General features: G+C 30.5%; 40 protein-coding genes, 1 tRNA gene and 3 riboswitches (1 of these 44 running past the window's edge). Of the genes, 8 read left to right on the top strand and 33 right to left on the bottom strand.

Annotation, left to right across the window (positions count from 1 at the left end; all coding sequences use genetic code 11):
• The 18 genes from asrB to B2P65_RS05770 form a co-directional block, all read right to left on the bottom strand.
• Positions 1-393 carry the 5' end (the start) of an anaerobic sulfite reductase subunit AsrB gene (asrB, locus tag B2P65_RS05685; protein ID WP_346879758.1) on the bottom strand. Its footprint begins 402 nt before the window's first position, so only the first 393 of its 795 coding nucleotides appear in the window; its start codon is at positions 391-393; its stop codon lies beyond the left edge, outside the window.
• The gene (asrA, locus tag B2P65_RS05690; protein ID WP_346879759.1) at positions 394-1,401 is read right to left on the bottom strand and encodes an anaerobic sulfite reductase subunit AsrA; all 1,008 of its coding nucleotides are present in this window, start codon (positions 1,399-1,401) and stop codon (positions 394-396) included. It lies immediately after the preceding gene.
• A gap of 9 nt (positions 1,402-1,410) precedes the next feature.
• Positions 1,411-2,184 (bottom strand): formate/nitrite transporter family protein, encoded by a 774-nt coding sequence (locus B2P65_RS05695; protein ID WP_346878054.1) that lies wholly within the window; start codon positions 2,182-2,184, stop codon positions 1,411-1,413.
• Positions 2,185-2,257: 73 nt separating this feature from the next.
• Positions 2,258-2,950 (bottom strand): Crp/Fnr family transcriptional regulator, encoded by a 693-nt coding sequence (locus B2P65_RS05700; protein WP_346878053.1) that lies wholly within the window; start codon positions 2,948-2,950, stop codon positions 2,258-2,260.
• A gap of 440 nt (positions 2,951-3,390) precedes the next feature.
• Positions 3,391-4,098: a CbiQ family ECF transporter T component gene (locus B2P65_RS05705; protein WP_346878052.1), complete on the bottom strand. Its 708-nt coding sequence runs from the start codon at positions 4,096-4,098 to the stop codon at positions 3,391-3,393.
• Entirely contained in the window at positions 4,092-4,403 is a 312-nt protein-coding gene (locus B2P65_RS05710) for an energy-coupling factor ABC transporter substrate-binding protein (RefSeq protein ID WP_051823852.1), read from the bottom strand. The genes B2P65_RS05705 and B2P65_RS05710 overlap by 7 nt, the downstream gene beginning before the upstream one ends.
• A gap of 1 nt (position 4,404) precedes the next feature.
• The gene (locus B2P65_RS05715) at positions 4,405-5,145 is read right to left on the bottom strand and encodes an energy-coupling factor ABC transporter permease (RefSeq protein ID WP_346879760.1); all 741 of its coding nucleotides are present in this window, start codon (positions 5,143-5,145) and stop codon (positions 4,405-4,407) included.
• A 235-nt stretch (positions 5,146-5,380) separates the two neighbouring features.
• The gene (locus B2P65_RS05720; protein ID WP_346879761.1) at positions 5,381-6,154 is read right to left on the bottom strand and encodes a cobalt-precorrin-6A reductase; all 774 of its coding nucleotides are present in this window, start codon (positions 6,152-6,154) and stop codon (positions 5,381-5,383) included.
• A 21-nt stretch (positions 6,155-6,175) separates the two neighbouring features.
• Positions 6,176-6,901: a precorrin-3B C(17)-methyltransferase gene (gene cobJ, locus B2P65_RS05725; protein WP_035129681.1), complete on the bottom strand. Its 726-nt coding sequence runs from the start codon at positions 6,899-6,901 to the stop codon at positions 6,176-6,178.
• Positions 6,902-6,917: 16 nt separating this feature from the next.
• Positions 6,918-7,913 (bottom strand): cobalt-precorrin 5A hydrolase, encoded by a 996-nt coding sequence (gene cbiG / locus B2P65_RS05730; RefSeq protein WP_346847036.1) that lies wholly within the window; start codon positions 7,911-7,913, stop codon positions 6,918-6,920.
• Between the two features lie 36 nt (positions 7,914-7,949).
• Complete coding sequence (gene cobM / locus B2P65_RS05735; RefSeq protein ID WP_346847035.1) at positions 7,950-8,702, bottom strand: precorrin-4 C(11)-methyltransferase; 753 nt, start codon at positions 8,700-8,702, stop codon at positions 7,950-7,952.
• Between the two features lie 11 nt (positions 8,703-8,713).
• Positions 8,714-9,379: a cobalt-factor II C(20)-methyltransferase gene (locus B2P65_RS05740; protein ID WP_346847034.1), complete on the bottom strand. Its 666-nt coding sequence runs from the start codon at positions 9,377-9,379 to the stop codon at positions 8,714-8,716.
• Between the two features lie 104 nt (positions 9,380-9,483).
• Positions 9,484-10,047: a precorrin-6Y C5,15-methyltransferase (decarboxylating) subunit CbiT gene (cbiT, locus tag B2P65_RS05745; protein WP_346847033.1), complete on the bottom strand. Its 564-nt coding sequence runs from the start codon at positions 10,045-10,047 to the stop codon at positions 9,484-9,486.
• A complete protein-coding gene (gene cbiE / locus B2P65_RS05750; protein WP_346847032.1) occupies positions 10,048-10,653 on the bottom strand; it encodes a precorrin-6y C5,15-methyltransferase (decarboxylating) subunit CbiE in 606 nt (201 codons plus the stop codon).
• A gap of 10 nt (positions 10,654-10,663) precedes the next feature.
• Entirely contained in the window at positions 10,664-11,743 is a 1,080-nt protein-coding gene (gene cbiD, locus B2P65_RS05755; protein WP_346847031.1) for a cobalt-precorrin-5B (C(1))-methyltransferase CbiD, read from the bottom strand.
• A 16-nt stretch (positions 11,744-11,759) separates the two neighbouring features.
• Positions 11,760-12,386 carry a precorrin-8X methylmutase gene (locus B2P65_RS05760; RefSeq protein WP_035129691.1) on the bottom strand — a complete coding sequence of 209 codons (627 nt, stop codon included), beginning with the start codon at positions 12,384-12,386 and terminating at the stop codon, positions 11,760-11,762.
• A 58-nt stretch (positions 12,387-12,444) separates the two neighbouring features.
• Positions 12,445-13,761 (bottom strand): cobyrinate a,c-diamide synthase, encoded by a 1,317-nt coding sequence (locus B2P65_RS05765; protein ID WP_346847030.1) that lies wholly within the window; start codon positions 13,759-13,761, stop codon positions 12,445-12,447.
• An 11-nt stretch (positions 13,762-13,772) separates the two neighbouring features.
• Positions 13,773-14,603, bottom strand: coding sequence for a sirohydrochlorin cobaltochelatase (locus tag B2P65_RS05770; RefSeq protein WP_346879762.1), 831 nt, complete (start codon positions 14,601-14,603; stop codon positions 13,773-13,775).
• Positions 14,604-14,747: 144 nt separating this feature from the next.
• Positions 14,748-14,928: riboswitch (cobalamin riboswitch) on the bottom strand.
• Between the two features lie 204 nt (positions 14,929-15,132).
• On the opposite strand from B2P65_RS05770, the gene B2P65_RS05775 reads away from it, so the two are divergent.
• Together B2P65_RS05775 and B2P65_RS05780 are read left to right on the top strand one after the other, a co-directional pair.
• Positions 15,133-15,399, top strand: a complete 267-nt coding sequence (locus B2P65_RS05775; protein WP_346847028.1) for a GIY-YIG nuclease family protein — start codon at positions 15,133-15,135, stop codon at positions 15,397-15,399.
• On the top strand, positions 15,396-16,031 hold the full coding sequence (locus B2P65_RS05780; RefSeq protein WP_346879763.1) for a hypothetical protein: 636 nt from the start codon (positions 15,396-15,398) through the stop codon (positions 16,029-16,031). The genes B2P65_RS05775 and B2P65_RS05780 overlap by 4 nt, the downstream gene beginning before the upstream one ends.
• A 97-nt stretch (positions 16,032-16,128) precedes the next feature.
• On the opposite strand, the gene B2P65_RS05785 is transcribed toward B2P65_RS05780, so the two are convergent.
• The 6 genes from B2P65_RS05785 to B2P65_RS05810 all read right to left on the bottom strand — a co-directional run bounded on the left by B2P65_RS05785 (position 16,129) and on the right by B2P65_RS05810 (position 20,679).
• Positions 16,129-17,280, bottom strand: coding sequence for an MGDG synthase family glycosyltransferase (locus B2P65_RS05785; protein ID WP_346878049.1), 1,152 nt, complete (start codon positions 17,278-17,280; stop codon positions 16,129-16,131).
• A 221-nt stretch (positions 17,281-17,501) separates the two neighbouring features.
• Positions 17,502-18,032, bottom strand: coding sequence for a hypothetical protein (locus B2P65_RS05790; protein ID WP_035129701.1), 531 nt, complete (start codon positions 18,030-18,032; stop codon positions 17,502-17,504).
• A 55-nt stretch (positions 18,033-18,087) separates the two neighbouring features.
• The gene (locus B2P65_RS05795; RefSeq protein ID WP_346847025.1) at positions 18,088-18,759 is read right to left on the bottom strand and encodes a hydrolase; all 672 of its coding nucleotides are present in this window, start codon (positions 18,757-18,759) and stop codon (positions 18,088-18,090) included.
• 289 nt (positions 18,760-19,048) lie between these two features.
• Positions 19,049-19,124 (bottom strand) — tRNA-Trp (locus tag B2P65_RS05800).
• 83 nt (positions 19,125-19,207) lie between these two features.
• Positions 19,208-19,768 (bottom strand): DUF3867 domain-containing protein, encoded by a 561-nt coding sequence (locus B2P65_RS05805; protein ID WP_346847427.1) that lies wholly within the window; start codon positions 19,766-19,768, stop codon positions 19,208-19,210.
• Positions 19,769-20,058: 290 nt separating this feature from the next.
• A complete protein-coding gene (locus B2P65_RS05810; protein WP_346879764.1) occupies positions 20,059-20,679 on the bottom strand; it encodes a CBS domain-containing protein in 621 nt (206 codons plus the stop codon).
• 270 nt (positions 20,680-20,949) lie between these two features.
• Here B2P65_RS05810 and B2P65_RS05815 point away from each other — a divergent pair, with 270 nt between their 5' ends.
• The 4 genes from B2P65_RS05815 to rimI all read left to right on the top strand — a co-directional run bounded on the left by B2P65_RS05815 (position 20,950) and on the right by rimI (position 23,899).
• Positions 20,950-22,203 carry an HD-GYP domain-containing protein gene (locus B2P65_RS05815; RefSeq protein ID WP_346847024.1) on the top strand — a complete coding sequence of 418 codons (1,254 nt, stop codon included), beginning with the start codon at positions 20,950-20,952 and terminating at the stop codon, positions 22,201-22,203.
• Between the two features lie 94 nt (positions 22,204-22,297).
• The gene (gene tsaE / locus B2P65_RS05820) at positions 22,298-22,756 is read left to right on the top strand and encodes a tRNA (adenosine(37)-N6)-threonylcarbamoyltransferase complex ATPase subunit type 1 TsaE (protein ID WP_346879765.1); all 459 of its coding nucleotides are present in this window, start codon (positions 22,298-22,300) and stop codon (positions 22,754-22,756) included.
• The gene (tsaB, locus tag B2P65_RS05825; protein ID WP_346847022.1) at positions 22,753-23,460 is read left to right on the top strand and encodes a tRNA (adenosine(37)-N6)-threonylcarbamoyltransferase complex dimerization subunit type 1 TsaB; all 708 of its coding nucleotides are present in this window, start codon (positions 22,753-22,755) and stop codon (positions 23,458-23,460) included. Before tsaE ends, tsaB begins: the two co-directional genes overlap by 4 nt.
• A complete protein-coding gene (rimI, locus tag B2P65_RS05830; RefSeq protein WP_346879766.1) occupies positions 23,453-23,899 on the top strand; it encodes a ribosomal protein S18-alanine N-acetyltransferase in 447 nt (148 codons plus the stop codon). Before tsaB ends, rimI begins: the two co-directional genes overlap by 8 nt.
• 136 nt (positions 23,900-24,035) lie before the next feature.
• Here the strand turns inward: rimI and B2P65_RS05835 are convergent, their stop codons facing one another.
• Both B2P65_RS05835 and B2P65_RS05840 read right to left on the bottom strand, forming a co-directional pair.
• Positions 24,036-24,665 (bottom strand): ECF transporter S component, encoded by a 630-nt coding sequence (locus tag B2P65_RS05835; protein WP_035129749.1) that lies wholly within the window; start codon positions 24,663-24,665, stop codon positions 24,036-24,038.
• A 313-nt stretch (positions 24,666-24,978) separates the two neighbouring features.
• A riboswitch (FMN riboswitch) is annotated at positions 24,979-25,092 on the bottom strand.
• A 147-nt stretch (positions 25,093-25,239) separates the two neighbouring features.
• The gene (locus tag B2P65_RS05840; RefSeq protein ID WP_346879767.1) at positions 25,240-27,414 is read right to left on the bottom strand and encodes a Tex family protein; all 2,175 of its coding nucleotides are present in this window, start codon (positions 27,412-27,414) and stop codon (positions 25,240-25,242) included.
• A 124-nt stretch (positions 27,415-27,538) separates the two neighbouring features.
• Here B2P65_RS05840 and B2P65_RS05845 point away from each other — a divergent pair, with 124 nt between their 5' ends.
• Complete coding sequence (locus tag B2P65_RS05845; RefSeq protein WP_346847019.1) at positions 27,539-28,882, top strand: M28 family metallopeptidase; 1,344 nt, start codon at positions 27,539-27,541, stop codon at positions 28,880-28,882.
• A gap of 6 nt (positions 28,883-28,888) precedes the next feature.
• Here B2P65_RS05845 and prfB read toward each other — a convergent pair.
• The 3 genes from prfB to hpf form a co-directional block, all read right to left on the bottom strand.
• A protein-coding gene (gene prfB, locus B2P65_RS05850; RefSeq protein WP_346847018.1) for a peptide chain release factor 2 occupies positions 28,889-29,996 on the bottom strand; the annotation gives its coding sequence in 2 pieces (ribosomal slippage) (positions 28,889-29,917 and positions 29,919-29,996; 1,107 coding nt in all).
• A 2-nt stretch (positions 29,997-29,998) separates the two neighbouring features.
• Positions 29,999-32,500 carry a preprotein translocase subunit SecA gene (gene secA, locus B2P65_RS05855; RefSeq protein WP_346847017.1) on the bottom strand — a complete coding sequence of 834 codons (2,502 nt, stop codon included), beginning with the start codon at positions 32,498-32,500 and terminating at the stop codon, positions 29,999-30,001.
• 253 nt (positions 32,501-32,753) lie between these two features.
• On the bottom strand, positions 32,754-33,284 hold the full coding sequence (gene hpf, locus B2P65_RS05860; protein ID WP_150844074.1) for a ribosome hibernation-promoting factor, HPF/YfiA family: 531 nt from the start codon (positions 33,282-33,284) through the stop codon (positions 32,754-32,756).
• Between the two features lie 544 nt (positions 33,285-33,828).
• Here hpf and B2P65_RS05865 point away from each other — a divergent pair.
• A complete protein-coding gene (locus tag B2P65_RS05865; protein ID WP_346847016.1) occupies positions 33,829-34,410 on the top strand; it encodes a hypothetical protein in 582 nt (193 codons plus the stop codon).
• 451 nt (positions 34,411-34,861) lie between these two features.
• On the opposite strand, the gene B2P65_RS05870 is transcribed toward B2P65_RS05865, so the two are convergent.
• The 4 genes from B2P65_RS05870 to metK form a co-directional block, all read right to left on the bottom strand.
• On the bottom strand, positions 34,862-35,542 hold the full coding sequence (locus B2P65_RS05870; protein WP_346847015.1) for a ComF family protein: 681 nt from the start codon (positions 35,540-35,542) through the stop codon (positions 34,862-34,864).
• A complete protein-coding gene (locus tag B2P65_RS05875; RefSeq protein ID WP_346847014.1) occupies positions 35,515-36,537 on the bottom strand; it encodes a hypothetical protein in 1,023 nt (340 codons plus the stop codon). The genes B2P65_RS05870 and B2P65_RS05875 overlap by 28 nt, the downstream gene beginning before the upstream one ends.
• A 14-nt stretch (positions 36,538-36,551) precedes the next feature.
• Positions 36,552-38,759 carry an ATP-dependent RecD-like DNA helicase gene (locus B2P65_RS05880; protein WP_346877571.1) on the bottom strand — a complete coding sequence of 736 codons (2,208 nt, stop codon included), beginning with the start codon at positions 38,757-38,759 and terminating at the stop codon, positions 36,552-36,554.
• 310 nt (positions 38,760-39,069) lie between these two features.
• Positions 39,070-40,245 carry a methionine adenosyltransferase gene (metK, locus tag B2P65_RS05885; RefSeq protein WP_346847012.1) on the bottom strand — a complete coding sequence of 392 codons (1,176 nt, stop codon included), beginning with the start codon at positions 40,243-40,245 and terminating at the stop codon, positions 39,070-39,072.
• Between the two features lie 97 nt (positions 40,246-40,342).
• Positions 40,343-40,445: riboswitch (SAM riboswitch) on the bottom strand.
• Positions 40,446-40,693: the final 248 nt, after the last annotated feature.

Raw genomic sequence — 40,693 nt, forward strand, 5'->3', positions numbered from 1 at the left:
AGCATCCTGTGGATTATTACCAAAATAGTCCACAATTCCCCTTACTGGAGAAAGTCCTGTACCTCCAGCTACTACTATAGCTTCATGATCTTTATAATTATCTATATCGAAACCATTTCCATAGGGTCCTCTTAAAAATAATTTGTCACCTACATAGTTACTAAATATTTCATCAGTAACCTTTCCTACCTTACGTATTGTTAAATCAACAGTTCCTTCTCCAATACCACTTACTGATATAGGTGCTTCTCCATATTTAGGTATTGATACTTCAAAGAACTGCCCTGGTTTCACATCACCAATATAGCTCATTCTAAAGGTATACTCAATTTCTGTATGCTTTATTACTTCCTTTATTTCTGAAATAAAAGGTATATATTCATTCTTATTCACCTATCTCACCTCATCACATGCTGATTGCAATTTATTAATACAGTTACTAAATGAAATGTATTCCGGGCATATATCATCACATCTACCACAGCCTACACACATATGGTAACCCCATTTTTTCTTGTAATCATATACTTTGTGTAGCACCTTAAAACGCATTCTTTGACCCTTATTTTGTCTAAAACTATGTCCTCCAGCCATATCAGTAAATCCATCCACTTGACAGGAAGACCATACTCTTCTACGCTCTCCTACATTTTTATTATCTTGATAGAAAATATCTTGCATAGTGAAGCAAGTACATGTAGGACAGACAAAATTACAACGACCACAAGCAATGCATCTTTGATTATATTCCTCCCACATGGTAGATTTCATAACATCTAGACTAAGTTCTTCTGGAATGTTAACGGTAACATTGTTTTCAGAAATAAATTTAGGTTCTACCTCTATAGTATCAACCTCTTTTTTCTCTAATAAAATGTCAAAAGTTTCACATTTACTATCAAAGTAAACTTCATGATTTTCTACCCTAATGTATCCATCATAATTATTTGATTTATTAGTTCCCATATCTACACAGAAACAATTTTCAAAGGTTCTTTCACACCCCATCAATATGAATTTTGTATTCTCTCTAAGTCTTTTGTAATAGTAATCTTCAAAGCCATTTCTTAAGTATATATCATCCATTCTTTTTACAGCATGTAAGTCGCAACTTCTTAAAAATACTATTGACCCTTTAGATTTAGGGGCTGCTTCCTTTACTTCATCTTCAGTAAAATAAAGTAGAGTTTTAGATTGTGGTAATAACACTTCCTTAAAGGAAAAATGAGATTTTTCATCAAATACTATATCTTCAACCTTTGATATTTGCCCATATCTAACCCTGTCTGTATCGGAAAAGTTTGCACCACCTTTAATTAATATAGGAGCATATATTATATACTCTGATGAAAGCTCTTTTAAAATTTCATTGAATTTTTCTAAATATAATTTGTAACCCATAATTCACCTCTAATTTACTTTTTTTCTTGATATAATGTAGTATGGAAGAGCTACGAAGAAAATACCTCCAACCATATTACCAAGTGTTACAACTAAAATATTATATATATATCCACCTATGGTGACATAAGCATCAAAAGGTGATAATAAACCTATTGTTAATACTGTCATATTAGCGATACTGTGCTCAAATCCTACTGTAATAAAAATAAATAAGCACCAAAATATCATAATTAATTTTGCTACTTCTTCTTTGCATTTAAATCCACACCAAACTGCTAAACACACTAATATATTGCAAAATACTCCACGGAAAAATAGTGGTATAAGTGGTATTGTCATTTTTATTTCTGATGCCTTTGCAATGTATTCACCGACACTACCTGTAGCTAAACCTGATAATTTAAACATTACTCCTGCTATAATTGAACCTAGTAGATTTCCTAAAAAACATACTACCCATAACTTCATAGTACCTTCCCATGGTACATCCTTATTTAGGGATGCTGATGCTAGTACAAAGTTATTTCCTGTAAATAATTCCCCCCCTGCCATTATAACTAGACTCAATGCTCCACCAAAAGCTAATCCCATAACAATCTTTACAGCACCTGAACCTGCTGATGTCAGTTGACCTCCTATGGTAAAGATAAGAATAGAACCTAATCCTATAAATAATCCCGCCAACATAGAAGAAATAAAATATCCTATAGGGTTTTCATTTAACAATTGCATCTTTGTTTTACCAGCTGCACATACTTTGTTAAAATCTCCACAAACCATAATAAATCCCTTCCCTCTTTTATAATTATAGCTTCATTATAGGCTTATAAAATTTAAAGCACCGTGATAAAAATCACGGTGCTTTAAAATATTCTAAAAGTTTTTCTTTATTTTTTATTATAAATTTTTTATTATTGTATTCAATTAATCCCAATTCATTAAGTTCTTTACATGCCCTTGATATGGTCTCCCTTTGTGCTCCAAATAAGTCTGCTAGATAGGTTATACTAATCTCCATATCTATTAATATACCATTGTCATCAGCTACCCCATAATCCCTACCTAGTTTCCAAAGCTTTGATGCAACTCTCTTTCCCATATTTAAAACTCCAGTAGTATTTTTAAATTGTCTATACATTCTTCTTACTTTTAAAGATAAAGATGACAGTACCATTTTTGTAAACTCAAAGTCTGATTCCATGACTTGTAAAAGCTCCATAGTGTTACAATACATTATTTGAGAGTCCTCTATGGTTTCACAATTTATAGATGCAGTAGAACTTTGTAATATAACTTCATTTATAAGATCACCTAGCCCCAATATAAATATAACCTTTTTTTGACCCTTTTCATTGAACTTATATAGTGATACTTTTCCCTTTAATACTATGTAGATATTATCTACAATATCCTTATCTCTAAATAGTACCTTCCCCTTTTCATACCTAGTGACTCTAGTAATATTAGATAACTTTCTTAAAGTATTTTCATCTATGTTATTAAAACCTGGGAGCTCTTTCAATTCTTCTAAATTAACATATCTCATTTTCTAAATTACCCCAATCATTTTTTAATTAATTTATTATCCATATCCCACATGTTTTTCAAGATTTATTTATGTAAATGTATTACAAGTCTCCACTTAATTATATATTAACAAATATGTTTACTAAATACATTAACTTTTAATTGAAAATTATTTTCAATTATATTGACATATGTAAAATATTATAGTAATATGAATTTATTGATAATAGTTATCAATTATTATTAAATCCTTAATCTTTTATATTTATCTTATATAGGAAATTTCCTTCTATTTACTTCAGGAGGATTTTCCCTATTTTTTGTCCTTTTAAGTTCTATACTTTAATTTATATTTTTAACAGTCTGTATTATATAGTATATATCTTTAACCATATACACTACAAAATTCTATATTAAATTAAGAGAGTTATCTAAAAAAATAAAAAGTATACCCAGCTTCTAAAACCACTTAGGTATACTCACCAAAATAATAAGAAATGTAATATATCCTACTATTATAGCTACTCTTTTATATGACAAATGGAACTCTTCAAAGCCATAATAAATATTTCCTCTATAGCCTCTACTATTAATTCCATCCTTAATTTCTTTCCAACGTTTTAAAGTATTAATAAAGAGTAAAGCAGCAAGACTTCCTGAATCCTTAACTTTATTCTTAAAACCACCAAAGGCACCTCTACATAACATACTCTTTCGTAATGTTTGAAATTCATCATCTATAAGTATTAAAAATCTCTCCATAGATTTTCCTATATCACAAATATCTCTAAGCCAACTTATCTTAGAGAATATATAAAATACATGATCTGTAGGTGTAGTTAAAGTTAAAAAACTAACGGATATCCCCCCAGACACCGCCTTTAATATAAGTATTAAAGTACTATACCATCCATAATCAAATACAAAGGTTATAGAAGAAACTAAAGCAAATAAAAAAGTTGCCTCTATAAAGTGTTTTACTATATGCATAGGGTTCTTATAAACAATATGAAGTACAAGAAAAAAAATTATATTTATAACCAAAGGATAGCACCTAGTACTAAAACTAAGTGCTATTATTGGTAATATACATAAAATTATTTTCTCTATAGGATGAATATTTGCTAATTTACTTAGCTTTGAATATGAAAGTACTGTCCTTAACATTCTTTCACTTTTCCACCTACATTAGTCTTAGCTCCTTTGTTCTTTGAAGCTCCTTTTTTAACACCAATGTAGTATCCTATGAATCCAGCCCCAATTGCTGCTTGTAAACAGAAAAGGAAGCTTTCAATTTCTCCTGATGGTGGCTCCCACATAGGAGCTGCCCAAGGTTCATAATCTCCATTTAATTCTTGGATTTTAACTTCAATTTCTCCATCGGCACCATTAAATTCACCATTTCTACCTAAGAATAAAGATCCTACCACAATTGCTATACATAATAAAATTAATCCTATATTTTTTTTCATATTATCTTACACCTCCAACTTCTAATAACTCCTCAGAGGCATGTTTTTCTATAAAGTCAAATATCATAACAGTTATTATTCCTTCTACTACAGCAAGTGGAACTTGAGTTATAGCAAATATTGATACAAACTTTATAAATGCCGCTGCAAATCCACCTGTAGTAGCTGGGAATGCAAGTCCAAGTTGAATGGATGTAACTAGGTATGTTGCTAAGTCCCCTAAAGTTGCACCAAGGAATATTGCTAATTTTTTATTTTTATTTTTAAATACCTTATAAATTGCAAAGGCTACTATTGGTCCTGCAATACCCATTGATAAAACGTTAGCTCCTAAAGTTGTTAATCCTCCATGAGCTAAGAAAAGTGCTTGGAATAAAAGAACTACTATAGAAACCACAGACATAGCAAATGGTCCAAATATCATTGCTCCAAGACCTGTACCTGTTGGATGTGATGAACTTCCTGTAACAGACGGTAGTTTCATTGCTGATAATACAAAAGCAAAAGCTCCAATCAATGCTAAAAGCATTTTTAAATCCTTGCTACTCATAGTTTTTTTTCTTATATCTCTAATTCCTAATGCTACAAATGGAATGCATGCTACAAAATAAAACGCACACCAAGCCATTGGTAAAAACCCTTCTGCAATATGCATACCATAAGCTAATTTAGGCACTGTAAAGAATAGTGCTAATGCCCATATAAATACAAATGATTTTTTAGTAATACTTGATTTATTCATAATTTTTCCCCCTTATATTTAGTAAAAATGATTTAATTTAAATATAATACCGCTAGCAATGCTTATATTTAAATTCCTATATACTTAACTGTAGCTAAATAATGTGATTATAAAGAATATACTTAACGTGCACTTTAAATATATTAGTATATAATCTATAACATAACTTTTTGTTTTGTATAATAAAAGTTACTCCCACCGTCACCCGAGTCTTTTATTACACTTTGAAATGTTACTAATAGTTTTCTTGGTTGCTACAGATATAGTGACTTAATTTTTCTTCATCATTAAAGACAATGCCGTAATCCATGGTCTTTCTTTCTACTACAAAAACTTTAATTCCCATGTCTATGGCAGCCTTCATTTTTTCATAAGTTCCACCTTGTGGACCACTATCCTTTGTTATTAAAGCCTTGCCATCATATTCTTTTATAAAGGCTTTATTTAGTTCATAGCCTATAGGTCCTTTTATGAATATCAAATCCTCTACTCTAACACCTAACGCAAATACTTCCTCCATAACTTTTAAAGAAGGTAGAACTCTATGAACTATTCTATTTTCAAGTTTTAAATCTAATATCTTATCTATATTTCTACTTCCTGTAGTATTTAAAATACATCCATCTATATCTTTTAGGGCTTCTCCTAATTCTTCATAGGTCGGCACCTCTATTATCAAATCATTTTTAGGTAACGTATCTAAAGTACTTTGTCTTTCATACCTTACATACTCAATTCCCATATCCTTTGCTATCTTCATAGCTGTTCCACTTATTAGAACTGCATAGGGATGAGATGCATCTACAATTACCCTTACACCACTTTTCATAAATAATGCTTTTAACTCTTCATAAACTAAAGGTTTATCATTTAATATTTTATATTTATAATCCACTAAAAGCTCTCCACCATAGGTTGTAGCTGTGGATACTAAAATGTTATCTGTATATTTATTTAGATGGGAAAGAATTACCTTTCCCTCTGATGTACCTACTATTAAAGCTATCATTGTAATTCTCCCCCTTAATGTCTACTTGTTTTCTAATTTATATCCTCTTGGAGTTATAAATAATCCATCTTTTATATAACTCTTAGTATTTCCTATAATAACCATAGTCATCATATCTACTATAGAATCATCAAAGGTTCCTATAGTGCAAACTGTAGCTTCTTGACCTTCTCTTAATGCATGCTTAACAATAGCAACTGGTGTATCTTCATTTCTATATTCCTTTATTATATCTATAGCTTCTCTTAAGTAATGAGGTCTTCCCTTACTCTTTGGATTATAAAGAGATATTATAAAATCTCCTTCTGCTGCAAGCTTAACTCTCTTCTTTATATCTTCATATGGAGTCATTAAATCACTTAAGCTTATGTTGCAGTTATCATGCATAAGTGGAGCTCCAACTATTGATCCTGCTGAAGATGATGCTGTAACCCCTGGGATTACCTCTACTTCTTCATCCTTTTTCATTTCAAGAATTAACCCAGCCATACCATAGATTCCAGCATCTCCTGTACTTACTACAGCTACCGTTCCTTCACTAGTTAATCTTAAAGCTTCCTGGCATCTTGCCTCTTCACCCATCATTCCTGTAGAATAAACTTTCTTACCATCTAAAAGTGGCTTTATCATTTCTATATACTTTGTGTATCCTACTACTATATCACTTTCTTCTATAGCCTTTACAGCTTTAATTGTCATGTAATCAAGTCCTCCTGGACCGATTCCTACTACATATAATTTTCCCATTATTTTTCCTCCATTATCAGTAGACTAACTTTCCAATACAAAGGGTTATACCTTCAAAACTAATTTTATCTGTAAGTAACTCTCCCCCTGCTAATTCAACACAAGGCTCACATACCGCTCTCACACCTATAGATTTCTTAACAAAATCACTACCATTATATTTATGTTCTATGCTTTCTATTTCTTTTAAAGAATGAATCTCCATGTGACAGTTTAAAAATTCACTTAAAGCAATTAATGCTCCTTCATTCTTTTTAACTTCCACTGTAGAAATAGTTTTTATGGCTCTTAAATCTATATTATATTTCTTTAAAGTATCCACAACAAAGTTTTTAACTTTGTCCTTATCCACATCTTTTCTACATCCCATACCTAATATGATGTTTCGCCTTATGAGCTTAAGGTGAATCAAGCCTTCAACAGGTGGCAAGTTATCCACATCTATTTTATTAGATACTGTAACCATACCCTTAATATCTCCTTCAGGAATTACATATCCCTTTGGCATTTTTATTTGGCCTTCATCATCTAAAAAACCAACCTTAGCTTTATCAACTAATTTGGCAGCTATATCTTTAGCTATTTTCATATCATCTATAATCAGGTTATTATTCTTAGCAATCATATCTGGAGCATCTATTCCCATGGTATCTGTGGCTGTAGTTATAACTGGTGTAGCCTTAAGAATTTCTGACACTTTTAAAGCAAGTTCATTAGCTCCTCCAAGATGTCCTCCTGCAAGACTTATGGCGAATCTACTTTCACAGTCTACTACTACCACTGCCGGGTCCTTATCCTTTCCCTTTAGAAAAGGTGCTATTCCTCTTACTGCAATGCCTGTAGATGAGATAAAAATTATTCCATCTACAGTATTCATAAGCTCTTCACATACAGATTTTAGTTTGAAGTTTTTGTTATTATAACTAGAGTAAAGCTTAAGCTCTAAAGTTTCACTTAGTTTTTTTGCAATATTATCTCCTTGTCTTGTTACAGACACCGCTGCTAACTTCATAACTCTCCTACTTTCTAGAATTGTACATTCTAAGAATTATTTTTGTCCTTCTCTAAACATATGAGTAAAGGATTTATCATATAGAAGACTCTTATCATAATCGCAATTTATAAAGTCCCCTACTAATATTTGAGCACATTTAGTGATTCCTGCTTCTTTAACCTTTTCTGCTATATCATCTAAAGTTCCAATTATAGCTCTTTCATCTTCCCAAGTAGCTCTTTCAACTACAGCTATATTAACATTCCTTCCATAACCTTTTCTTAGCTTTGCAACTACCTTATCTATCATGCTAATAGAAAGGAATATAGCCATAGATGCACCAATTGATGCAAGTTTTTCTAAGCTTTCAGTTTCTGGTACTGGAGTTCTTCCCTCAACTCTAGTTAATATTACAGTTTGAGTTACTGATGGAAGTGTAAATTCCTTTTTTATTACAGATGCTGCTGCTGTAAATGAACTAACTCCTGGAATTACCTTGTACTGAATATTTAATTTATCAAGTTCATCCATTTGTTCTTTGATAGCTCCATAGATAGCTGGATCACCTGTATGAAGTCTTACTACCATTTTGTTTTCTTTTTCAGCCCTATTCATAACTTCTATAACTTGTTCTAAAGTCATAGATGCTGAATTATGTATTTCACATCCAGCCTTACAATAATTCATATGCTCCTTGCTTACAAGAGAGCCTGCATATATAACTACATCTGCTTTTGTCAGTGTATCTCTTCCCTTTACTGTGATTAACTCTGCATCTCCTGGACCTGCTCCTATAAAATAAACCATTCTTCTTCCTCCTAATCTCTATTTGCTATTATAAGTGACATGTATTCTTTATTATCTAAAATATCTTCTCTCTTATGTAAAATCTCTTGCCCTTCTCTTCCAGCTTTTTTTATATATACATAGTTAAAGCCTTTTTCATCAAGAACGTCTAATACTTCTTCTTCTCTTTTATAGACCTTCATTATAACTACATACTTTTCATCCTTTATATCCGAAACTCTGCTAGCTGGGGTAATAAGTAATGGTTCATCACCTATAACTAATGGTTTTTGCGCAAGACTAGCACTAGCACAGAAGGAAGTTATCCCTGGAATTGTTTCAACTTCAAAGCCATGCTCTTCTATATACTTTAGTAAATATATATATGTACTATAAACAAAAGGATCTCCTAAAGTTAAGAAGGCTACATTCTTTCCTTCCTTAAGCTTCTCTTCTATAGCTTTAAAGGCTTCATAGATTTTTTCTTCTTGGTCTTCTCCACCCATTGGAAATTGCTTTATCATAATTTCTTTATCCTCTGATATAAAGTCCTCTGCAATGCCTAAAGCTATACTTTTCCCACCTTTCATAGCACTTGGTGAAACAATTACTTCACACATTTCTATAGTTTTAACCGCCTTTAAGGTTAATAGCTCTTTATCTCCTGGTCCTACTCCAACTCCATATAACTTTGCCATCTATTTCACTCCTCTATTTCTACTATAAAACAATATTTTCAATTCTTAACTATTTTCTATTGCTGTATTTCCTTGTACTACAAACCTACTACATTACAATATTTCTAATTCTTATAAGCCTCTACAATAAAAATTGGATTATATCCAAATAACATATAACTTTGGCCTCTTGTTTTACTTACGCCAACTTGAGTACAGCTAATTTTCATGTTTAATTCTTTTAAAGTACTCATTGCTTTATATACATTATCAATGGTTATAAAATTTAAAACCATTACTCCATCATCTTCAAGAAGGTTATGGCATTTCTCAATTATTTTTTCAAGATTTCCACCACTACCTCCAATAAAGATACTATTAAACTTTTCCTTAATAGAGTCTAAAGCTTCTAAAGCTTCACCTTCTATAATCTCTAAATTATCACAATTAAACTTATCTTTATTTTTATAGATTACCTCTAAGGCTTCTTCATCTCTCTCTATTGCAACAACACTACCAGAAGTGCAAATCTTACTTCCTTGAATTGATATGGAACCAGTTCCAGCTCCTACATCTAGAAGTTTAGAATTTTCCTCTAAATTAAGTTTTGCTACACTTAGAATTCTAACTTCTTCCTTTGTCATAGGACAGTTTCCTCTTATAAACTCTTCATCTTTTATATATTTCATTTAAACTTCCTCCACTACAAAGACACTTAATGAAGAAAATTCCTTCTCCATTATCTCTTCTGGTGTACCTACTGTTATTTTCTCATCTTCATAGGATAAATTTTCTCCTACCCATATATTACAACTTATATTTTCTATAAACAGTTTATTTGCTAAAACCTTAGGTGAATTTTTACTATCTGTTAAGAATATACACATGCTATTTTCTTTAACAACAGTTAAAAAATCTTCTTCTCTTCCATGGACACTGCCTAAAAATTTTCCATTCCAACTCTTCCCTATCTTGCTCATTAGATATTGAAAAGAGCTAAGTCCTGGTATTATCTCTATAGGCTCCTCTTTTATATTTCTCTTTATATAATCAGTAACTCCATAAAAACATGGGTCTCCCGATGCAATTATAGATATTTTCTTGCTCTTATTATCTTCTACTATCTTCAAAATATCTGATAAAGACTTAACTGCCACTCTTTCAGTATTTATAAAATTTACACTTTCCAAAGCTCTAGAAAATCCTACTAACATATCACTATTTTCTAAAGTTTCAACAGCCTTAGGAAGTATATACTCCTTACTTCCTGGACCAAGTCCTACTACATAAATCATCTTTCCACCTCTATAATGTTGTAGCTAATATCTTAGGATTAGTTGCACCCCAATACATAACTACATCACATTTAAGTTCACCATAGCTATAAAGCTCCATTCTTTTCTTCACTTTATCTACAATAGTTTTATATATCTCACTATATTCACCCTTTAAAGCTTTTATAGCACCCTCTGTAGTCTTTTCATTATATATACTTCTAACTAAGTCATGTGGAGCTCCTGCTAATGCTAATTCTAATGCTATTACTTCTAGTCTTACATCACATACTCTACTGTGAGTGTTAAAGCTACCAGCAGATATCTTACATATCTTACCTATATGACCTATTATAATTATCTCTTTAACTCCACAGCTAACACAACATTCTATAGCAAATCCAACAAAGTTTGATATTATAGCCACTTGATCTATAGAATATCCCATAGATTCTGCAACCTTTTCTCCCATGTTTCCAAAGGCTAATATAAGAACCTTATTTTTTAAAGCCTTTTGAGTTATCTCAATTTTTATTGATTCTTTAATTGATTCTTCAGACATAGGATAAACAATTCCTGTAGTTCCTAATATGGATATTCCTCCTACTATATTAAGTCTAGGATTAAAGGTTTTCTTTGCTACTTCTTCTCCCCTTGGTACAAATATAGTAATAGTAACTCCTTCATCCTCTGGAAGCACACTACTTACCTCTTGCTCTATCATAAGTCTAGGTACTGGATTAATAGCAGCTTCACCCTTTTCAATATAGAGGCCTTCACCATTAACTACTCCTACACCTTTTCCACCTTTTAAAATATATCTTTCTTCACCCTTTTCAGCTCTCGCCCATATAGGTAATCCGTGGGTAGCATCTATGTCATCTCCACCATCTTTTATAATGGAACATTCCACATAGTCATCACCAAAAACAACTTCATCTATTACTAAGTTTAAAATTATTCCCTTTGGTGTATTAATCTCTATCTCTTTAATTTTTTTACCAGTAAAAAGCATGTAAGTAGCTGCCTTAGCAGCAGCTGCTGCACAGGACCCTGTAGTATAACCACATCTTAACTTTTTACCATTACTGTTAACATATAAGTCTAACATTCTAATACCTTCTTTATTATCTCTCTACTAACATATACATAAGAGCATTGACTATAGCTGCTGCTACTGCACTTCCGCCCTTTCTTCCTCTAACTGTCATCATATCTATATCTTTTAATTTTTCTATTTCTTCTTTTGATTCAGCTGCTCCTACGAATCCTATTGGAGCTCCTATAATAAATTTACAATTAGACTTTCCTGATTCAATAAACTCTTTAAGTTTGAATAAAGCCGTTGGAGCATTTCCAAATACAAAGAACTCTACTCCATCTCCTACTGCCTTTTCTACTGCAGCCATAGAACGAGTTATGCCTCTTTCCTTTGCAATCTCTGCAACTTCTGGTTCTGATACATAACATACAACCCTGCAATTTAACTTTTCTAAGGCTCTTTTATTTATTCCTGAAAGTGCCATATTAGTATCTGTATATATAGTTGTTCCCTTTTTTAGAATCTCTAGGGCTGTATCTATAGCATCATCTGTCATATAAACTAAATCCTTATATTCAAAATCTGCTGTAGTATGAATAACTCTCTTAATTATAGAAAGCTCTCTATCATCGAAATTATGAGGTCCCATTTCTTCTCCTATAATTTCAAAACTTCTCTTTTCTATGTCCATTGGTATTTTTATATAATCCATTTCTCCTCCTACTTAAGGAAATAACCTTCCTTAATAAATCTCTATTTTAAAATTACATCTACTTAATTAAGCTATTAAAAAAATCAATATTAGAAAAGAAATGTATATGTCCATAAGCTGCTAAAACATTATTTTTTACATACCCACACTTCCACTTCTTTGTGGTTCCATCGTAGGCTTTCTTTTCTAATTCATATATTTCTTCTTCTTTTAAATCTACCAGTGATTTATGGAATTCATGACAATTAATCATCATATCCTTTGGCACTATAGAATTTTTCTCTGATATCTTTATAGTTGCGTATCCAAAATTATTAAGTTTTCCAGTCATATAAGATGTTCCATTAAAGAAACCTACTGTTTCAACTCCATCTATGCTCTCTGTAAGATACATGAGTCCACCACATTCTGCATAGCATTTTACTCCACTGTTTAAGGCTTTTCTAACACTATTTAACATAGATTTATTAGAAGATAACTCTTCCTTGAATACTTCTGGGTATCCTCCACCTATATATATAAAATCTACATCCTTTGGCACTTCTCTATCTTTTAGGGGGCTAAAATACTGAACTGTTCCAACCTCTTCCAAAAGCTCTATATTCTCTTTATAATAAAAACTAAAGGCTTTATCATAGGCTACTGCAATCTTTATATCTTTGTTTTCAGCGTGGAAATCTTCACTGTTAGTAGATTGAATATCTGAAGCTTTAAATTCTTCTATAAGGCTATCTACATCTACATACTCTTCCATAAGGCTACTGCATAACTCTATCTTCTTTGATAAATCTTCAACCTCGCTACTCTGCACAAGGCCTAAATGCCTACTTTTTAAAGCTAACCTCTCATCCTTAGGTATGTATCCGAAAACTCTAATCCCGCTGCAATTTACTTCAATAGCTTTTTTCAAAAGTTTATAGTAACTTTCACTAATATTATTAAGTATTATCCCTACTATGTTCACATTTTCATAATTTCGAAGTCCTTCTATTTCAGCACATAAAGTTGCTGATTGAGCTTTAGGAGATAATACTAATACCACAGGCAAATCTAAAGTTCTAGATACATGAGCTGTAGAAAAATTAGTATCTATACCTTTTCCATCATAAAGTCCCATAACTCCTTCAATGATTCCTAGATCACCCTGACCTCTTAGATAACTCTCCTTAACCCCTGGTTCTCCCATTAGAAATAAATCTAAGTTTCTTGTAGCTACTCCTGTTATTTCTCTATGAAAGGCTGGATCTATATAGTCAGGTCCAACTTTATATCCTTGAACCTTATATCCTCTATCTATAAGAGTTTTCATAAGTGCTAATGTAACAGTGGTCTTTCCACCGCCACTACTATTTGAAGAAACTATTATACTTTTCATAATTTACTCCTTTATGGTGTTTTCTTCGTATCTCCCAAATGAAGATATTTATTATCTATTACATCTTGTACATGATTCACATATATATGTCTAAACTTCTCAATCTCACCCAAACCATGAAGATATATGTCTACTTTAATTCCAGCTTCTTCTAAAATAGTCTTCCATGAATCTTCTTCATCAGAAGCCATATCATTAGTTGCATGGTCTCCAGCTACTAGCATAAGTGGTGCTAACTTAACGTGATCAATACCTTCTCTTTTAAGAATTTCTACTATCATATCTACGGTAGGATATCCTTCTACTGTTCCAACGTATACATTATTATAATTTAAGTAAGTAAATACGCTTTGAAGTGCTACAAAGGCTGAGTTAGCTGGATGATTACTTCCATGTCCCATAAATACCATGGTCTTATCTTTTGGTATAATTTCTTTTATAGCATCTATAAACACCTCATAATCATTAGGTGTTTCTTCCCCTCCTTGAAAGTGAAGGGCTGGTCTACCTACTTTTATTGATTTAAATTTATTACTCTCTCTAAACTTATCAACTACTAACCTAACATATTGGAACTCTTCACCTGGTATTATATGAAGCGGCTGAACTATAACTTCTTCATAGCCTTCTTTATATAGTTGCTCTAAAGCTTCCTCCGGAGTATGTACAATTATTCCATCTCTATTTTTTATTTTCTTAATTATCATATGGGCTGTAAAAGCTCTCATAACATGATACTCTTTAAATCTTTCTCTTATTTCATCCTCAATTTTTTCTATAGTTAATTTTAATGTATCCTTATAAGTAGTACCAAAACTTACTACTAATATAGCCTTTTTCATTTTAGTTCCTCCAAATTTAATAAATTAGTGCAAAATAAAACCTCTACCCAAAAGGTAGAGGTTAAAATTCAATTTAACTCATAACAGAATTATAATTTGTAATAAATATACAAACTAAACTATTAACTCCCTTCCCTCCGAAGTGTCATATCTATGCTTTAGGCAGGTCTCCTGACTCACGTATCATCCTCCATCTCACCTTCCCAGAAATACACTCCAGTGGTTTTTCTATGAGATTTCGTCTTCGTACACAGTAGCGGGGGCTGTAGTGGACTTTAACCACTTTCCCTATTAAACATAATGTACCTAAAACTATACTTTATTCAATTTAAATCAACATATTATTTACTATTTCTCTTTAATCCAATTTAATTATACCCTATGATTTAATTTAATTCAATATGAATATACTAGTATTTATAAAATAGTATAATATATTCATGCTAAAATAATGATATACTATTTAAATAGTATTATACAACAGTAATAATTATTCTAATTTTTAATATATTTTATATGAGGTAAAGATATGTTTTTTGTTTATATATTAAGATGTAATGACAATACTTTATATACAGGATGGACAACTGATTTAAACAAAAGGCTTAAATGCCATAATAGTGGTAAAGGAGCTAAGTACACCAGATGCAGATTACCTGTAGAAATTGTTCACTATGAAAATTTACCTGACAAATCTTCAGCTTTAAAAAGAGAATGTGAAATAAAAAAACTTTCTAGAGCAGAAAAACTTATTCTTATAGAAAACATCATAAATAGCACGGAGGGAAATCAATGAAAAATACAAAGTCTTCTTTTGCTTTATTTTTCAAATGGATATTTAGATCAATTTTATTAATACTATTTGTTTATTACTCATTTGTAAAAACTGATAATAATTCAAATTACATCAGCAACATTCTATTAATTCTTATCACGTCCTTTATACCAGATATAATTTTATATATATTTAAAGTTAAATTATCTAGTTTATCTGACTTTTTATTGCAGTTTTTTATATTTTTAGCTCTACTCTTAGGTAGGATGTATAATATGTACTCAATACTACCTTGGTGGGATATATTTCTTCATTTTGCTTCAGGGGCTCTTTTAGGGTTTTTATCTTTAATAATTTTAAAACCTCTTATAGGTGAAAATAATATCAAAACCCTTCCACCATTATTCATAGGGATGTATATATTACTCTTTACTGTTTCTGGAGCTGCACTGTGGGAGTTCTGGGAATTTGCAGGAGATCAACTATTGGGGTTTGATTCTCAACTTAATAGTCTTACGGATACTATGACAGATATGATAAGTGGTTCTTTAAGTGGTGTTATATTATCTATAATGGGATTTTTACACATTAAAAATGGTTCATTTAAGTTTTTAGATAAATTTATTAATGCCATTAAAAAATCTCATAAATAAACCTAAAGACTCGTATTATAAAGTCAAATTCTAAATATTCCCATCATAAGATTAAAAGACCAAGGTCTTAAAAACCTTGGTCTTAATTATTTAAGTTTTATGCAATTTCTGAATTACATTCAGCTTCATTTTCTTTCATTAATCTTCTTATAAGTTCTAGTAACTCATTTGTTGAATTTGATTTATCAAAAGTCATACAGTTTTCTTTAATCTCTCTTAATTTGTTTTTGTCCTTAATCAAAGCCTCTATAGCTTCAGTACAATTATCACCTCTGCCTATAGATATGGACATGCCATGATCTAATAGAAACTTTGCATTTGCTTCTTCTTGTCCAGGTATTGCATCAAAGGTAATTAAAGGAAGATTTGCTGCTAATGCTTCTGATACTGTAAGCCCTCCTGGTTTAGTAATTAAGACGTCTGCTAAGTTCATATATCTATGAACTTCATTGGTAAACTTAATAAGCTTTGTCTGTTTTTTACTAAACTTAATCTGTTCCTTAATTTTATTATATAGTCTTTTATTATTACCCGTTAGAATTACAATTTGAAAATCCATAGGAATATTATTTATATTCTTATAGATTTTTTCTATATTATATACTCCGAAGCTTCCAGCCATGACTAACACGGTCATTTTACTTTCGCTTAATCCCAGCTCATCTAACAGTATTTTTTTATCATCTTCATCTTGATGAAAAAAACCATCATATACAGGGATTCCATAAGGATGAACTTTTTCTGGAGGAACTCCTCTATCTATCATACCTTCTACCATGTCTTCACATGCTACACAATATTCATCTACATTAGGTTTTATCCATGTTTTATGTGGCGCATAATCAGTCATTATACATATTGATGGCACCTTTATACTTCTATTTCCCTTTAATATAGAAATCATTTCTGTAGGAAAGGGATGAGTAGTTATGATTACATCTGGAGCAAATCCTTCTATTAAGGGTATTAATTTTTTCGAAAATAAATAAATTAACTTTGTTACTAAACATGTTAAAACCCCAGACTTGTCCGTTAAACTATATATATTTTTATATAAGGAATTTAAATACTTTGCCAGTACTATATATCCCTTAGTTACGATTTTATTTATAAATGGATTAACATACTCTAAGGTATCCACTACTTTTACTTTAGCACCTAACTCATTTTCTAAAATATATGATTCTAAAGCCTTTGATGCTTTTAAATGTCCTCCACCAGTAGATGCAGATAAAATAAGAATATTCATATTTACAATCCTCTCTCTATTTACTTCACATGGTCTTATGTAGTAAATTTAACTATTCTATTTTACCACACCTATTATGCTTTAGTCCAATTAATTAAATCTAACATAATCCATTTAAAATCATAAACATTTCATATACTTTTATTATCAAATACAAATTTGATAATACATTCATGGTAAGACTGTCTTAGAATAAAATATATTCACTATAAATATTTATATTACTTATACTTCTCTATAGATAGTTCTAACACTACAGATAAAATGTTCTTTTCTATTGTATTTAAAACTTCTATCAACGTATCTACACAGGTTTCTACTTTTTCAGAAGTAGTACCGTAGTTTTCTCTATCTTTTAATTCTACTACTATAATTTGTGATAACTTAAGTACATTTTGTGCATATTCATTTATCTTTTTGTCATTAATATAACCATTTACAAATTTATAATTATTTATAATCTCTTCAAATTCTATTATAAATTCGTCTCTATAATAGCTTTCTACGTTTATCCAATTAGGTATTGTGTTATTTTTAATTTTATCTCCAAAGACTTTAATTTTTTTATTTAGTTCAAATAGCTCCTTATAACTTTTTATTTTATCGTTATTAATATCTATAGCACGTTCTTTCTTAGATTTTTTTCTCTCTTCCATAATTAGTTTTCTCATAATTAATAGAGATATACCTCCACCAAATGCTGCAGATATTAATGGAACTATTATTCCTAACATCCAAGTTGCCTTGTCCATAAATAAATCACCTCAAATATAATATTCGTTGCAAATATTACATTTCTGAATGAAATTAGTCTTCATATCTTTTTCTATGTTTAATCATTATTTCATTTAATATATCACTAGTACTTTGTGGTGTATATGTTATAGCATTAGCCCCAGCAATTATAGTTTCACGTATGCTCTCATCTGTAGGACCTCCTGTTGCTATAATAGGTACATCTGGGTACTTACTTCTTATATGTCTAACAATATTCGCAGTTTCTTTAGCTCCTGATACATTAAGTATAGTTGTTCCTGCTGCTATTCTTCCATCTATATCATCTTTTTCTGAAACAACGGTAACTAATATTGGTAAATCTATAGTTTCTCTCATCCCTGCAATAACATCATTGCCTATAGATGAATTAACTACAACCCCCATAGCTCCCTTAAATTCAGCATCCAATGCTAGATTTATTACCCTTTTACCTGTAGTAATAGATCCACCTACCCCACAAAATACTGGGATATCTGATGCTAGTAATAGTGCTTCAGTTATTCTGGGTTGAGGCGTAAATGGATATACTGCAATAACAGCATCTGCATTAGTATTTCTTATAACTGCTACATCAGTTGAAAACACTAAAGATTTAATTCTTTTCCCAAATATAACAATTCCAGTAGCGTCCCTAATAACCTTAGGTAACTCAATCATATGACTTCTTAGTAAACCTTTAAATTCTGGCACACGTTTTTCCATAAAATTTCTCCCTTCACCATATAAAGCTATGTCCTTTCTAAAAACATAGCTTAAATCACGCCTCACATAGATAACTTTAACTTACATATATAAACTTAAAATGTGATTAATAACTTATTTTATTTTCTTAACTTACAGATTATATCACAGGTTTATTACTTCCTCAATAAATTTATTTAATTATTTTTATGGAATTATACGGTACATTTTTACTCTCTTTATCTATGTAAAAATAAGATAAAGAAAACAATAAAAAAACCTAGCGATTACTAAAATCACTAGGTTTCTATGGCAGGGGCACGAGGACTTGAACCCGGAACCAACGGTTTTGGAGACCGCTACTCTACCAATTGAGCTATACCCCTTCGTTACTCGTTTATTATATTATATAATAAACATAAATGCAAGAGGTTTTATATAAATTATTCAACATATTCTTAAGTCAATACTAGTATAAATAAGTGGAAGTATTCTCACATATTGAAATATTTAGCATCTTATTATTCATTACCTTTTTATAGGAACATAAAAATTCATTTAACTCATTATCAGTTAAATCTATTTTCCCAAAACTTTTTAATATAACATTCTCATCTTGAAGCATTATCTCTAAATCATTCTTGTCATTCTTAATGCTATATGAAGTTACACTTTTTACTTTAAGCTTCCCTTTATACTTTTCTTGAAACCCAACCATTTTTCTTGCATCTTCATACTCAATACCTAATCCACTTAGAGGATTTTCTACACCCATAGACTTCATTTGGCTTTCTACATCTTCAGTAGAAATTCCATACCTCTCCATGACCTTATTCTGGATATTCATAAATTTCTCTTGAGATATATTATTTTCCTTCATATACTTAAATATTTCTCTGCTCATTTCCGCCATAGATAGCTTCCCTTGAGCCATTGAATAATACATAGAATATATGTAATCCTCAAATTTGTCTACATCTTTATCTGTAGCCTTATTTTTCAGTTCATTAAAATCTATTACATCACTAATTTTAACCAGCTCCTTGAATACAATATTTCTTCTATCACATTATTTATTTTATCCCATTAATTTGTATTTTAGTATCTTATTATTTATTAAATATAATTTATAATCACTTTTATTCCCCATAATCATAGAATATGGGAAATAAATTTAAGAAATATGTTTGTAAATTAGTATATTATAAAAGTATTCAAATTACTACTGTATTAATTATGTATTTAAAATATATTAATCTTTTCTTAATATATAGTTATGTACTGTTGAGTATGTAGTTCACCTACATACTCAACGATATGCTACTGTATCTTGAATCCAGCTTCTTTCACCTTCTCAAGAATTTCATCCATATTGTCTGTGCTTAATCTTATTACTATCTCTTTAACTTCTGTTATGCTCTTAGGATCAACAACTACAAAGCTTATAATTTGCCCTTTGTTTTCAGTAATTATTTTTGATAGTTTAGATATTTGTCCAGGTATGTCATAAGCAATTACAGATAATCGTTTACCTTTATTTAATCCAAACAATTCTGTAAATTGATGAAAAATACCGTGATGTGTTACTATTCCTTGCATTTCTCCATTTTTATTTATTACTGGTACAAAGGAAACACTTTTAGTTTCTAGGAAATGTGCAGCCTCTTCAATTTCATTAAAAGGAGTTATTGATGGTACATCAGTTCTCATTACATTTTCAACTAGAAAATCTGATAGTAAACACTGTCTCTCTATAGATTTTTCATAGTAGTATGTGTATATTTGCTCTTTTGAAATTACTCCACAGAATTTATCTCCTTCTACTACTGGTATGGATAAAAACTTATTTTCTTCCATTACCTTAAGAGCTTCTCCTATGGTTACCTTTGGTGTTACAGTTATTAACTTTTCTCTAGATAACATCAAATTATTTACAAACATAATTTATCCTCCTCTACTTATTTGTTATTCTATATTATACCTTATTTTAGTATACTATGTTAGTATTTTAATATATTTCATTATTAATATATTAAATATATTTTGATTATTGCATCAATTATTACTATTTTACGTATCCAAAATATAATACGTAAAATATATAGATTTGTTTACTTAAATATAAATTTACTTTTACAATATTTAGTACCATTCCACTGCCAAATATGCTAAAATTTTTATATAGATAAATGGTATGCTTTGGAGGACAAAATGAATATTAGTATAAAGAATATAGTTTCTGCTCTATCATTATCCTTGGATCTTACAGACAATGATTGGGGTAAATTTGAGGATGTTATAAACCCAACACATGCTAAAGATATTTCAAATAAGCAATTTTCTAATCATTCTAGATGCACCTCATATATAGCCTTAGAAATTGCTCAAACTATGAAACTAGATGAAAATTCTTACTACAATTTATATATTGCTTGTATGATTCATGATATTGGAACTCAAAATATATTTGATGAGTCTCACACCTCAAAATGGTATATAAAAAAGCATTGCATTGCTGGCTCTGAAATGATTCAACGTATTCCATCCTTAATACAAGTATATGATATAATACGTTATCATCATGAAAATTATGATGGTAGTGGATGCTTAAAATTAAAAAGTTCACTAATTCCTATAGAAGCTCAAATTCTCAGAATAGCTGATTTAATTGAAATCCAGGTAGATTATTCTAAACCTTACCACATCCAAAAGGATATTCTTATTGATTGGGTAAAACTACACAATGAAACTTTATTTTCACCACAGGTTGTAAAAGCTTTTCTCATGGTAGCTGACAAAGAAGAGTTTTGGTTAAACCTTATAAATTTACCTAATATGAATTTCATACTTGATAATATAATACCGGAGAAAGATATTTTTATCTCTCTATCGGAATTTGAAGCAATTGCTGATGTATTTGCAAGCATTATTGATAATAAGAGTTCTTTTACTGCAGAACATTCTAAAGAAATTGCTACTTTAGCTTATAATGTTTCTAAGCATTTAGGCTACACTGAAGAAAAGTGTCTTAAAATGAAAATTGCAGGATTACTTCACGATATTGGAAAATTAGCTATTCCCATCAGTATATTGGACAAAGATGGTCCTTTAACAGAAGAAGAATATTCTATTATCAAATCTCATACCTACTATACTAAATTAATTCTAGATAAAATAGACCACATATCTGATATTAGTTTATGGGCTTCTAGTCATCATGAAAAATTAAATGGTAAAGGCTATCCACGAAGACTTAAGGCTGAGGACCTTAGTGAAGAATGCCGCATTATTGGAGTATGTGATATATATCAATCTTTAACTGCTGATAGGCCCTATAGAAAAGGTATGTATATGTACGAAGCATTTAATATATTAGATGATATGGTAAATAGGAACTTAATTTGTGGTAATGCAGTAAGACATTTTAAAAATACTTTAGTATCTCGGGTAGAAAAGAAACCTTAATTTAATTATTATACAGTTATTTAATGAAAAGTAATTTTACTATTTGCTTTTCATTTTTTTTCTTTTAGGCTAAAATATTAATGAGGTGAATCATATGGAATTTATAGTTAGTAATGTTGATGAATTAGATTCCCTAGGTATACAGCTAGGAAAAATGTGTAAAGAAAATGATGTTTTATGCCTTATAGGTGATCTTGGTACTGGTAAGACTCATCTTACCAAAGGAATTGCAAAAGGTCTTGGCATAGATGAATGTATAACTAGTCCTACCTTTACAATTGTTAATGAATATGAAGGTAGATTAAAATTGTATCATTTTGATGTGTATAGAGTAAATGATCCCGATGAGATTGCTGCCATCGGCTTTGATGAATATATATTTGGAAATGGAGTTAGCGTCATTGAATGGGCTAACTATATCGAAGATTTAATACCAGAAGAAAGTTTAACTATAAACATAGCTAAACTTCCAGACTTAGGTGAAACCTATAGAAAGATTACTCTTTCCTATACTAATGATAGATATAATTATATAAAGGAGTTGAAGCTATGAAGATTTTATCCTTAGATTCTGCAACTGAATGTGCAACTGTGGCTATTATTGATAGCGATAAGATATTAGGGGAAACTATTATAAATTATAAAAAGCAACACTCTGTAATTATGATGCCTATGATAGATAACCTTTTAAAAAATTGTGGTTTATCCATATCAGATATAGAAGGCTTTGTAGTTTCTAGCGGCCCTGGTTCTTTTACTGGTCTTAGAATCGGTATGTCCACTATAAAAGGTCTTGTGCAAGCAACTAATAAACCCTTTGTGTCTATAAATTCTTTAGATGGACTTGCAAATAATCTCTTTAATATCCAAGGTATTATTTGTCCTATAATTGATGCGTTGAGGGGTAATGTATATACTAATTTCTATAAATTTGAAAATAATAATTTAGTAGTCTTAGGTGAGCCTGAATTATTATCAATGGAAGATGTAATAAATAAATGCTCAGGATTTAATGAGCCTATTACTTTTATAGGTGATGGTACATCAAAATTTAAGGATGCCATATTAACTTCTCTACCTAATGCTTCCATAGCACCTAGTCATATCAATGTGACAAAGGCATCTTCTATAGGCTACTTAGGCTATCTTAGATTAATAAACAATGAAGGTGATAATGTACTTAGTAGTTCACCTGTATATCTTAGACTTTGCCAAGCCGAGCGTGAATATGAAGAAAAGGTAAAAAATCATGACTGATGTAACCGTTGAAAGAATGAGTTCCCTTAATATATTAGGAGTTAAAGAAATTTCAGACCTAAGCTTCTCAAGCCCTTGGTCTCTCCTATCTATGGAAAAAGAACTAATTAATAAAAACGCTGTCTATATAGTTGTAAAGTTAGGTAATAAAGTTGTAGCCTTCGGTGGAATGTGGGTTGTCTTTGATGAAGGTCATATAACCAATATAGCAGTTCATTCCGACTATAGAAGAAATAATTTTGGAGATGTGGTAGTAGAAAACCTCATTACAATTGCTAAGGATATAAATATTGTTTCTATGACTCTAGAGGTTAGAGCCTCTAATATAGCTGCAATAAATCTTTATAAAAAACACCATTTTTCTGTAGAAGGTATAAGGAAAAACTATTATCAACATCCAAAAGAAGATGGATACATTATGTGGAACCACAACATATAGGTGGTATATATTAAAATTTTAAAGACGATAAAAGAATTTTTCTTTTATCGTCTTTTTGTAAATTATCTTTATATATTTTAATTTTAACTTCAACTTATTTTTTAAATTGTTAAAGATATGATTTAGTACATTTTTATTAGGCACCCTTTTTCATAGCTTGTTCAGCTAAAACATTCTCTCTATTTAGTAGTGGTGATATTCTCTTATAAGATACGAAGGTTATAAGAGATACTATGGCCCCTTTTATAATATTAAAAGGAGTTATTCCTAGAACAATTATTCCTGTTAAGCTAGAAATATTAGAGTTTCCTGCTGCTGATGCTCCTATAACATTAGCCATGCCACCCATTATTGTAGCATATAATGGAATTAGTATAAAGTAATTAAATACTGCTCCTACTATAGTCATTATTATAGTTCCTAAAATTAATCCTATAATTGCACTCTTTTTAGTTTTATTTTTATGATAAACATATGATGCTACAAACACAAAAGACCCACCAATTAAAAAGTTAGCAAATTCTCCAACTCCACCGGTGTAAGTGCCATGAAAAACTAGATTTAATATTACTTTTCCACCTTCTATAATTACTCCTGCCACTGGTCCCAATGCAAATCCACCTATAAGTGCTGGTAAATCACTAAGATCAAGTTTTAAAAATGGTGGAAATCCTGGTATTGGAAATTCAAATAACATTAATATAAATGCTATTGCTACTAATAAAGAGATTTTTACTAACCTGTTTACATTTTTAGATGTGTTCATTATTAATACCCCCCTAAGTTTACTGCATACTTCATAGGGTGAATTTATCCGATGACTATCCACTCTAATATTCTCATCTTCTTCGAAGTGGGTATTAAGAGTGTCTACGTCTCTGGATAACGATTCCTAACCTTCAAAGAAGCTAAGAATTCTGTTTATAGTACCCTAATGCCTTCAGATTTGTTATTTCTCTAATGACTGTCTCATTAATACTGTTCATTAGAACTTGATTGTTAAATATAATACTTATAACAAATCTAAAAAAGCCCTGATTAAAAATCAGGGCTAAAACAAGCATCACTAAAATACTATATACCTACTTCTTTCATCCAGACTATACTGTCGGCTTCGGAGTTTCACCGAATCAGCCTTTCGGCTCGCGGGCTTTACCGCCGGTGGGGAATTACGCCCCGCCCTGAAGTGCATTATTAACTTTTATTACACTTTAATCTTACCATTAAAATCATTACACTTCAATATATTTTTTAAAATTCATAGATAAAATAGATATTTTTTTAACGATATTTTTAAACTTATATCTTACTTTTTAAGTGTTATTCCACATAAACAGAGTTTATTTTAACTCTACATCTTTTTTCATTGATAAAGATATCCTATTTCTCTTCTCATCAATATCTATTACTGTAACCTCTACTACATCTCCTAGCTTAACCACATCTAGTGGATGCTTAACAAATCTATCACTTAATTGACTTTTATGAACAAGACCATCTTGGTGTACTCCAATATCTACAAAGGCACCAAAATCCGATACATTTCTAACGGTTCCTAATAATTTCATTCCTTTTTTAAGCTGAGATAATTCCATAACCCCAGTTTTAAATATTGGTTTTGGCATTTCTTCTCTAGGATCTCTTCCTGGTTTTTTAAGTTCTTTTATGATATCTAAAAGAGTTGGTTCTCCTATACCTACTTCTTTAGCTAAATTAAATACTCCTACCTCTTTAACCTTTTCATCTATACCCTCTATATTTTTACTACTTAAATCTTTACCATCATATCCTAGGATAGTCATAAGTTTTTTGCAAGCCTCATAGCTTTCCGGATGGACAGATGTACCGTCTAAAGGTTCCTTGCTACTATCAACTCTCAAGAATCCTGCACATTGCTCATAGGCCTTAGCTCCTAACCTCTTTACCTTTAAAAGCTCTTTTCTTGATTTAAACTTGCCTGTTTCATCCCTATAGGCAACTATATTCTGAGCTATACCAGAATTTATTCCAGAAATATAAGATAAAAGTGCTGGTGTTGCTGTATTTAAATCTACTCCTACATTGTTAACACAATCTTCAACTATATTTTTTAGAGATTCATCTAATCTTTTTACAGTAACATCATGCTGATATTGACCTACTCCTATAGATTTAGGATCTATCTTTACTAACTCAGCAAGAGGATCTTGAAGCCTTCTTCCTATGGATATAGCTCCTCTTACCGTAACATCTAAATTTGGATATTCTTTTGTTGCAAGCTCTGATGCAGAATAAACTGAGGCCCCTGCTTCAGATACTATTACATAATATATATCTTTATCTGTTTCTTTCTTTATCTGTGCTATAACTTCCCCTAATATCTCTTCTGACTCTCTACAGGCAGTACCATTTCCAAGAGAAACTACATCTACATTGTGTTTTATCATCATCTTCTTTAATATTTCTTTAGCCTCTTTAACCTTAGCTTCACTTGCAGCTGTAGCATGAACTGTAACATACTCTAAAAACTTACCTGTATCATCAAGAATTGCTACTTTACATCCAGTTCTAAAACCTGGATCAAAGCCCATTACAGTTTTTCCCTTTATAGGTGGAGACATAAGAAGCGCCTTAAGGTTTTCTTTAAATATTTTTATAGCCCCATCTTCTCCTTTTTCTGTAAGCATATTACGTACTTCTCTTTCAATAGATGGATATATTAATCTCTTTATAGAGTCATCAATACTGGTATTAATACACTCATTGCACTTCATATTATCAGTGACCATAAATTTGCTTATATAGCTTTTTATTTTTTCTACATCACAGGTAATCTTGACTGAAAGAACTTTTTCATTTTCTCCTCTATTTATAGCAAGAATTCTATGAGAAGGTATGAATTTTACCTTTTCACTATACTCATAATACATTTCATATTGAGTTCTCTCTTCACTGCTTCCTTTAGTTTCTATAACTCCATTGTTTACCACATAATCTCTTATCCACTTTCTAAACTTAGCATTATCACTAATCTTTTCACTGATAATATCCATAGCTCCTTGTAATGCTTCATCTATAGAAGTTACGCCTTTATCTTCATCTATAAACTCTGCAGCATACTCCTCAGGAGATTTTCCTCCCCCTCCAGATAAGATATACTCACTTAATGGCACTAATCCCTTCTCTGTAGCTATTATAGCTCTTGTTCTCTTTTTAGGCTTAAATGGTCTATAAATATCTTCTACTTCTGTTAAAGTTTCAGCTTTATCTAAAGAAATTTTAATTTCATCTGTTAGTTTTTCTTGCTCATCAATTAATCTAATAACATCTTCCTTTCTATTTTGAAGATTTCTTAGATATGTAAGTCTTTCTGAAAATTTTCTTAAGATTACATCATCAAGACCACCGGTTTTTTCTTTTCTATATCTGGCTATAAAAGGCACTGTATTACCCTCATCTAATAATTCTATTACATCCTCCACTTGAGACTTGCTCATAGGAAACTCTTTAATTAACTTCTCGTTTATAATTGACATCTTTACTCCTCCTGATTGTTCTAAGCATAGTATTCTTTAATTTTATCACATTATTAGCAAATTTATCATAATCAAAATAACTTTTTCATACATATACTAATATAGTAATGTTTAAGGTGATGCCATGAAAAAATTTATAGTTTCTTCTCTTTTAACCTTTTCCCTAATCCTTTCTTCCATCAGTTATAATAGCCTAATGCTAACTAAAAACTTCGATGCTAAGGAAGTAAAAGAAACTATCCATTATCTATCTTCTGATGAGTTTAAAGGTCGATTAAGTGGAACCTTAGAAAATGCTTTAGTTGGCGCCTATATAAAGGATGAGTTTGAACACATAGGATTAGAACCCCTAAGTAATGGCTATTACCAAAGCTTTCAAGTAAATTACCCTAAGAGTTTGTCAGATGAACCTATGATTGCAGTTATTGATAAAGATAAGAAAATACATAAGATTTTAGAATACGGTGTTAATTACAAAGAAGATTTGCTTAACTTTAGGAATACAGAGATAGAGTTTGATAACTTAGATGTCTCTTCTAGAAACAATGATGCAATAGCAGTTTCTAATGACATGGGAACTGCAATATTTTATACTTCTTCTAATAATACTCTTGGGTTTAGAAGTTCTTTTTACGAAGAGAGTAACAAAGGGCTGTTTATTACAGTGACAAAGGAAACTCTTGCCGAAATAGAAAGTTATTTAAATGAAGGTTTTTCAATCTACACCTATATCCCTTATTCTATAGAAGAAGCAAGTATCAATAATATAGTAGGTGTAATTAAAGGTAAAGATTCATCTCTTCCACCTTTAATCCTAGGTGCCCACTTCGATCATATAGGTACTGATCTAGGTGGAACTGTTTATAATGGAGCTTTGGATAATGCTTCTGGAGTATCATTTCTCTTAGAGCTTGCTAAGTACATTAAAACCTTAGGCATTCCTGATAGAGATATAATCTTTGTTTCCTTTAATGCTGAAGAATTTGGACTTAAAGGCTCTAAAGCCTTTGTAGAAGAATATAGGGACTTAATATCTGGAAGTAGGGTTTATAACTTTGATATGATTGGAAGCTATGACGGTACCCCTCTTTGCATTATGGCTGGTAAAACTAATACGGCTAAAACTCCTATAGTAGAAGAATTAACTAAGGCATTCCAAGATAAAAAAATATATTTTAATTACATCTTTGAGAATTCTAGTGACCATGGTTCCTTTGTAGATGCAGGGATTGAGGCTGTAACCCTTTGTGACTATGATTTATCTAGAATTCATACCCCAAATGATAAAATAGAATATATTAGTGAAGAAGCAATTGATAGATGCTTTAGTGTTATGAAAACTCAAATATTTAAAGATAGTTATTCTAGTAATATATTATATAATCATTTAGAATTAATTCTATTTCTATCCTTAGGTGCTTCTCTAATTCTAAGTGCTATCTATTACAATACAAAAAAGAGTAGTTAATTGAAACTACTCTTTTATTTGTTTTAGATATTCATTTATAAACATATCTATATTTCCATCCATTACTGAACCTACATTAGAAGTTTCAGCTCCAGTTCTATGATCCTTAACTAAATTATAAGGGTGGAATACATAGGATCTTATCTGACTTCCCCATGCATTATCCTTTATTTCCCCTGTTATATCCTCAATTTTATCCTTATGCTCACGAATTTTAATGTCTATAAGCTTAGCTTTCAGCATCTTTAAAGCATACTCCTTATTAGTGTGCTGACTTCTTTCATTTTGACATTGCACTATGATATTAGTAGGTATATGGGTTATTCTTACTGCAGAATCTGTAGTATTTACATGCTGTCCACCTGACCCACTAGATCTATAGGTATCTATTTTTAAATCCTCTGACCTAATTTCTATATCTTGATTTTCAGTAAGCTCTGGTAAAACTTCACATCCAGCAAAGGATGTCTGTCTTTTTCCACTAGAGTTATAGGGTGATATCCTAACCAACCTATGAACACCCTTTTCTGATTTTAAATATCCATAGGCAAAATCTCCAGTAACCTTAATAGTAACTGCTTTAATTCCAGCTTCATCATCTGCCACATAGTTTAAAACTGTAACCTTAAAACTATGGGCCTCGCACCATCTAGTATACATTCTGTATAGCATATTAGTCCAGTCCTGGGCATCGTTACCTCCAGCACCTGTATGAAGCTCCAGTATAGCATTGTTTCTATCATATTCTCCACTTAAAAGAGTTTCTATATTAAGATTTTCTATCTCTTCTCCTATGGACTTTAATTCACTTTTTATATCCTTGTAAGAGGAGGAATCCTCCTCCTCCAAACTCATCTCTATCAAAATTTGAACATCCTCTGTTCTAATATCCAAATTATTAAAATTATCTAACTTATCCTTTATCGATTTAGCATTCTGAGTAATTTCTTGTGCCTTATTTATATCACTCCAAAAATCCACTTCCTGCATTTTAAACTCAAGTTCAGATAATTTCTTTTCTTCTGCTGCTATGTCAAAGAGACACCTTCAATTCTTGTAATTTTCCACTGATGACATTTACTTCATTTAAGCATTCTTCTAATTGTAATATCACTTTTATTCTCCTCTTCCACAACAGTTCTTATATTTATATCCTGATCCACATGGACATGGGTCATTCCTATTTGGTTTAGCTTGTTTTTTTACTGGCTCTTTCTTTAAAGAATTATCCTCATTAGTTGAAGTTATTTCAGCTACTCTTTCTCTTTCTGGAGCCTTCTCAACTTTAACATGGAATAGATACTTAACTGTTTCATGCTTAATATTTTCTATCATTTCCGCAAACATTTCGCTACCTTCCATTTGATATGCTTGAGCTGGATCTTGTTGCTTATATGCTCTAAGTCCTATACCTTGTTTTAAGTGATCCATACTATCAATATGATCCATCCACTTAGAATCAACTATCTTAAGTAGGATAACTCTTTCAATTTCTCTCATTTGCTCTTCGCCAAATTCTACTTCTTTTTCAGCATATAATTCTATTGCTTTATCTAGTAATAATTCTACAATCTCATTATTAGATAACTTAGCAATTTCATCTACTGTAACAGTATCTTTAGGTAGATATATATCTTCCATGTATTTTACTAATTTATTTAATTCATCTTCAAAAGTATCATCTACACCACTAATATGAGTATTAACTGAACTTTCTATAACATCCTGTATCATTGTTTGTATTTGATCTTTTATATTAGCTCCCATAAGAACTTCTTGTCTTTGTTTATAAATAATTTCTCTTTGTTTATTCATTACGTCGTCATATTTAACAACATTCTTTCTAACATCAAAGTTATTTCCTTCAACTTTTCTTTGTGCACTTTCTATAGCACCACTAACCATTTTACTCTCAATGGCATCTTCTTCTTGAAGCCCTAATTTATCAATCATACCTCCAAGTCTCTCAGAACCAAATATTCTCATTAAATCATCTTCAAGACAAATATAGAATCTAGATTCACCTGGGTCACCTTGACGACCAGAACGTCCTCTTAATTGGTTATCTATACGTCTTGATTCATGTCTTTCTGTACCTAATATCTTTAAGCCTCCAAGTTCTACTACTCCTTCTCCAAGCTTAATATCAGTACCTCTACCAGCCATGTTAGTAGCAATAGTTACAGCACCCTTTTGTCCAGCTAATGCTACAATTTCTGCTTCTCTTTCATGGTACTTAGCATTTAATACTTGGTGTGGTATTCCTTTTTTCTTAAGCATAGCAGAAATTACTTCAGACTTATCTATACTTACTGTACCAACTAAAACTGGCTGACCTTTTTTATGAGTTTCAGTTATCTCATCTACTAAACACTTATATTTTCCTTTAATAGTCTTATAAACAACATCTGGATGGTCTACTCTTGCTATCGGCATATGAGTTGGTATTACTATTACATCAAGACCATAAATATCTCTAAATTCAGCTTCTTCAGTCTCAGCAGTACCAGTCATACCTGCAAGCTTAGTATACATTCTAAAGTAGTTTTGGAACGTTATAGTTGCAAGAGTTTTAGACTCTTTTTCAACCTTAACCCCCTCTTTTGCTTCAATAGCTTGATGTAATCCATCACTATATCTTCTACCTTCCATAAGTCTTCCTGTAAAGTCATCAACAATAACTACTTCTCCATCTTTTACTATATAGTCCTTTTCATTCTTCATTATGTGATTTGCCTTTAACGCTTGAACTAAATGGTGTTGAATATCCATATTTTCAGGATCTGCATAATTTTCTAAGTGGAAGTACTTTTCTGCCTTTGCTATACCTTCATCAGTAAGAATAACGGAATTTCTCTTTTCATCTATTAAATAATCTTCTTCTAATAATCCCTTAACGAAGAAGTCTGCAATTCTATAAAAATCAGTAGACTTATCTCCTTGACCTGATATTATAAGTGGAGTTCTAGCCTCATCTATAAGTATTGAGTCAACCTCATCCACAATAACATAGTTTAATTCTCTTTGAACTTTTTCTTCTTTATAAACTACCATGTTATCCCTTAGGTAGTCGAATCCAAATTCATTATTAGTACCATAAGTGATATCACAATTATACATTTGTTGTTTTTCTATCTGAGTTTGACCATGAACTATAACTCCTACTGTAAGACCTAGAAATTCATGAACTCTTCCCATTTCATCTCTATCTCTCTTAGCAAGATAGTCATTAACTGTGATTATGTGCACACCCTTACCAGCTAAGGCATTTAAATAAGATGGTAGAGTGGCAACTAAAGTTTTACCTTCTCCTGTTCTCATCTCTGAAACTCTACCTTGGTGTAAGACAACTCCACCTATAATCTGAACATCATAATGTCTAAGACCAAGAACTCTTTTAGATGCTTCTCTAACTACCGCAAAAGCTTCTGGAAGAATATCATCTAAAGTCTCACCCTTTTTTAATCTACCCTTAAATTCTTCTGTTTTTTGTTTCAATTCTTCATCACTTAATTTTTCTATAATCTCCTCAAGAGAATTAACCTTTTTAACTATTGGCATAATTCTTTTAATTTCTCTTTCACTGTAGGTACCAAATATCTTATTAAATATTTTCATCTAAAATCATCCTCACTCTTTCTATCTAAGGTTTGTTAGCTATAATCATCACATAAATACTAATTAAGATTATATCAGTTATTCTTTCTCACTTCAACTTTATACCTATAATTTTCATCCAAAATAAGTAAATTAAAGCTCTATTTTAACATAGAATTAATAATTTCTGTTACTATAAAAAACTCTATAGCTAATGCCATAGAGTTTTTATTAATATAATAAGTATATTTTTAACTTTTCTTTAAAATTAAATTTAGAAATCTTGTTCAATTAAACCATAATTTCCATCTTTTCTTTTATAAACAACATTTACTTCCTCTGTATCGCCATTCATAAATACGTAGAAATCATGTCCTAAAAGTTCCATTTGTAACACTGCTTCTTCTTGGCTCATAGGTTTTATGGCAAATCTTTTAGTCTTTACTATCCTTGGCTCTTTTTCTTCATCATAGTCAGCATAGCGTTCTATATTATTAAATCTTAAAGAATTGTCATAATTTCTTCTTTCAAGCTTAGTTTTTTGTTTTCTTATTTGACCTTCAAGCTTGTCAATTACAGTATCTATTGCATTATACATATCTCCATTTCTTACTTCTGCTCTTAATAATGCACTGTTAAACGGAATTATTACTTCAATTTTGTGTATATTCTTCTCCACACTTAGTGTAGCTGTAGCATTCTCATTATTTACAAAGAATTTATCCAATTTTGATAACTTCTTTTCTACTGCAGCTCTAAGCCCTTCAGTAACCTCGATATTTCTTCCTATAACTCTAACTTTCATAATTCCAGCTCCCCTCATATTAAAAAGGATTATTGTGGTTCCTTTTAATATTTCTATTTTGTAATTATATTTTAAGCTTTACTATAAATACTTGCAAGAAGACTTTACTTAATATTCTGAAAAGTTTTCTTTCTAGCCTTTTCTAGCTTACTTTTCCTTCACTCTACGACTTATATCGCCTTTACATAGTATATGATTTTTTTCATATTTTATGTTATAATAAAATTACATGTGCTGGATATAACATATCAAATAACTAATTGTTACATAATTTATTAATAACATCTAGAATCACATCTTATAATTAACCATAAATAAATTTTCAATTTTAAATAAATAAAAGGCAGTCTAAAAGATTGCTCATTAGTATCACAAAATATAAAGTAATATTCAAAAATAACTTTTTACCACAAAAACTAGAATTTAATTTCCCGTATTTTATAATGATAATTTTATTCTAACCTTTTCTATTTCTACTTATATACTTAAATGTTTAAAATTATATATTATAATAAAATATTTATTATATGTAATGGAGGCTAATATGAAAAAGATTAATGAAATAATAAAAAATATATCTCTTACTCTTTTGTTTGTTATGCCAATTATAATTATAGTTATAAAAAGTAATGGAATTACACTTATGAATAACTTATATATATATGCATATCTAACAGTCTATATATGTATTGCAACTATATATGTAAAAATAAAAAGAGATAAAAATGTATTAAGATTTACGCTTATACTAGTAACTATTTATTCAATATCTGTTCTTCATAATTATATCGGCACATATGAAATAAATAGATTACAAAATAAGAATACAATAATAGTTAATCGTTTTTATGATAGCTTTCTTAGTGGCGATCCTGATGAAATAAGTTCTAAATTTTATAAAAGAGTATATTTTTTCTTTAAAAAGGATTTAAATGCACCTACATTCCATGGTAATTACTCTATATATCAAGAAGATGAATATATAATAATAGCAGGTAATGCTGCTAAAAATTTTATTGAATCATATAAAACTTCTAAAGAAAACAGTTATTTTAAAAATACATTTAAAAATAGCAATTTCGAAATTCTTCCAAATAACCTTATAAAAATAAATTTAATTTATTGATGGTGTTCTAGAACCTATTATTATATATTATATAAGATATAGTTGGTCATAAAAAAGGTTCTGAGATTACTCATAAGATTTACACCCATATAAATAAAGAAAACACTAAGAAAGATCTTCAAAATTATAGGATAAGTGTACCTAAATAGAGGTGATTTATGATTTCTAGGTCGGGAATTTTTAAAAAATATAAAAAAAGTGCAGGTCCGTAAACCTGCAAACCCTTAAGAATAGGGCACTTTATGTCGTTTGACCTGGTCTTTGACCCCACACTCGCCTACTGGAGCTTTTGCTACCCAGAATTACCCTCTCACTACTAACCCTCTCGCATTATAATACGGTAGGACTTACTTCTAAGCCGCACCATGCTCATTAAACATTTTATTTAACTTACGTGGATCGTTTCGCCTGCGACTGGCATCGACTTTCAACCACAAACCCGACTCTTATATTATACTCTACTTTTTGCCACTGTCAATATAAAAACTTCATTGGCCTTTATTTCCTTAATAGCTTTTGCCGCATAAAAGGCTGTAGCTCCAGATGTGATTACATCATCGATAATGAGTACTCTCTTTCCTTCTATTTCTTTTTTATTTTTAACTATAAAAGAACCCTTTATATTTTCCCATCTTTTTATATTGTCTAATCCAATTTGATCTGCACTATCACTTGCTTTATAAATCAATTCCTTGTAAGGAATTTCACAATTTTTACTTATATATTTACAAAGTACTTCACATTGATTAAACCCTCTACTTTTTAAAGCAGATTTACTACTTGGAATAAAGGTTAATATATCTATCTTATCCTTTAAATTTTCTAATATAAAATCACTCATATAACCTGCTAATATTTTTCCTGCTAAAAAACTCTTATTGTATTTAAGTTTTAAAATCAATTTCTTTAATTCATAGCCGTAGAATCCTAAAGAATAGCTTATAAATTCCTCATCTTGGTGAGTTATTGAGGACTCTAGATTAATTATATTAATGCTCTTTTTACATTTTTCACAAATATAATCCTTATCTTCATATTCATCACATATTATACATTTATCATCTATCCCATATATAGTGGACAATATATTATCTACTATCTGTTTTATAATTTCAAAACTCCCTCTTCCCAAGCTCTTTTATTTAACTCCCTTAAAATATTTTTACATCTATCCATATCCTCAGTTTCACTATTGCAAAGAAAAATAACCTCTTCTCGCTCTGTCATAGATCTTCTATTTATCTTACTAGATATATAAACCAAATCCTTATAATTAAAGTTATCATTATCTGCAAAAAAAATCATAATATTCAAAGGATGCACTTCATAATAGTTCTCATTATAATTATTAGTAACCAATATACCATACTCTGCTAGTAAAAATTTAGACAGTTCCTTCTTGTCACTATCTCCTGTTATATCTTTAAATATATTTTTTGTAAGCTTATGGTCTATATTAGAAAGATAATTATAAACCTTATGAGTTTTCTCATCATCTGGAGTATATATTAAAACCTTCTTATTAGTATTTATTGACCACTCTAGGTATTCATATACACTCATAGGTATTTCTTCTTCTATATTTACTCTAGTTACCATAACCCTAGGTTCAGCAATAGGAACTTGTTTATCTTTTCTTAAATTATATAATATTACCTCATTATGAAAAATTGGTTCCATGGAATAACTAATCATAGTTCCATAATTATTACATAGATACTCCATTAGCTTATTTATAGATTCATTGCTATATATAGGCCTAGAATTTATTTCATCATATATAATAAAGTCAAATTTCTCCTTTAAGTATAAGGCTCTACTGTGGGTACATATATTAACTTTACCTGTATATGCTATATCATTCTCACCTTCAATAGAATTTATAAAATTTTTATTAATGAATCCTAATATCTTTACCTCTTCTATATCTGTATTTATTATATATAATATCTTTTTACTTTCTTTAAAGCACCAGTTAAATACCTTATTAAAGATTTGTTTTTTATTATTTAATGCAGAAATTATATTTATTTTATGCATCTTCTTTTTAGCGCCATCTAATATGGTATCTTCTATAGATTTCTTTGATGCCTCCACTATCTCTCTATTGGTTTTTATAAATGACATAAAATCGCTCCTACCTACATATGAATTATCTCTCTTATTCTCCATTTAAGTCCTGAATATCTCTCAAAACTTCTATTGTTATCTTTCATAAATTCAACCACTTTAGAATTACCTACCAATACAACTAACTTCTTAGCCCTAGTTATTCCAGTGTAAAGTAAATTTCTATTCATCAGTAGCGGTGGTCCCATAAACATAGGCATAATAACTACAGGAAATTCACTTCCTTGGCTCTTATGGATAGTAACTGCATAAGCTAAAGTTATTTCATCTAAGTCGCTTTCCTCATATTCTACGATTTTATCATCTTCAAAGCATACAGTAATCTTATCCTCATCCTCACTAATTTCTGTTATATACCCCACATCTCCATTAAATACACCCTTACCTTCTTCACTGGAATTATTTTTGCTCCACTTTAGAGTATAGTTATTTTTAATTTGCATAACCTTATCTCCTACTCTAAAAATCATATCTTTAATCTCAACTTCATCCTTATCTTTACTTTTAGGATTTAACACTTGCTGAAGTTGTATATTTAAATTATCTATTCCCATAATCCCCTTACGCATAGGTGATAATACTTGTATATCTCTAACACTATCCCATTCCACATTAAACTTAGGAAGTCTCGTTTTCACTAATCCAATGATTTTTTCTAACATCACTTCACTATCTGCAGCTCTTTCAAGATAGAAATCACTATTTTTGGTATTTAAAATAGGCATCTTTCCTTCATTTATTAAGTGGGCATTTTGTACTATCATACTTTCTTGTCCTTGTCTAAATATCTCATTAAGTCTTACAACTTTTACTGCATCGCTTTCTATGATATCCCTAAGAACATTTCCTGGTCCCACTGATGGTAGCTGATCCACATCTCCTACTATTATTAGTCTAGTTCCCACTTGCATTGCTTTTAAAAGAGCATTCATAAGACTTATATCTACCATAGAGGCTTCATCCACTATTAAAACATCACACTCTATGGCAGATGTTTCATTTTCTATTTCATCTACCTCTTCTTCACTATAACTTCCTATTTCCAAAAGTCTATGGATAGTTTTTGCTTCTCTACCTGTAGCTTCAGCCATCCTTTTCGCTGCCCTTCCTGTAGGTGCAGCCATAAATACCTTAAGTCCTAAACTCTCAAAAATACTTACAATGCAATTTATAATTGTTGTCTTTCCTGTTCCAGGTCCCCCTGTTATAACCTCTATCCCATTAAAAAAAGCACCCTCTATAGCTTCTTTTTGAGAATTGGCTAATTTAATATTTACTTTACTTTCAAAGTCATTAATTTTCTCATTTACATTTAAACTTAATTTATCATAATTAGTAGTGGCTAGTTCTACTATTTTACGTGTTACAGACATCTCTAGATAAAGATAGGACATATTATATACCGCATCTATATTATCTACTACCTCTACCTTAATCTTTCCATCAATTATCAGTTCATAAACTCCTTCATCAAATTTCTCACTGTCTATCTCCAGAAGTTTCATTCCCTTATCCCTTAATCTATCCATAGGTATAAAGGTATTTCCTATAGCACAAAATTCATTAATTATATATATGACTCCACTTTTTATTCTAAATAGAGAATCCTTCTCTATGCCCAAGCTCTTAGCTATGGAATCCGCTGTTCTAAACCCAATTCCACTTATGTATTCTGTTAATATATATGGATTATCCTTAACTATATTTATGCAGTTAACTCCAAACTTCTTATAAATCTTCATGGCCATATTAACAGTTATGCCATAACTTTGAAAGAAAATAATAATATCCTTAGTAACCCTCTGCTCTAAATAAGATTTCATAATGGTATTTATCCTCTTTTTACCTATGCCAGGAATCTCTTCAAGCTTTTCTATATTACTATCTAATATTTTTATTGTATCTTCTCCAAAAAATTCTACTATTTTTTTTGCTGTAACCTTTCCTATACCTTCAATGACTCCACTGGCTAAATATTTTTCGATGCCACTAGTAGTTGTAGGTATTATTTCATGTATGCTTTCTATTTTAAACTGCTTACCAAACTTAGGATGAACAGTCCACTCTCCTTGAACACTATATTCTTGGGATTCATTTATAAATGGTATTGTTCCAACAATGGTGACAACTTCCTTATCACACCTTAGTTTACATATTGTATACCCATTATCATCATTTCTAAATACAATTGTTTCAACTATCCCTTCAATGGTTATCATAAAATCTCTCCTAATACCTATTATTATCTATCTATAACTATTATTATACCAAATTATATCTCATATATATTAATAATATAATAAGATTTAGTAATATGACTCAGTTTAAAGTAAAAATAATTATCCTTGTTAAATTTCATAATCTATGCAAATTTAATTATAGTCTTTTTAATGAAACTCGACTCAGTACCTTCGCTGAGTAAGTGATTCACACCAAATCGTAGATTTGAGTTCTCTACTTAAAAAATCCACACTAACAAATCATATTGTTAATGTGGATTCTTATTGGTAAATATATATCTTTAATTACTTATATATATTTCTTTATTTCTTCAACCTTATTTAATTGCTCCCATGGTAGGTTTAAGTCATTTCTTCCAAAGTGACCATAAGCAGCAGTTTGTTTATATATAGGTCTTCTTAAATCTAATTCTTTTATAATAGATGATGGTCTTAAGTCAAAAACTTTATTAACTATATCTACTATTTTATCTTCTGAAAGTTTTCCAGTTCCAAAAGTATCAATTTGTATAGATACTGGTCTAGCAACACCAATAGCATATGCAAGTTGTATTTCTAGCTTATCAGCAACACCAGCAGCTACTAGGTTTTTAGCTACCCATCTTGATGCATAAGCAGCCGATCTATCTACCTTTGTTGGGTCTTTTCCTGAGAAAGCCCCACCGCCATGTCTACCAGATCCACCATAGGTATCTACTATTATTTTTCTACCTGTAAGACCTGAGTCTCCTTGAGGTCCTCCAATAACAAATCTACCTGTAGGATTTATATAGTATTTTGTGCTTGCATCCAATAAATCAGCAGGTACTATCGGAGCTATAACATGCTCTTTTAAATCCTTCTCAATTTGTTCTCTTGTAACATCTGGACAATGCTGAGTTGAAATTACTATAGTATCTATTCTAACTGGCTTATTGTCTTCATACTCTACAGTTACTTGAGTTTTTCCATCTGGTCTTAAGTAAGATAAAGTTCCATTTTTTCTTACTTCTGCTAGTCTTCTTGATAATTTATGAGCCATAGCAATTGGAAGAGGCATATATTCTTCAGTTTCATTTGTAGCAAATCCGAACATCATACCTTGATCTCCAGCACCTGTAGCTTCATCATTGTTCATTTGACCTGCTTTACTTTCTAAAGCTTCATCAACTCCCATAGCAATATCACCTGATTGCTCATCTATAGATGTTAATACTGAGCATGTATTGCAATCAAATCCATATTTTGCTCTATTGTATCCAATCTCTTCAACTGTATTTCTAACAACCTTTTGGAAGTCTACATAGCAGTTTGTACTTATTTCTCCCATTACAAGTACCATTCCTGTAGTAGTTGCAGTTTCACAAGCTACCCTAGCATTGGGATCTTTTTCCAATATGGCATCTAGTATTGAATCAGATATCTGATCACACATTTTATCTGGATGTCCTTCAGTTACTGATTCTGACGTAAATAATCTTCTCATTGAATTTTCCTCCTTAAATATTTAGATATTACCGACACTTAAAATTAAAACCTCTTCTTATCAGACAAGAAGAGGTTAGTATATTTCAAACTAAACTTTCTTATCTTGCAGAAAATACTGCAGGAATTGGCACCATTGCTTTTAATAGCCGGTTGCTGGGTTTCATTGGGCCTTTGTCCCTCCACCACTCTTGATAAGAGTTATATTATTAATTTATACATAGATAATAGCATAGGGAAATTTAACTGTCAACACACTTATCTATTAATATAAATAATTAATATTTACCATTATAACAACTTTATATATGCCATTAAATATATTCTAAACTTAATAAACAGATTTATTCAATTAATATAAAACACTTATTCAATTCTTATTTTATCTTTTATTAGAAATAAAATAAGACACTAAGTAAACTTAGTGTCTTATATGGTGGAGGAGGACG

This window comes from Clostridium sp. UBA3061, assembly GCF_002367465.1.
Classification (GTDB): Bacteria; Bacillota; Clostridia; order Clostridiales; family Clostridiaceae; genus Clostridium_J; species Clostridium_J sulfidigenes.

Coding starts and splice junctions, on each gene's coding strand:
- asrA (WP_346879759.1), bottom strand. CDS start 1,401: ATGGGTTACAAATTATATTTAGAAAAATTCAATGAAATTTTAAAAGAG.
- B2P65_RS05695 (WP_346878054.1), bottom strand. CDS start 2,184: ATGGTTTGTGGAGATTTTAACAAAGTATGTGCAGCTGGTAAAACAAAG.
- B2P65_RS05700 (WP_346878053.1), bottom strand. CDS start 2,950: ATGAGATATGTTAATTTAGAAGAATTGAAAGAGCTCCCAGGTTTTAAT.
- B2P65_RS05705 (WP_346878052.1), bottom strand. CDS start 4,098: ATGTTAAGGACAGTACTTTCATATTCAAAGCTAAGTAAATTAGCAAAT.
- B2P65_RS05710 (WP_051823852.1), bottom strand. CDS start 4,403: ATGAAAAAAAATATAGGATTAATTTTATTATGTATAGCAATTGTGGTA.
- B2P65_RS05715 (WP_346879760.1), bottom strand. CDS start 5,145: ATGAATAAATCAAGTATTACTAAAAAATCATTTGTATTTATATGGGCA.
- B2P65_RS05720 (WP_346879761.1), bottom strand. CDS start 6,154: ATGATAGCTTTAATAGTAGGTACATCAGAGGGAAAGGTAATTCTTTCC.
- cobJ (WP_035129681.1), bottom strand. CDS start 6,901: ATGGGAAAATTATATGTAGTAGGAATCGGTCCAGGAGGACTTGATTAC.
- cbiG (WP_346847036.1), bottom strand. CDS start 7,913: ATGAAGTTAGCAGCGGTGTCTGTAACAAGACAAGGAGATAATATTGCA.
- cobM (WP_346847035.1), bottom strand. CDS start 8,702: ATGGTTTATTTTATAGGAGCAGGTCCAGGAGATGCAGAGTTAATCACA.
- B2P65_RS05740 (WP_346847034.1), bottom strand. CDS start 9,379: ATGGCAAAGTTATATGGAGTTGGAGTAGGACCAGGAGATAAAGAGCTA.
- cbiT (WP_346847033.1), bottom strand. CDS start 10,047: ATGAAATATATAAAAGATGAAGAGTTTATAAGAGGAAACTGTCCTATG.
- cbiE (WP_346847032.1), bottom strand. CDS start 10,653: ATGATTTATGTAGTAGGACTTGGTCCAGGAAGTAAGGAGTATATACTT.
- cbiD (WP_346847031.1), bottom strand. CDS start 11,743: ATGTTAGACTTATATGTTAACAGTAATGGTAAAAAGTTAAGATGTGGT.
- B2P65_RS05760 (WP_035129691.1), bottom strand. CDS start 12,386: ATGGATTATATAAAAATACCAATGGACATAGAAAAGAGAAGTTTTGAA.
- B2P65_RS05765 (WP_346847030.1), bottom strand. CDS start 13,761: ATGAAAAGTATAATAGTTTCTTCAAATAGTAGTGGCGGTGGAAAGACC.
- B2P65_RS05770 (WP_346879762.1), bottom strand. CDS start 14,603: ATGAAAAAGGCTATATTAGTAGTAAGTTTTGGTACTACTTATAAGGAT.
- B2P65_RS05775 (WP_346847028.1), top strand. CDS start 15,133: ATGTTTTTTGTTTATATATTAAGATGTAATGACAATACTTTATATACA.
- B2P65_RS05780 (WP_346879763.1), top strand. CDS start 15,396: ATGAAAAATACAAAGTCTTCTTTTGCTTTATTTTTCAAATGGATATTT.
- B2P65_RS05785 (WP_346878049.1), bottom strand. CDS start 17,280: ATGAATATTCTTATTTTATCTGCATCTACTGGTGGAGGACATTTAAAA.
- B2P65_RS05790 (WP_035129701.1), bottom strand. CDS start 18,032: ATGGACAAGGCAACTTGGATGTTAGGAATAATAGTTCCATTAATATCT.
- B2P65_RS05795 (WP_346847025.1), bottom strand. CDS start 18,759: ATGGAAAAACGTGTGCCAGAATTTAAAGGTTTACTAAGAAGTCATATG.
- B2P65_RS05810 (WP_346879764.1), bottom strand. CDS start 20,679: ATGTTTGTAAATAATTTGATGTTATCTAGAGAAAAGTTAATAACTGTA.
- B2P65_RS05815 (WP_346847024.1), top strand. CDS start 20,950: ATGAATATTAGTATAAAGAATATAGTTTCTGCTCTATCATTATCCTTG.
- tsaE (WP_346879765.1), top strand. CDS start 22,298: ATGGAATTTATAGTTAGTAATGTTGATGAATTAGATTCCCTAGGTATA.
- tsaB (WP_346847022.1), top strand. CDS start 22,753: ATGAAGATTTTATCCTTAGATTCTGCAACTGAATGTGCAACTGTGGCT.
- rimI (WP_346879766.1), top strand. CDS start 23,453: ATGACTGATGTAACCGTTGAAAGAATGAGTTCCCTTAATATATTAGGA.
- B2P65_RS05835 (WP_035129749.1), bottom strand. CDS start 24,665: ATGAACACATCTAAAAATGTAAACAGGTTAGTAAAAATCTCTTTATTA.
- B2P65_RS05840 (WP_346879767.1), bottom strand. CDS start 27,414: ATGTCAATTATAAACGAGAAGTTAATTAAAGAGTTTCCTATGAGCAAG.
- B2P65_RS05845 (WP_346847019.1), top strand. CDS start 27,539: ATGAAAAAATTTATAGTTTCTTCTCTTTTAACCTTTTCCCTAATCCTT.
- secA (WP_346847017.1), bottom strand. CDS start 32,500: ATGAAAATATTTAATAAGATATTTGGTACCTACAGTGAAAGAGAAATT.
- hpf (WP_150844074.1), bottom strand. CDS start 33,284: ATGAAAGTTAGAGTTATAGGAAGAAATATCGAGGTTACTGAAGGGCTT.
- B2P65_RS05865 (WP_346847016.1), top strand. CDS start 33,829: ATGAAAAAGATTAATGAAATAATAAAAAATATATCTCTTACTCTTTTG.
- B2P65_RS05875 (WP_346847014.1), bottom strand. CDS start 36,537: ATGTCATTTATAAAAACCAATAGAGAGATAGTGGAGGCATCAAAGAAA.
- B2P65_RS05880 (WP_346877571.1), bottom strand. CDS start 38,759: ATGATAACCATTGAAGGGATAGTTGAAACAATTGTATTTAGAAATGAT.
- metK (WP_346847012.1), bottom strand. CDS start 40,245: ATGAGAAGATTATTTACGTCAGAATCAGTAACTGAAGGACATCCAGAT.